Here is a 57,671-nt window from a genome sequence, read left to right on the forward strand (position 1 = left end):
CATTATGGCATGCTCCAGGCAAATTCGATAAGACGACTGGAGAGATTCACAAAAAGACCTACGATGATCCTCAGCCCCCTAAATACCAGGAGGTTTTTGGCCATACCTTATTAGAATTAGCCGAGAAGAATCCGAAAATCATGGGTATCACCCCAGCGATGCCTTCAGGATCTTCCTTGAACATTATGATGCGGGCGATGCCAGATCGCGCGTTTGACGTAGGAATCGCAGAACAACATGCGGTTACTTTCTCTGCTGGATTAGCGACTCAGGGATTGACCGTTTTCTGTAATATCTATAGTTCGTTCATGCAACGCGGTTACGACCAAGTCGTACACGACGTCTGTTTGCAAAAATTACCCGTCATTTTCTGCCTAGACCGCGCTGGTTTAGCGGGAGCTGATGGACCGACGCACCATGGTCTATTGGATTTAGCCTTCATGCGTTGTGTGCCAAACATGATTGTGGCAGCTCCTCGAAATGAGCAAGAGCTACGAAATATCATGTATACGGCGTCCTTAGACTCTTTCAAAAACCACGAAAAGGCGATTACTATTCGTTATCCTCGTGGAGAAGGTGTGATGCCAGCTTGGAGAACCAACTTCGAAGAAATTGAAATCGGGAAAGGGATTCAATTGGTAGAGGGTGAGGAAATTGCGATCTTATCGATTGGTCATATTGGAAATGAGGCGATAGCTGCTTGTGAAGCAGCGCGCGAACTTGGCTTGAAACCAGCCCTATTCGATATGCGCTTTGTGAAACCATTGGACGAAGAGTTATTGCACCGCGTATTTGCACAATTCAAGAAGGTGATTACGGTAGAAGACGCAGCGATTCAGGGTGGATTTGGATCAGCGATTGCGGAATTTATGGTAGATCACAACTATACTTCACAACTTATTCGCCTCGGAATTCCAGATGAAATCGTCGAGCACGGGGAGCAAAAAGAATTGTACGCCCTATGCGGAATCGACGCAAACGGCATTTTAGCAAAAATCCAAGCGAACGTCACCACACAAACGGCGAAAAATAATCCGAAAGCAATGATTTCTTAAAGTGCAATTAGTACTTTTCAAAGAAATTATCCCTACCTTTGCACCTTGAATTTCCCAATTAAAGGAATTTCGTTTCATTCAACGAATACATTTTTATGCAAAGCATTCGCAACATTGCCATTATTGCCCACGTTGACCACGGTAAAACGACCCTAGTTGACAAAATCATTCATGCATCCAAAATTTTTAGAGAAAATCAAGAATTTGGAGATTTGATCCTTGACAATAACGACTTAGAGAGAGAAAGAGGGATTACGATTACGTCTAAAAACGTATCTGTTCGTTATAATGGAGTAAAAATCAACATTATCGATACACCTGGTCACGCCGACTTTGGCGGTGAGGTAGAACGTGTTCTACGTATGGCGGATGGCGTTATCTTGTTAGTGGATGCTTTCGAAGGCCCAATGCCTCAAACACGTTTCGTTTTATCTAAAGCGATTGCTTTAGGATTAAAGCCTATCGTGATTGTTAATAAAGTAGATAAAGAAAACTGTCGTCCAGACGAAGTACACGAAAGTGTATTCGACTTGATGTTTAACTTAGAGGCAACAGAAGATCAATTAGACTTCCCTTGTATCTATGGTTCATCTAAGCAAGGATGGATGAGTACTGATTGGAAAAAACCAACGGATAATATCATTCCATTGTTAGATGCGATCATCGAGCACATTCCTGCTTCTAAAGTACAAGAAGGTACTCCGCAAATGCAGATCACGTCGTTAGACTACTCTTCATTCGTAGGTCGTATCGCGATCGGTCGTTTAGAGCGTGGAACTTTGACAGAAGGGATGCAAATCTCGCTTTGCAAAGCAGATGGTACAACGAAGAAAATGCGTATTAAAGAACTTCAAGTTTTCGAAGGTCTAGGAAAAGTAAAAGTAGAGAAAGTAGAGTGTGGTGAAATTTGCGCGGTAACAGGTATCGAAGATTTCGAAATCGGTGACACGATTGCAGATGCAGAAAATCCAGAGGCATTAGCGCGTATCGCGATTGATGAGCCTACGATGAATATGTTGTTCACGATTAACAACTCTCCATTCTTTGGTAAAGAAGGTAAATTAGTGACGTCTCGTCACATCCGTGATCGTCTGTTCAAAGAGACAGAGAAAAACTTAGCCTTGAAAGTGGTTACAACGGAAAGCGAAGATAAATTCTTAGTGTTTGGCCGTGGTATTCTTCACTTGTCTGTATTGATCGAAACGATGCGTCGTGAAGGATATGAGTTACAAGTAGGTCAACCTCAGGTTATCTTTAAAGAAGGAGAAAACGGAGAGCGTTTAGAACCAGTGGAATCATTGGTAGTAGACGTTCCAGCAGAGGTAGCAGGTAAAGTAATCGAATTAGCAACTCAAGGTAAAGGTGAGTTGTTGATTATGGAACCTAAAGGTGATTTACAACACTTAGAATTCAACATTCCATCTCGTGGTTTGATTGGTTTACGTTCTAAAGTATTGACAGCGACTTTTGGAGAGGCGATTATGGCACACCGTTTCATCGCTTACGAACCATTCAAAGGTCCTATCCCAGGCCGTATCAACGGATCATTGATCTCGATGAACACAGGTCCTGCGATTCCTTACGCGATTGATAAATTACAAGATAGAGGGGTGTTCTTCATCGATCCAGGTGAAGAAGTATACACAGGTATGGTTGTAGGTGAGCACAATCGCCAAAACGATATCGAAGTGAACCTTCAAGCTGCGAAGCAATTAACAAATATGCGTGCTTCAGGTACGGATTCGAATACCAAAATTGCTCCTAAATTAAACTTCTCATTAGAAGAGTGTATGGAATTTATCCAAAAGGATGAATACTTAGAAATCACTCCTAAGTCATTACGTATGCGTAAAATTTGGTTAGACCCGAACGAACGTAAGCGTAACGAAAAAAAGCCAAGCTAATTTTAAAGGCTGCCCTCACCGGCAGCCTTTTTTTATAATACGATTGCCGATTGTTCGTCCAAAAAATAATATTTCTGAGGTAAATAGGGCTTTAGCTCCCCTAGCCAATAGGCTGAAGGTTTCTTCAGAAAATACCAGGTGGCCTTCTGCCAGCTTATTAACCATTCTTTATCGCGGTATTTTACTTCTTTACCTAAGATCAAATATTGCTGCCCAGTAGCTTCTGTGGGTTCGCGAACATAAGCGTACGTTTCACTTCTGTATTTCCATTGTAGATTACCTTTCTCCGGCCATCGTCGCGTCAGCGTATCGGTCACGCCCACGTTTGCCCACATCGGACTTAAGTGCGCTTGAATCCAGGCAGGATCCGTACTCGCAGGCAAAGAAGCGAAAGATTTCTCGCCTTTATTCTCAACCCATACCGCTTCCCCTTTTACCGAACTGAGATATGACTGAGGTATCGTTTCAGGTGTTTGCCAAAAAATTAGCGTGATGAACGCGCACACTTTCCAGCGACGCGGCGCCCAAACCAATAGGGCAATCACAGTGAAATAAGATCCCATTTCAAACCATGAAATCCGCAAAAAAGGCATAACTGAGGTGACCCGCTCCACCCAGCTAAACATCAAACCATGCAACAATTGAAAACTTGTCTTCAGTAAATACGCCAATGGCTGAAAGGCCCATTCCGGCAAAAAAGAACCAATCGCCAACAGCAAAAAACCCAGAAATAAGGCAATAGAAGAGAACAAAATCAAAAAGGGGTTCAATAGGAAAAAGGAAATCGGATGAGGCAATTGATGAAAATAATACACAATCAAGGGCCAAGTAAAAATTTGAGCAGCTAAGGCTACGCAGGTTAATTCCCAAATCTGGGTCAGCGGCCAGCGTAGCCATCCAGAGAATTGAAAAACAGAAGCCCAGCGCTGTTGAAACGCAATTAATCCCCAAACCGCTAAATAGGACAGCTGAAATCCTGCATCAAACAAGGAGGCTGGATGCAAGAACAATAGAACGAAGGCGCTAAAAGCCAAGGTATTCAGGCTTTCCTGTCTGCGAAGAAAGGTTTTAGCAAACAAAATCACCGAAAACATCCAAGCTGACCTCAACACTGGCAAAGAAAAACCGCTAATCCCCGCATAGCACCATAACAAGGCCATCATTAAGCCAAAAAATACGTAAGGACCGGCCGGCCTCCGTTTAAGCAAAAATCCCAATAAAAGGCTTAATCCCATATACAATAGCCCCACGTGAAGACCCGAAACAGACAAAATGTGAATAGCTCCTAAAGCCGAATAAGCAGACAAGGTCTCAAAATCGATCTTTGTCTTCACGCCTAACAGCATCGCTTCGGCCACATCCCGATCTCGCCCCGGCTCGAAGGCACGTTCAAGGAGCCCAACGAAATGACCCTGCGCCTTTTCGAAAAAAGTTGATTCTACCGTTCCCTTTTTCAATAATCGAATTCGATCTAACGAAACAAAGGCTGTCCCTCCTATCCCCTTTTGGGTGAAATAAGCACCCCAATCCTTTTCATATGGAAAGAGTGGTAAGGGAAATGGCTTAACCACTTGTCTCACCGCATATAGATCCCCAGAGGCTGGTTTAGGTAGTTGTTTGGCGAGATATAAGCGTATCAACCCTGACATAGGAGTCCACGAACCAGATGAATCCCTGATACCTTTACCTCTAGCTAACACAGACCAAGACTTCGGTTTCTCCTCTACAGATCCACCGACTCGAAACACAAAACCATCGCCCGGCAGCACTGGCAACACGGGCTTCAAATAAGCAGCCCAAGACATTGCAAAAACAACAATCAAGGAAGAGATGCCGACACTTTTACCAACTCTCCCTGGAAGCAGAAAACCCAAACAACCCAACAGAAGCCAGTAGTCAAATCCGGAAAGCAAAATTCCGATCATCCAAAACAGCAAAATTCGGACAAAAGGGAACCGAGAAAAATAGGAGATCATCGATTAGGCGGAAAAGCCTAAAGGTAGAATTTTTTAACAGAGATGAGGGACTCTACCTCATCAGGAACTAGATATTTTATGGACTGTCCTTGTTGAATACAGGCCCTGATATAAGTCGCAGAAATATGTAAAACAGGCGCCTCAATACGTTGAACATTCTTATGCGCCCATAAGTCAGACGTTGGCTCCTCTCCCCGCGGATACACGTAGAGACCATAATAATCAAGTATTTGGTTATAGTTTTTCCAGCTCTTGAACTGCTCTAAATTATCTCCACCTATGATTAGCTTGAACTCTGTCTCCGGATGACGCTCCGCTAAATGCACGAGCGTGTCAATGGTATAAGAAGGCCGAGGTAAATTAAACTCGATATCTGATGATTTGAAGGCATAATTATCGGATATGGCCCGTTCTACTAAATCCAAACGATCAAATTCGTGCAGTAGGGATTTACTTTTCTTATGGGGATTTTGGGGAGAAACGACGAACCAAATTTGGTCTACTTCTGTCTGATTCAAAACCGCCTGCGCAATGATCAAATGACCCTGATGAATCGGGTTAAACGAACCAAAAAACAGGCCTACCTTCATTATTTTGTTAATTTATCGAACAATTGCTGCGCTTCAGCGACCGCATCTTCTAGCTTATCATTCACTAAAATCACATCGAATTGTTCTTGGAAAGACCACTCAAATTTCATCTTGAAGATACGCTTAGACAAGGCCTCCTCATCTTCTGTACCACGAGATCGCAAACGCTCCTCTAGGATTTCTAATGTAGGGACTTTAACAAAAACAGCTAAGGCGCGATCACCATAATACTTCTTCAAGGCCAATCCTCCGCGGACATCTACATCAAAAATGACGTGTTTCCCCGAAGCCCAAATGCGTTCAATTTCCGACTTTAAGGTGCCATAATACGCCCCTGCATACACTTCTTCCCATTCCACAAACTCGTCATTAGCGATTCTTTCCCGAAAATCATCCGGCGTTAAAAAATAATAGTCCTTTCCGTGTTCTTCGTGACGACCACGTTTATCGCGGGTACACGCAGAAATCGAGAATCCTAAATTAGCATTGCGCGCTAATAATTCTTTAACGATGGTGGTTTTACCAGAGCCCGAAGGGGCCGAAAATATGATGAGTTTACCTTCCAAAAATTTCGATGATTAAATGAACCAACAAAATAAGGGAATTAAGATCAATATAAGGAGTAGAATGGATGATATTTTTGAACGAATACTTTCAAGTAAACCGGAAGGACAGCTTGATGTGCAGTTGGATTTCAACGCATTGCGAAGGGCAATTTCCAATTTATACCCTTCTTGACAAGGCATACATTTATCTATATTAGCTAAAAAACGCGCTTCCTCCTCAGCAGACGCCTCTTTATCCAAGATACGCTGGATCAGCTTCATGCAATCAGGTTGATGGGAACAATTCGTCTTCATAGTGTTTTTAACATCGATGGTAAAAAAATAGTTCCGAGCTAGGCTGACAACATGTCAGTTTTGTAGCCTTTTTTAGCAGCATAAGAGGCTAAGGTTTCTTTTAGCAAAGTTCTCGCACGGTGAAGTCGTGATCGCACGGTACCGATGGGAATATTCAGAATTTTGGCCATCTCTTCGTAGCTAAATTCCTCTAAATCACATAGAATAATGATCATTCTGAAATCGACAGGCAACGCTTGAATAGCAGAGGTAATCTCATCCCCTAACATCTCATTAACTGTCTCAGCTTGCAAATCCGCCTGGAAGGCAGGCTCTGGATCGTCATCACCCGCAAAGGATTGCTCCACCCACTCGAATTCAACTTTGGATGGACCGCGGGATTTCTTGCGGTAATCATTGATGAAATTATTCTTGAGGATGCGGAACAACCAGGCTTTGGCATACGTCCCAGGCTCAAAGGACCCAATAAAACGAAACGCGCGCATACACGTGTCCTGCACTAAATCATGCGCATCATCCTCGTCATTCGTCAGTCGAAGGGCAAAATTATACATCGCATCCATATGGGGCACAAACTCCTTTTCGAAGAGGGCTCTGGCTTGCGATTCTGTCAGCGCAACGGCTGAACTTATTTCTGTACTCATGGCGGTTTATCTATAAGATAACGCTATGCTTACAATTTAAACGCCAAAACGAAAAGGTGACAAAAAGACTTATTTCCCCTTGTTGAATAATTCCAATAAGGTAAACACAAGTACGCCTAACATAGTACTTAAAAAGGCTTTCAATAGACTAAGGCCAAATAAGCTCGACTCACTTGCCTCTAACTGAAATAACACGAAATGATGCGTAAACAACATCAAAGTGAGATACGGATAAAACCACATCCACTTCATCTCCTCCAAGCTGATGGAAGAGCGTTCATCGTATCCATTCGCAGGGGTCAGGATATTAAATAAGGTAGGACGCAACCAGGCTACTAAAACCGTGGCAAACGCATGCATTCCATGCGTATTATAGAAAACATCTAACAACCAACCGAGAGCAAATCCCCCTAAAATCAAATAGACCGGCGGTGTTTCAATAGGCGCTTTAATGATTGCCCACAAATAGATGAAACAGAAACCATAATAGAATAAGGCCAAATCCCGTAAGAACAAGAGCTGCACCACTATCGTTAAAACGACCGCTATCCACCATTTGTATTGAAAATTAGCGCTCATCTTAGTCGATTTTAGGTTTTGATTGTTCTAATTTCGCCTGCTGACCCGCAAACTTGTTTTCGATCACATATACATAGCGTAGCGTCGAGAAATGCGTCAAAAGCATCACTTTAATATCGTGAAAAGTTCCATCGTCTTGCAAACCGACTTTGGCCACTATACCAATAGGAATATTGGGTGGATACACCGCGTTATAATCAGATGTAACAATCGTATCTCCTTTCACTACTTTTTTGTATTTAGAGACATCCATCAACTCCGCCACCTCAGGCTGATAACCAGGCCATTTGATATAACCGAGCTCGCCAGAAGACTTGATTTTAGCGGATACCGTATTACTCGTATGCAAAACGGAAACAATTAAAGCCAAATTCTCCGTACACGAAATTACCTTCCCTACTACTCCAGTGGAGGAAATAACCGCCATTCCTGGTTTGATCCCGTCCAGGTAGCCTTTTTCAATCGTCAAATAATTTTGGGAATTCCGGGTGCTTTGATCAATTACTTTACAAGCGATAGGCTTGTAGCGATCCAATGATGCCTTACTAAAAAAGACAGGTAAATCAGCTTTCTGCTGAACTTGAGCCTGCAGTTGAAAAATCTGCTGATGTAATTTCTGATTCTCAAGTGCTAACTCCCCATTGATTTCTCTCAATTGATGGTAAGTAGCTACTTCCTGCCTTGTAGACAGAAGGGAAGCTGCCCAGGAATTCGTCGTATTAAAATAAAGGGTATGCTGGTAATTATTGTAGGTGAACACAGCCCAAAGACTGATAACCTGCAGCAAAATAAACAGAAGCAGATTTCGCTGACGCAATAAAAACTGAAACAGTTGATTCATCCCCTAGGTAATCAATACCGGACGGTATTTCTCTAAGTTTTTCAAGATTTCACCCGTACCTCTGATTACCGCTTTCAACGGATCATCTGCCACGTGCACTTTTAATTGCGTCTTTTTCTCAATGCGCTTATCTAATCCGTGCAACATTGCACCACCACCAGCTAAGTGAATACCATTATGGAAGATATCTCCGGATAATTCCGCCGGAGCTCTTTGCAAAGTCTCCATAATAGCTACCTCGATTTTCGTAATCGAACTATCTAAGGCATAAGCGATTTCAGAATAATTAATCAGGATTTCTTTAGGGATACCCGTCATCTGATCACGACCACGGATCTCAAAATCTGCTGGAGGATTCTCTAATTCTGGCAAAGCAGAACCTACTTGAATTTTGATTTGCTCCGCTGAACGCTCACCAATCACCAGCTTGTGCTCACGTAACAAATAATCTTTAATGTCACGTGTAAATTCATCTCCAGCGACACGAATCGAGTTTTCAACAACGATACCGCTTAATGAGATAATGGCTACTTCTGTAGTACCACCACCGATATCTACCACTAGAGATCCATTCGGTTGTTCAATATCTATTCCAATACCAATTGCCGCAGCAATCGGCTCATGTACCATATATACTTCACGCGCTCCAGCGTGTTCTGCGGAGTCTTTTACGGCTCTTTTCTCCACCTCCGTAATACCAGAAGGAATACAAATTACCATACGTAATGCCGGAGAAAAGAAGGAATTTCCTTTATCCATCATCTTGATTAAACCACGCATCATTAACTCAGCGGCGGTAAAGTCAGCAATCACACCATCTTTTAATGGACGAATGGTTTTAATATTATCATTCGTTTTCTCGTGCATCATCATCGCTTGACGACCCACCGCTAAAACCTTGTTCGTATTGCGATCTAACGCAATAATCGAGGGCTCATCTACGACAACCTGATCTTTGTGAATAATCAAGGTATTCGCCGTACCTAAGTCCATGGCTATATCCTTCGAAAGAAAATTAAATAATCCCATCTGATTTTGTGATTGTAAAACACAAATTTACATAAAAATTGAGGTAAAATTTTAAAAAAATCGAATTTTACAATTTCCACGAAATAATTATAAAATAGGCCAAAGCAGGATCTCAGAAATCCTGAATCAACAAAATCCCACTCTTATTAATATATTACAATAAAATCGGAGAAAAAAAATAGGACAAACTGGGCAAATTAATCGACAAAATAATTTGGAATTATTATCTGATTTATTAGTTTTGTCCAAGTTTAGTAGAAAAATCGTATTAATTACTCCGTTTGGTGATAAATTATGGAAGATTATAACAAGATCATCGAGTCCTTAGGTGTTAAATTCATCAAAGCGAGGAACATTAGAATATTACAACCGATTCGTATCAAGAATTTCTACGACGTAGAAAATTCACTCTTGATATTGTACAAAGGTGAGGTTTCTTTTGGTGAGGAGGAAACACCGGTGGAAGAGGGCGATATGCTTTTTATCCCAGGAGGTAAAATGATCAGCGTAACCTACGGAAACGCAGAAAAACCGAAAGCGGTAAACAACGAAGAGTTTATGACGCACCGGGAATTGTATTTTGACCAAAATACAGATCCTACACAAATCGGAACACAACCGAATTCTTTCGGGATGGTAGCCTTCGAAGCGAAAGTTTTTGACTCAGTTAACTTCTTTACTTCGCTAGACATTCCTCCGTTCTTAATTAAACGTGACGATAAATTAGCGGCAACCATCCGCGAAATTTTAGAAGAAGATCTTTCAGATGCGATTGGTAAAGGACGTATCATCAAGATCAAAACGGAAGAGATTGTGATCGAAGTGATTCGTTACATCATCGAAAACCGTTTATTCGTAGAGCAATTAGCTACAAACTCCACTTACTTCAAAGATCCACGCTTAATCGATATCTTCGCTTACATCAAGGATCATTTAGGTGGTGATTTATCTAATAAGGTTTTGGCAAACGTCGCTAACGTTTCTGAAGACTACGTAGGTCAATATTTCAAGATGTTAACGGGTATCAACCCACAAGATTATATCGAGTACCAACGCATGGAAGCGGCGGTAGGATTACTTCGCACGACGAAAAAATCCATCCGCGCCATCGGTTCTGAAGTGGGCTATAAAGACACGGCGTATTTCTGCCGTCGTTTCAAAATGATGTTCGGTATTCCAGCCGGAAAAATGAGACGAAGAGAATCGTTGATGAATATTTAGAACAAAAAAAGCCGTTGAAGAAATTCAACGGCTTTTTTGTTAGTAGTCAGTTACCAGTAATCAGTAAACAGTGACTGGATACTGGGTACTGGCTACTGTTAGTCGAAGCAGAGCTTCAACTACAGCAAATACTTCAACTTCACTAATTCTCTCTCCGTCAAGAATCTCCAGCTTCCGCGAGGAAGATCTTTCTTAGTCAAGCCAGCGAAAGTCGTGCGGTCTAATTTAGTCACTTCGTAACCCAAGTGTTCGAAAATACGACGAACGATGCGGTTTTTACCAGAGTGGATTTTTACTCCGATGACGTAACCGTCTGGAGTTACTTTGGCCAAATCATCTACTTTAATTTCTCCATCCTCCAAGGTTAAACCCTCTTTGATTTTCTCGAAATCTTCGTCTGTTAATGGCTTGTCCAATTCCGCTTGGTAAATCTTCTCGATTTCATTCGATGGGTGCGTCAATTTATCCGCTAATTCACCATCATTCGTAATCAACAATAAACCTGTCGTGTTTCTATCTAAACGACCTACCGGGTAAATGCGCGATTCTGTCGCGTTCTTCACTAATTCCATCACGGTCTTACGATCGTTCGGATCTTCGGTGGTAGTTAAGAAATCTTTGGGCTTGTTTAATAATAAGTAAACAGGTTTTTCGCGGTTCAACTTACGATTACCGTATTTCACGATGTCCGTAGGATTTACCTGGTAGCCCATTTCGGTTACCACCTTGTTATTCACCTTGATTTCGCCTGCCTCGATCAATTTATCCGCATCACGACGAGAACAAATTCCCGCGTTAGCGATGTAGCGATTAAGACGAATCACGTCTGAACGGCGATCGGTTTGGGCGATTTTCTTTTGGATTTTCGAAGGAGCACGCTCCTTGTAGCGATCTAATTTATATTGAGGCTCGTAAGCTGGACCTGCATCAAAACGCGAACGACTTTTAAAGGTCTCGCGATCTGAATAACGTGGATTGCGAGCCCCTTCTGGGCGCTCTTCCCGGTCTGCGAAACGCTCTGTGCGCTCCTCGTAGCGACGCTCAATGCGTGCTGTTGGATTCTCATCACGCGGTGTTGTCGATTCTTCCGAACCTTCTACCTTTGGTGCCGCATTGCGATCCCAACGATTATCTCCTTTATAGGGTGTACGTGTTGGATTTTCAGTTCTGCCAAAAGGTTTGCGCTCGCCTCCTTGGTATGGCTTGCGCTCGCCACCTTCGCGGTTATCGCGATTGAATGGTTTGCGTTCTCCTCCACCTTGGTATGGTTTTCTTTCCCCATCAAATGGCTTACGATCTCCGAATGAACGACGCTCTCCGCCACCTTCGCGGTTATCGCGATTGAATGGTTTGCGTTCTCCTCCACCTTGGTATGGTTTTCTTTCCCCATCAAATGGTTTACGATCCCCGAATGAACGACGCTCTCCGCCACCTTCGCGGTTATCGCGATTGAATGGTTTGCGATCTCCTGAAAAACGATTGGATGATTCTGAACGTGGTGCACGTGGGGCACCTGAATCGTTGCGTGGACCTCTGAACTCACGTGGAGCTCCTGAGTCATTGCGTGGGCCTCTGAACTCGCGAGGGCTATCTGATCTGCCGGCAGATCTTCCTGTGGATGCACGACCTTCTGATGGTCGGCTGTCACGACGGTTATCGTCGTTTGAAATTCTTTTTCTCATAATGGTACAACATCACTGCTGGAATAAAAGATGACGAACGTTTGTCATCTTGGTTTCGATTGTCGAAATTTAGGCAAAGGTACAGAAAATAATCCGGTTTGTATTTATTTTTACGTTACATTAGTCCACTATGAAATTCGTAAAGTCATTTAATTCAAGCATTTACCTCTTTTTGATCGTTGTTACAGGCGTGCTAAGCGGCTGTAATTATGATGCCAAATTGTTCAAAAAGGCGAAGCTAAATTTCGACAGGGGGGAATATGAGTGGACGATTCGGGAGGTGAAGCCTTTGGCCCAACGCTACTACAGAGCAAAAGAAACGAACTACTTCGTGGCGGAATCCTACCGACTTTCGAACCGCATTCAATATGCAACGCCCTACTATTTGATTGCCAAAGAAAAGGGCTACGAAGACAAAAACATCAATCTACACCTCGCCTACGCAGCAAAAGCGAACGGAAAATATGCGGATGCGCGCAAATACCTAAAAGAATTTATTGATTCAAAACCTTCGCGCGAATTGGTGGTGAAAGCCGAAATCGAATTAGATAATTTGCCGGCAGTAGAAGAATACAGCAAAAAACCGAGTCCGGTAAAGATCCAAGGTTTGGTGGGGAATACAAATCAAGCGGAATTTGGACCTATTAAACTGGGGGATGAACTGATTTTAACGAGTTCGAAAAAACCTTTGATCTACAAAAACAACGGACTTTTTTTTTTAGGATTATACAAAGCGAGATTGAAAAGTCCGGGTGAAATTGAAAAACTAGAATTGTTCAGCGCGAACCTGTTAGATGCGAATGCGAACGAAGGAACGCCTGCCTTTTCCAAGGACGGGAATACCATGGTTTTTGCACGCGGCAATTCGGGTAAAAGTAAGGACCCATCGCCGGATGTGGATTTGTATATTTCGACCAAAAGAGACGGCAATTGGTCTACTCCAGAACGCTTAGCGATCTCAGATTCAATTGGTTGGGATGGTAGCCCTGCCTTTTCGAGAGATGGGAAAACCCTCTATTTTAGCTCAAACAGAAGAGGCGGAAAAGGCGGATTGGATTTGTACCGGGCGCCCATGGATAATTCGGGGCGTTTTGGAAGACCTATTAATTTAGGCTCCACGATTAATACGCGTGGCAATGAAATCTTCCCGTATGTTTCTGAGGACGGGAAATTATACTTCTCTTCGGATGGGCATCCGAGTTTAGGTGGATTAGACCTTTTTGTGGCGAGTCGCAGTGGAGATGAAATTCAAATAGAACATTTAGGCGTTCCGATTAACTCCGTTGGAGATGATTTTGGGCTGTTTTTAGCTGACTCCACGCAAGGTTATTTCAGCTCCAATCGAGTAGGTGGAAAAGGCGATGATGATATCTATTATTTCGAATCGACCGGATCAGAGGATCGCTGGTGGTCCAATGAAATCATGATATCGGAAAGCGGAGAAGCTGCGAAAGTGGCCTTATACCATTTGAGAACACAGATTGTCAATGCGCGCAATAAGCCGATTGCGAAAGCGAAAGTGGGCATTAAGCGCAATGGAGAGATTCAACCCGTTCAGTTTAGTAATGCCGAAGGTTACCTTGACATTATCGACTTAAATCCGGCGGACCAAATAAGTTTCAACGCAAGCAAAGAGAAATACTTGACCAAGCGCAGCGAATTCTTGATGGATGGCCGCGAGATTCCGAAGCAATTATTGAAGAAAGAATTAACGGACACTACTTTTGACCATAAAATTACGCTGGGGCTTGCTGAAGTGGGAGAAGAGCTAGGCGCCTTATTTGACGTAAATCCGATCTATTATGATCTAGATAAGTCCAATATTCGTCCAGACGCAGCGGCAGAACTAGACAAAATCGTTCAAGTGTTAAAGGACAATCCAGACATTTCGATCGAATTAGGTTCGCACACGGATGCACGGGCAAGTGCAAGTTATAACCTGAAATTATCCCAAAGAAGAGCTGAATCAGCTGTAAAATACATCATCGAGCACGGAATAGAGGCTTCTCGTATCAAAGCCAAAGGCTATGGAGAGACGCAACTTATCAACGGCTGTTCTGATGGAGTCGATTGCAGTGAAGAAGCACACCAAGAAAACCGCCGAACTGAATTTAAAATCACTGATCTGAATGACTAATTACGTCTTAAAAAATGCCCAAATCGTTAACGAAGGGCGAATAATTGCCTCCGATTTACGCATCGAAAATGGCCGAATTGCCAAAATAGCCACCGATATTACACCTACTCCAGGGGATATCGTTTTAGACGTAAAGGGGAAACACGTTTTCCCGGGAATGATCGACGATCAAGTGCACTTTAGAGAACCCGGCTTAACCCACAAAGCGACAATTGCTAGCGAGGCGCGAGCAGCCGTGGCAGGTGGTGTGACGAGTTTTATGGAGATGCCAAACACGGTGCCTAACGCGTTGACTCAAGAATTATTGGCGGATAAATACGCGATAGCGGCGGCCGGGTCTTTGGCCAACTACTCCTTCTTTATGGGCGCAGGCAACGACAACCTAGAAGAGGTGTTAAAGACCAACTCCCGCGACGTTTGCGGCATCAAAATATTTATGGGCTCGTCTACGGGAAATATGCTCGTGGATAATGCGCAGACCCTGGAAAAGCTATTTTCTAGCTGCGAAATGTTGATCGCGACGCACTGCGAAGATGAGCCAACGGTACGCGCACGAACGGCTCTTTTCAAGGAAAAATATCCGGAGAATGCGCCTGCCTACATACACCCTTTAGTCCGAAACGAAGAAGCTTGTTATTTATCCTCCTCCATGGCGGTGGATTTAGCGAAGAAAAATAATACCCGCCTGCACATTTTACACATCTCAACAGAGGAAGAATTAGCCCTGTTCGAGACGGGAAAAGCGGTGAAAGACAAGAAGATTACGGCGGAAGTTTGTGTTCACCACCTGTGGTTTGATGCGGCACAATATGATACGCTGGGGAACCAAATCAAATGTAATCCGGCCATTAAAGATGCGCGCCACAAGACGGCTTTACGCAAGGCTTTGGTGTCTGGAGCATTAGATATTATCGCAACGGATCATGCGCCGCACACCTGGGACGAGAAGTCGCAGGAATTTTGGAAATCCCCTTCGGGCTTGCCTTTGGTCCAGCATCCTTTATTGTTGATGATTGATTTAGCCAAAGAAGGTCACATCAGCCTCGAGCTCATCGCTGAAAAAACGGCGCATTCAGTGGCGGATTGTTTCCAAATCGAGGAGCGTGGGTACATCCGAGAAGGGTATTGGGCAGATTTAGCGATCGTGGATTTGAACAAATCGTTTACTGTTTCCAAAGCAAATATCCTCTATCAATGCGGATGGTCTCCATTAGAAGGACACACGTTGTCTGCTTCGGTGGAGCATACGTTTGTTTCTGGGCATTTAGCTTATTCGCAGGGTTCTTTCGACGAAAGTAAAACGGGTAAACGCTTATTATTTAACCGCTAAAATGGCAGCACTCCTCCCCTTTTATTCGCCTATCGGGCTAGAAGCCGGCTTGGATGAAGCAGGGAGAGGTTGTTTAGCTGGGCCAGTCGTGGCGGCAGCGGTTATTTTACCGCGGGATTTCCACCATCCATTCTTAACGGATTCGAAACAGATGACCCTGCGCCAGCGGAACGAACTAAAACGTTTAGTGCGGGAATATGCCATCGACTATGCGATTGCAGAGGTGGATGCAGCGAAAATTGATGAAATCAATATTTTAAAGGCGAGTATTTTGGCGATGCATCAGGCGGTGGATCAATTGACGCATCGTCCGGAGCATTTAGTAGTCGACGGGAATCGCTTTTATAGCTACCCTTTAACTCCACATACCTGTATCGTAAAGGGTGATTCGAAGTATTTTTCGATTGCGGCTGCGTCTATTTTGGCCAAAACACACCGAGACGAATTGATGGAAAAGATGGCCCTAGAGCACCCTGGCTATGGTTGGGAACGAAATGCGGGCTATCCCACCTTGCAACACCGCAAAGCCATTCTTGAAAAAGGTTTAACAAATTACCACCGAAAAACGTTTAAGGTGGAGATCAAATAATTGCGTAAATTGAACGCTATATGAAGAGTAAACTGGTACTTCTTTTTTTATTGAGTTTTTCCACCTGGGCACAAGATGCTTTTCGCAAAGAGCGCGCCTTGCGTTTTGGGATGCAACAAGATTCCATCTACAGAGGGGCTCAAGCCTTAGCTAAAAAAAGAGGTATACCGCTTCAATTGAATTTAGGTAAAGAAAAAACCCTTCACTTTCAAGGATTTTCAGAGATAGGCGAAGCGTTGTATTTGAAAACAGAATCAAATGCACAAGCAGCTAAGATGACGAAAACAAATCTGCTCTATCCTGGCGCCTCTTTGAATCTGGGATTAACTGGAAAATCAGACTCGGTCAAAGGAAAACTAGGCATGTGGGACGGAGGTGGCGTTTTAGCCAGCCACCAGGAATTTGGAGGGAGAGCAACGGCTGCACAAACGATTGCTAGCTCAAATGACCACGCGACACACGTAGCTGGAATTTTAGTGGCTGCAGGCATTAGTCCAACCGCTAGAGGAATGGCCTATGAGGCGGATTTGAAGTTTTGGGATTATTCAAACGATAACTCCGAAATGAGCACTGCTTCCACCTCTCTTTTAATCAGTAACCACTCGTATGGATACCAAGCAGGTTGGGTTTACGATGAAACGAAGAAAAAATGGCAGTGGTGGGGTAATGATGCGGTGAGTACGGAGGAAGATTATAAGTTTGGCTTATATGATGCTAACACGCAATCCTGGGATCGCATCGCCTACAACGCTCCTAATTACCTCATCGTTAAATCAGCTGGGAATAGCCGTAACCAAAATGGACCAGCGTCAGGAGAATACTATTTATTGCGTTCTACAAGCGATTCCTCTAACAAAGCTAGGGCGAAAAATGATGGATTTGACATTATCTCCACCTCAGGTACCGCTAAAAATATCTTAACCGTAGGAGCTGCGACTCTTTCTTCGCTCATTCCAACTAAAGGCTCTGACGTGGGCATCTCCAATTTTACGAGCTGGGGACCTACCGATGACGGAAGGGTAAAACCGGATGTCATGGCGATAGGCACGAGTATATTTTCCACGACAAATTCAAACGATAAAGCATACGCGACCCAAAGCGGCACATCGATGTCGTCTCCACAAGCGGCGGGATCACTTTATTTAATTCAACAATTATACAACCGTCTAAATAAAAATACTTTCATGCTCTCGTCCACACTGAAAGCGGTGGCCATTCACACAGCGCTAGATATGGATGCAGAGGGGCCTGATTATAAAACAGGGTATGGATTGATCCAATTAGACAAAGCGGCGGCCTTGGTCAAAAATGAGGGAAATGCACATTTGCTCAAGGAAGAGAAATTAAGTCAAGGCCAGACAAAAACCTACACTATCACAAGTTCAGGGAATGGCCCAGTGAAAGCCACCATCGCTTGGACGGACCCAGAAGCGACCACATCCTCTGCCTTGAATGACCGAACACCCCGGCTCGTTAATGACTTAGATATTCGGATTACAAGTGGATCATCTACCTTTTTGCCATTCACGCTGAATCCGGCGACGCCAGACGCCCTTGCAGTACCGGGAGATAATATTCGAGATAACGTAGAGCAAATTGTCATCAATAACACAATGCCGGGTCAAACATTTACCCTGACAGTGAGCCACAAAGGCGTTCTTAAAAATAGCAATCAGGATTATGGGATAGCTGTTTCAGGGATAGGCGGACCGGCTTATTGCGCATTAGCGACGACTACAACCACATCAGACTTTCAAAAATTTACTTTAGGCACGACCAAAGATTCAACAGGGCTTAATCCCGTTTTCAAAGCCGAATTAGGAGCTTCCCTACCAGTTGCCTTCCAATTTTCTGGATCAGGAACAAGAAATACCCGTCTCTACGCCGATTGGAACCAAGACGGAGATTTTACCGATGCAGGAGAGGAACTCTATAACTCCGCTTCGAGTGCAACCACTTTAACGATACCAAGCAGCTTAATACAAGACAATTTTTACCGGATTAGATGGGTAACTTCCTCAGGAACTGCCACCTCTTGTGGAAGCATTTCCTCAGGTGAAACCAAGGATTATGCCTTGCAAATCTTGCAAGCCTCGAAAGACTTCACAGCCGTTTCGGTTGCACAATCCACCGCTGGATTCTGTGCCAACACAGGTGCTTCTAGCTATGTCGCTCGCATAAAAAATGCAGGATCCCTCACGCAAACGAATGTTCCTGTGCTACTGGAGATCAAATCTGGTAACACCTTGGTGGGCACAGCAACAGGAACCATCAGTAGCCTAGCATCGGGCAGAGAAACGGATGTTAATCTGAGCGGAAATGCAGAATTAGTCGCTGGAAACAGTTACTCTTTCGTGTTGAAAACACAATTAACAGGGGACCAAAATACCCTAAACGATCTCTACACGATATCTAAAACAATTGAAAACCCAGCTGCGCCTGTGGTGACCGGCACCATTTGTAGCGGTGCGTCAGAGTTGAGTTTAGCATCGACAAATGGAAGTCCGCTATGGTACAATGGGACGACCCTCTTAGGGGCTGGGACTAATTTGAAAACGCCATCCACTGGAACCTTTTATGCTGCATTTGATAATTTAAGTGCTACCATGGGGCCTGCGACGAAGGCGGCTTTTGGAGGAGGAACGTATTATTCCAATTTTGGCCCAGAACCTATTTTCGTAGTGACACAACCGACTATTCTAGAATCAGCAACAGTCTATATAGGAACCTCAGGGACCGTGACTTTTGGCATTTTCGATAAAGATACCGGCGAGTTAATTGCCTCCGTAGCAAAAGACCTGACGGCCACCAGAACATCTGCTAATTCCACTACCGTAAGCAGTCAGTTAATCGACGATAAAGCTGATCCAGGCCAAAAAGTGATCTTAAATCTTCCATTCCCTAAAGCCGGGAATTACATTTTATCGCACGTCTGCTCGAATGGAGCTTCTATTTTCAGAAGCAACCGAACGGCGGCGGATACGGTGAATGCACCTACGAACATTGGATATCCCTATGCTATACCAGGAGTTATTAAATTAACGGGGGCTTTGTTTAACGGCGGGGAAATTCAATCAGGTTACTATTATCTGTATGGGATGAAGTTCAAATCCTACGCTTGTCCTAGTGCTAAAGTTCAGATAAGCGTAACAACAGGCCAAAGCCCAGTCGTAGCCGTTAGCCCTACAGGTTCCACTACCTTATGTGCAGGTGACAAAATCACCCTAACAGGTACTCCAGCTTCTGGCACACCATCCTACCAATGGTTCAAAAATGGCACCGCCATCTCCGGTGCGACGACCAATAAACTAGAAGTCAGTTCATCAGGGTCATATACTTTAAATTCGAGCTTTGATGGCATTTGTCCCGTGGTTTCTCCAGCATCAACCATTACGGCAACGAATCCCTTAGAACCTTTAATTACCTTCAATCAAGGAACGCTAACTACCTCCGCTGGAAATGACATCCAATGGTACTTCAATGATGTGGCAATCTCTGGAGCAACTGGCACTACCTACAAGCCTACTGCAAATGGGGTGTACAAAGTGAAATTAAAGGACATTAATGGCTGTTTGGCTACAGCGAGTTATGGCATTACCATTTTAGCGGCAACTGCAGACAATCCGTATTCTACCTTCTATGCGTTTCCTAACCCAGCGACTGAAGTATTGCACATTGGAATTCCTAGTGCTTACCAAGCATCAAGTTTCCGAATTCGCTTGACAAACATGCAAGGAAAGGAGATTAGAGATTATAGAGTAGAGAGCAGAGATAACAGATTAAGTTTAGATATCTCAGCTTTGACAACTGGTAATTATGTGATCAGTTTCCCAGAGTTAGAGAACCAGGTGAGTATTAAATTCCAAAAGAATTAATTCGCGTTTTTAGCCCAAGTGAAGATCATTCTAGGCGAGGTTGCCTCGTCGAAAGTGGCTAAGGAGTAATCTCCTTTTAGATCCACTAAGGTTAAACCTGCTTGAGCCGCATAGGAAACAAAATCATTTTTAGCTACTAGCTCTACCTTTTCCACGAAGGAATAGGATTTACCTTTATCGCTAAAATCGATGGATTTGTACAAATAGCCGGCCTCTGACCAGCGCTTGATTTGGAAGGTAATCCCCTCGCGTTCCACTGATTCTAAGGGCACTAAATTAGCTAGTACATGAATGGGATTGAAGAAATCCAGAACCAATAAGCCATTTTCTTTCAATCCGCCCGCGAAGGTGTTGAAGGCTTTTTGGTTGTCTTGCTGATCGTCAAAATACCCAAAACTAGTGAAGAAATTAAAGATTGCATCGTAGTGGTTTTGCAAGGGTAAGGGCTCTCGCAAATCGTGTACGAAGAAAAGAAGATTTTTATTTTCAAAGGCCTGAGCAGCCTCAATATTCGAAGGAGATAAATCAAAGGCATCGACCGAGAAGCCTAATTGCTCTAAGGTGATGGCATGGCGTCCTTTTCCACAAGCTGCGTCGAGTACACGAGCACCGGGCTCCAAGTGTAAATTGCGCTGAAGTGAGCGAATAAAATTCGCGGCCTCCGTCTCATCTCGTCGGGCATACAGGATATGGTAATAAGGGGAATCAAACCAGGTACTAAACCACTCTTTCTCCTCCATTATTTTCTGATACTGACATTCGTTAAGAAGTCCTGGTAAGCCAGTGCGATTCCTTCTTTCAATTCAATTTTATGTCTCCAGCCCAATGAATGCAATTTAGACACATCCATCAATTTGCGCGGCGTTCCGTCTGGACGTGAAGTATCCCATTGAATACTGCCGGTGAAGCCCACTATTTCTTTCACTGTTTCGGCTAATTCTTTAATCGTCACATCGATTCCGGTACCGATATTCACTAGTTCTGAGTCGCTATATGTTTCCATTAAATAGACACAAGCCTCCGCTAAATCGTCTGCATGCAAGAACTCGCGCATGGGTGAGCCAGTTCCCCAAAGCGTCATGGAAGCATCCCCGCGTTCTTTGGCCTCCTGAAACTTGCGAATCATGGCGGGTAAGACGTGAGAGTTTTCTAAATCGTAATTATCGTTCGGACCGTACAAGTTTGTAGGCATCACGGAGATAAAATCGCAGCCATATTGTGCGCGGTAAGCCTCGCACATTTTAATGCCAGCGATCTTCGCAATGGCATACGGCTCATTCGTTTCTTCTAAATAGCCACTTAATAAATACGACTCCTTCAGAGGCTGAGGGGCTAATTTAGGGTAGATGCAAGAGGATCCTAAGAACTGTAATTTCTTCACTTTATTGACAAAGGAAGAATGAATGATGTTGTTTTGAATGGCCAAATTCTCATACAAGAAATCCGCGCGGTAGGTGTTATTCGCCACGATTCCGCCCACTTTAGCCGCTGCTAAAAAGACGTAATCAGGTTTTTCTGCCGCGAAAAAGTCGGCTACTTTTACTTGGTCACGCAAATCTAATTCTGCTGAAGTCTTCAGCACTAAATTCGTGTACCCTTCTTTCTGTAATTTACGCACGATAGCGGAACCCACCATTCCACGGTGACCTGCTACATATATTTTTGCTTGTTTTTCCAATGAATGAATCAAATAAGGCCTCAAAAAATCCTTGCAAAAATACACAAAGTCCGTCAGGTAATAAGTTTAATTCGTAGTTTTGGGAAATATTTTTAGGTCACTCCTATGCATTTGCGCGTAATCCTATGTTGTTTTTTGCTTAGTTTGAACCTCCTCGTTCAAGCGCAGAATAAGGCTATTACCGTCAATAAACCGCTCATAGACACCTCCGTTCACGAAAAGGGTTTATTAAACGGACGCCTCTCGACCGGACTTGAAAGCAAAGCGGCCGAAGCAAAGAAATTCAAAGAGGATAGCAAGGCATTTATTGAGAGTTTGGGCGTCAAGGATTTGGGCAAAAAAATGGTCAAAACCGCGAAGAAAAAACTCCAACCGCGCGACGAATATGCAGGTATCAAAACCGAACGTAAGCTGGGTAATTACGGTAGTGGCGTTCGAATGACCGTGGAAGAGGTAAACGTGGTAAAGTACGTGGAAGATGAAGCGCTAAGCCCATATGCTTCGGAAATTTTTATCTTTGATCCCTCGCAATCACGTGTTGTCTCCATTCCATTAAAGGACACGAAAAACGTACAAATCTGTCACGGCCCATTCAAGAAATACGTGAACCAAAAACTCATTGAAGAAGGCTTCTACTATATGGGAGTAAAAGATGGGCGTTGGGAAAGCTATGGTTCAGAAAATGAGCTGGAGAACAAGGTGTATTACGAGAAGGGGTATACTGCGGGATCTCACATAGCTTATTATGATGCGGCGAAAAAGAAAATTAAAGAAGTCATTCCACGCCTATATGGTAAAGTCCGCGGCACCTATTATTCCTTTTATCCGAGTGGTAGTTTGAAGGAGGATGGGCGAATGGACGACAGTGTTAAAGTGGGCCGCTGGAGAGAATACCATGAGTTTGGGAGTGGTGGTCGCTTGAAGAAAGAGTGGAGATTTGGGAAGGACAAATTCGATCCGACAGAGCCTATGTTGATTCAAGAAAGAGATCAGCAGTCGAAGGTTATTTTTCAGGCCAAAGAACCCGTTTCTCAACATAAGCCTTTGCAAATACCCCCAATGGACTCAGATGACGAAGATTCTGAGGATGAAGATGGTTCAGAAGAAACGGGAATCGTTCGGCTACAACCGATCTACGTATTTACGTACAGCCTGTCCTTAAAAACACGCACAGAATTACACTTTTTGCTTTCTGCAGGATTTCAAAATAGCCCTTTAACCCCGCCTGACTTCGTTGTTTAATTCCGATTCAAACATCATTAATTAAACAACCTTATGAAACAGTCAGAATACCTTCAATCCTTTTTAAAAGGGGATTGGAAATCAGGAATAGCCGTCTTTTTAGTCGCCTTACCCCTTTGCTTAGGAATTGCATTAGCTTCAGGAGCCCCCCTTTTAGCTGGGCTCGTGGCCGGAATCGTGGGTGGAACACTCGTTTCCCTTTTATCAGGCTCAGAACTTTCTGTCAGTGGACCCGCGGCAGGCTTAACTATTATTGTGGCCACAGCCATCGCTGACCTTGGTTCTTTCCCCGGGTTTTTAGTGGCCGTCATCATTGCTGGCCTAATACAGGTCGCTTTAGGCTTATTGAAACTAGGAAAGATTGGCGGATTTTTTCCATCCTCTGTCATTCGTGGTATGCTCGTAGCGATTGGCATTGTGATCATTTTAAAGCAAATACCGCATGCGATTGGAGATGATTTGGACTTTATAGGAGAGTTTGAATTTGACCAAAAGGATGGCGAAAATACGTTTACAGAAATTTTGAAATCACTAGCTTCCATCAAAATAGGCGCACTACTGATTTCCCTTTTAGGTCTCGTTATCTTATTTTCTTGGACAAAATTAGGCCAAAAATTCTCCTGGATGAATGCGCTCCCAGCTTCCTTATTTGTGGTTTTAGCAGGTGTGGGAATCAATGAGGGATTAGCCATTTGGAACCCAGCATGGTACTTGGGCGATTCAAAAGATCACATGGTTAACCTTCCTCTATTTGCTTCAAGTAGTGAAATTTTTACCGGCCTGATAACTCCAGATTGGAGCTTTTTAAGCCATCCTAAGGTCTATTCGATTGCTGTAACTTTGGCCATAGTCGCCACCTTAGAATCCCTCTTGTCACTAGAGGCAACAGACTCCCTTGATCCATTAAAAAGAATTTCTTCTCCGGACCGAGAATTGTTAGCACAAGGAGCCGGAAACGTTGTAAGTGGCCTCTTGGGTGGTCTACCTATCACATCAGTCATCGTCCGCTCATCCACTAATATTTATGCTGGTGGAAAGACACGAATGTCTGGATTTTTCCATGGCGTACTTTTAATTGTGGCTGTTGTGCTTTTACCACTCTATCTGAACAAGATTCCCTTAGCTTGTTTAGCAAGTATTTTATTATACACGGGTTATAAATTAGCTCACCCAAAAGAATTCAAAAAAGTATTTGCGGAGGGTTGGAAGCAATATGTCCCCTTTTTAGTGACCGTAGCCGTCGTGGTAGGTGTCGATTTATTGTGGGGAATATTCGTAGGAACCTTGGTAGGTTTAGCATTTGTAGTCATTACGAATTACTCTTCCGTATTTACAGTTTTCAAAAATGGCAATGAAATATTAATTAAATTCCAGAAAGATGTGACATTCTTGCATAAAATGCAGCTGAAGGAAACCTTGCGAAAAATACCTGCAGGCGCAGAGGTGTATATCGACACTACCAAAGTACACTTTATGGACCACGATATTAACTTACTCATACAGGAGTTTATCAGTACAGCACAAGAGCGCGGCATCGAAGTCGACCTTAAAAAGAAATAAGATGAAAGAATATAAAAAATTACTGCTCAGCAATAAAGCTTGGGCGAGTGAACGTCTAGAATTAGACCCTACTTATTTCGATAATTTATCGAAAGAACAAAACCCCTTATTTTTATGGATTGGATGCGCAGACAGTCGGGTTCCTGCGGAGGAAATCACGCATGCAGATCCAGGCGACATTTTTGTGCACCGTAATGTGGCCAATATGGTGGTACATACGGACATCAATTTACTATCTGTATTACAATACGCGGTAGAAGTATTGGAGGTTAAGCACATTATCGTTTGTGGCCACTACAACTGTGGTGGAGTAAAGGCGGCGATGACGAACCACGACTTTGGATTAATCAACAAGTGGCTACGTAATATCAAAGAGGTATACGAGAAGCACTATACGGACTTACACGAAATTGCGGATGAGACGGCGCGATTCAATCGCTTAGTTGAACTCAATGTGGCGGAGCAGATTCAGAATTTGGCCAAAACCACCATCGTTCAAAAGGCCTGGGAGAAGCGACAATTCCCGCATTTACACGGCTGGGTGTTTGATATTCACCATGGCGAAATCAAGGAGGTATTAAATATCAACGCGGGCGAATGGACAAGTCCCGTTTTTCATTACGATTTTTAACAAAAAAAAGGGGGCCGCTGCGCGGCCCCCTTTTTTTTCCTATCTAATCGACTAAACCGTCGTCTTAATCTTCAATTCATCTAACTGCGCTTGCGCTAGTGGAGATGGTGAATCGATCATCACGTCGCGCCCAGCGTTGTTCTTAGGGAAAGCGATATAATCACGAATCGAATCTGTTCCTCCGAACAAAGAACAAAGACGGTCAAAACCAAAGGCTAATCCACCATGCGGCGGCGCCCCATATTCAAAGGCGTCTAATAAGAATCCGAATTGCGCTTGTGCTTCCTCTGGAGTGAATCCAAGGACTTCGAACATTTTTGATTGCAGGTCTTTTTGGAAGATACGAATCGAACCTCCTCCTACTTCTACACCATTCACGACTAAATCGTAAGCGTTTGCGCGAACCTTGCCGAATTCTCCGGCTAACATCAATGGAATATCCTCTGGCTTAGGGCTCGTGAACGGATGGTGCATCGCAAACCAGCGATCTTCTTCTTCACCGTACTCTAATAATGGGAAATCCACTACCCAGTGTACTTTGTAATTATTCGGATCACGTAATCCCATACGCGTTCCCATTTCTAAACGAAGTTCGTTCAATTGCTTACGCACTTTATCTCCGTCTCCTGAAAGCACCAAGATCAAGTCGCCAGGCGCTGCGTTAAACGCTGCAGCCCAAGTCGCTAAATCAGCTTCTGAGTAGAATTTATCTACAGATGATTTCACTACGCCGTCCGCTTGAACGCGCGCGTAAATCAATCCTTTCGCACCAATTTGTGGGCGACGAACGAAATCAGTTAATTCATCGATTTGCTTGCGGGTGTATTCCGCTGCGCCTTTTACGCAGATACCTACCACCGTGTTCGCTGCATCGAAAACTTGGAAATCTTTGCCAGACGTCAAATCCACGCCCTCGCCTTTCAATTCCACGAATTTCATATCGAAACGAATGTCTGGCTTATCTGAACCGTAGTATTTCATCGCGTCCGCATAGGTCATGCGAGGCACTTGACCGATGTCGAGGCCTTTTACGTTTTGGAACAAATGACGAATCAATCCCTCAAACATATTCAGGATATCTTCTTGCTCCACGAAGGACATTTCACAGTCGATTTGAGTAAATTCTGGCTGGCGATCAGCGCGCAAATCTTCGTCACGGAAACACTTCACAATTTGGTAGTAACGGTCAAAACCAGATACCATCAATAATTGCTTAAAGGTTTGTGGAGATTGCGGTAAGGCATAAAATTCACCTGGATTCATTCGAGATGGCACGACGAAATCACGCGCACCCTCTGGCGTTGATTTAATTAAAACGGGTGTTTCCACCTCAATAAAATCTTGCTTATCTAAGTAATTACGCACTTCGCGGCCCACGTGGTGGCGCAATTGCAAACTCTCGCGAATGGGGTTACGACGCAAATCTAAATAACGGTATTTCATACGGATATCATCGCCGCCGTCTGTCTCGTCTTCGATCAAGAATGGAGGCAATTTCGCCGGATTCAATACGCGCAATTCTTTTACTTTGATTTCGATGTCGCCGGTAGGCATTTTGTCGTTTTTCGACAAACGCTCTACCACGATTCCCTTCGCTTCTACGACGAATTCACGGCCTAATCCTCTCGCTAATGCCAAAGCCTCCGCAGACGATTTCCCCTCCTCTAACATCAATTGAGTGACCCCGTAACGATCCCGAAGATCCACCCAAATCATCCCCCCTTTATCTCGTGAACGCTGAACCCAGCCACAAAGAGTTACCTCGGTGCCCGCGTGTTCGATGCGCAATTCGCCATTTGTATGTGTACGTAGCATAGAAAATATTAAAATTCGGGCAAAATTACGGAAAAGAGCAGGGAGAGAAAAACATTTAGGGCTTTATTCTTTTTTACTTAATTTTGAATTATGTCAAAAATTGGGATTGTTGGATCAGGTATGGGTAGTTTGGGCTTTGCCATTCGCAGCGCGGTGGCGGGCCACCAAGTCACCGTTTTCGAAGCGAATTCCTATCCAGGAGGCAAATTAGCCCAAATCGAAACCAACGGATTCCGTTTTGACGCCGGGCCCTCTCTTTTCACGATGCCGCATTTAGTGGACGAACTGTTCACGCTGGCAGTCAAAAATCCCCGCGATTATTTCAGCTACGAACGATTGCCGGAGATTTGCCGCTACTTTTGGGAAGACGGCACACGATTACAAACGAATGCAGCGCCTGCAGAAACAGCCACGGCGATTGCTTCGGAACTGGGCGAATCGGAGGAGAACGTTGCGCGTTTTTTACGCGAGATCGGAGAAAACTACCATATCATTAGCGAGCTATTTCTTGACAATTCATTGCATTCCCTATCGACCTGGACGGGACCTAAAGCCCTCAAAGGCTACCTGAATATCCCACGTCTTGGTTTGTTTAACACCATGCACCGCGCACATGCGAAGCGTTTTAAGAACCCGAAAACGGTCCAGCTTTTTGACCGCTACGCCACCTACAACGGCTCGGATCCTTACCAAACTCCGGCGACTTTATCAATCATTCCTCATTTGGAATACAACATAGGCGCCTTTTTCCCCAAAGGCGGTATCATCAGCATCCCTCGGGCGCTGCACCGCCTCGCCGAAGAACTGGGTGTGGTCTTTCACTTCAACGAGAAAGTGTCCCGCATCACCACCGAAATTCATACTGCGACCGGAATAGAGACTGAAAAAGGAAATTATACCTTTGACTACATTGCTTGTAATGCGGACATTCGCCCGAGTTACACAAAACTCCTTGCACAGGAACCGCAACCGAAAAAGCTTTTAAATCAACCTAAATCCAGCTCAGGCATCATATTCTACTGGGGAATGGACCGCAGCTTCGACGAATTAGGGGTACACAACATCTTCTTCACAGACGATTATCAGGGCGAATTCAAGGCCATCTTCGAAAACCAAACCATCAACGACGACCCTACCATTTACCTACATATTTCTTCGAAAGTAGAGAAATCAGATGCTCCAGCAGGTGGCGAAAACTGGTTCATCTTGATGAATGTTCCCGCGAACGAGGGACAGGATTGGGATGCGCTAGTGGAAAAGATGAGAAAAAATGTGATCGAGAAACTTTCGAGAAATTTAGGCGTAGACATCGAAAAACACATCGTCGCCGAAGACCTATTAGACCCGCGCAGCATCGAGGCGAGAACTTCGTCAGCCGGGGGTGCGCTTTACGGAAATGCGTCGAACAACCGATTCGCAGCCTTTTTACGCCACCCAAATTATCGGAAGGCAATCAAAAACTTGTATTGGGTCGGCGGCAGCGTGCATCCCGGCGGAGGAATTCCGCTTTGTTTATCTTCAGCAAAAATTGCGGCGAAGCTTTTTGCAGAAAATGCGTAATTTCGCCCATTCATTTCTATACAATTATGATTCAAAGACCACAAACCCTTTTCTTAGCCCTAGCGATCATTGGCAATGCCGTCGCGACATCGGGCATTTCTATTTGGCAAAAAATAGGTACTTCAGGCCAGAAAGCAGAGCTTTTCTCAAACCAATGGCAATTATTCCAAAACGGAAAAGAAGTAGCCGCGCACAGTAATATCGCGATTGCCCTTTTAGTGACCTTATCAACGGTTATCACGTTAGTGACAATTTTCTCTTTCAAAAACCGGATGCGTCAAATGATGCTGGGCCTAGTCAATTCGCTGGTTTTAGCGGGAGCGATGGGCTATGCTTTTTGGGTGATTTTCAAAGAGGCGATGCCTACCTTTGAACCGGAAATTCAGGGAAAATATGGCTACGGATTCTATGCCTTAGTAGTTTCACTGCTGGCGAATATGATTGCGAACCGCCTCATCCGCAAGGACGAGATGCTGGTGCAATCGTCGAACCGGATGCGCTAAATTTTAGACGATACCCTCTTTCAACAGGTCGTGGAGATGTACAAATCCCACGGCCTTTTTATTTGCCGTCACCACCAGCTGAGTGATATTTTTGCTTTGCATGATCGCCAAAGCCTCCGTCGCAAATGCCTCCGCCTCAATCGTCTTCGGTGTGGTATTCATCATGTCTGCTAACACTATCGCAGACCAATCTTTCGAGTTTTCCAAAGTACGGCGAACGTCGCCATCCGTAATGATTCCGGCTAATTCTCCTTGCGCATCCAATACTGCCGTTGCACCTAGGCGCTTCGAGGAAATTTCGTGGATTGCTTCCTGAATGGAGGACGTGTGGGAGATGGCTGGGAATTCGTGAGTGGGATAAATATCGCCCACTTTTAAATAAAGGCGTTTGCCGAGGGCGCCGCCTGGATGGTATTTGGCAAAATCCTGTGCCGTAAATCCTTTGCATTCTAACAAACAAACCGCTAACGCATCGCCTAAAGCCAAAGCCACCGTCGTCGATGTCGTAGGTGCCAGATTCAACAAATCCGCCTCCTGCTCCGCCAAAGCATGTAATATATAATCCGATTGCTGGCCTAGATACGAGTTCTTGTTCGAAACCATGGCAATCAATTTCACCTGCAATCGCTTGATCAAAGGCACTAACACCTTAATCTCTGGCGTATCGCCTGACTTCGAAATACAAATCACCGCATCGCCGTCCTGAATCATCCCTAAATCCCCGTGAATCGCGTCCGCCGCGTGCATAAATAAAGCAGGCGTTCCGGTAGAGTTCATCGTTGCCACAATTTTCTGGGCAATAATGGCCGATTTACCGATTCCCGTGAAGACAATGCGCCCCGGGATGCTCAACAAATGTTCTACACAAGCCTCAAAATCCGAATTAATTCCGGCGCTCACTTGCAGAATGGCCTCTGCTTCCTGTGTCAAAACTTTTTTTGCTGTGGATTGGATATTTTTGCTTAATTTCAATGTTAGAAGAATTTGTAGGGCAAAGATAAGTAGAAGCCCGCAGAATCTAATCATCGCCGAAACAACCCATTAATCAAATTATGCCCCATCCAATGACCATCGATAGCTTAAAGGAACAGCTAAAAAAAACCTTTGGATTTAGCCAATTTCGGGGTGAACAAGAAGCCATTATCCTCAACACGATTCAAGGCAAAAACAGTTTTGTTTTAATGCCTACTGGTGCTGGCAAGTCGCTTTGCTATCAATTACCGGCGATTGTGATGGAAGGAACGGCGATTGTCATCTCGCCATTGATTGCGTTGATGAAGAATCAAGTGGATCAAATGGTGGCTTTTGGCATCAATGCTCAATTCTTAAATTCCTCTTTAACCCGTGCTGAAATCAACCGGGTAAAAGCCGAGGTGATCTCTGGAGCCGTGAAATTATTGTACATCGCCCCAGAATCGCTGAATAAACAAGAGAACCTGAACTTCTTAAAACAGGCTAAAATCTCCTTTGTCGCGATCGACGAGGCACATTGTATCTCCGAATGGGGTCACGATTTTAGACCGGAATACCGCAAGATTCGCACTATCATCGAAAGCATCGATGAGAAAATGCCTATCATCGCCTTAACGGCGACGGCAACTCCTAAAGTACAAATCGACATCCAAAAGACCCTAAATCTGGAAGATGCCACCGTTTTCAAATCCTCTTTCAACCGCAAAAATCTCTACTACGAGATCCGCTCTAAAAAAGATATTGATAAGCAATTAATCCGTTTCATTAAGTCGCACAACGGCAAGGCGGGGATTATTTATTGCCTTTCGAGAAAGCGGGTGGAGGAAATTGCAGAATTATTGCACGTGAATAGCGTGAAGGCCCTTCCCTACCACGCCGGTTTAGAGCCGCAGGTACGCATGTCGAACCAAGAGGCTTTCTTGAATGAGGAAGTGGATGTGATGGTGGCGACGATTGCTTTTGGAATGGGAATCGATAAACCGGATGTCCGTTTTGTGATTCACTACGATGCCCCTAAGTCATTGGAGGGTTATTACCAGGAAACAGGTCGCGCAGGTCGTGATGGTTTAGATGGAACGTGTATCTTATTTTACACTTACGATGACATCCTGAAATTAGACAAGTTTAATAAAGATAAGGCTGTGACAGAAAAAGAGAATGCTAAAATTCTCTTGTCTGAAATGGTCTACTATACGAATTTAGGCGTTTGCCGCCGCAAGCAATTGCTCCACTATTTTGGGGAGCACATGGCGGAAAACTGTGGTTTCTGCGACAATTGTATGCACCCTACGCCCACGTTTAAGGCGGAAGAAGAGGTTAGCCTCGTATTGAAAGCGGCGCAACAAACCGGCGAGCAATTCGATGCGGAGCATATCGCGGACTTTTTGGAAGGCAAATCAAATTCTTTCATTACGAGCCACGAACAGGAGAAATTATCCCTGTTTGGCGCAGGAAAAACAGTTTCTTGGATTTCCCCAGAGGTAGACGAAGAGGAGGATGATGACGAGGATGAAGATGGAGATGAGGATGCGCCTAAAAAGCCAAAAATGCGCAAAACGGCCTCGAAACCGGTGCCAATTGAAGACGAAAAGTCCCCATGGATTTCCTTTATCAAGCAAATGGCTATTTTCGGGCTATTGGATAAGGACATCGAAAACTATGGCGTTCTTCGCTTAAGTGAGGCTGGCCAGGCCTTCTTGAAAGAATCATTCCCGGTCACTTTTTATAAAGACCACGATTACGAAAAAGAGGCAGAGCCAGCTGAAAATGAGGATGAAGGTGCTGCTTTAGGGGCCAAAGCCTATGATGACGCCCTCTTTGACATTCTCAAAACCCTCCGTAAGAAGATTGCGAAGGAGAAAAATTTACCGCCGTATGTGATTTTCCAAGATCCTTCTTTGGAAGAAATGGCGACCACTTATCCGACTACCCAGGACGAAATGGCCCAAATCAACGGCGTAGGTATGGGTAAAGTCGTGAAATTCGGTAAGCCTTTCCTTGATGTGATTAATCGCTACGTAGAAGAAAACGAAATCGAGACGGCAAAAGAAGTAGTGGTAAAATCGACCGTTAACAAGTCCAAAATCAAGATTTACATCATTCAGCAAGTCGATCGCAAAATCGATTTAGACCTGATCGCCGAGCAAAAAGAGGTGAGTATGGCGGAATTGATCGAAGAGATAGAAACGATTTGCTTCTCGGGCACAAAATTGAACCTCGATTATTACATTAATCAGGTGATGGAACTAGATAAACAAGAGGAAATCTACGAATACTTCATGTCCGCGGACACGGATGACATCGCAGAAGCCTTAGAAAACTGTGAAATTGAAGATGTGACGGAGGAAGAACTTCGTTTAATGCGCATTAAATTTTTGAGTGAATTAGCCAATTAATAAGTATATGAACGTTTTAATATTAGGTGCTGGAGGCCGTGAACACGCATTTTCTTGGAAGATTAGCCAAAGCCCTATCCTAGGTAATTTATACATTGCTCCGGGTAATCCGGGAACCGCACAATGCGGCACCAATTTAGCGATCGGCGTGACCGATTTTGAAGGAATCGCTGCGGCGATTCGCACACACGACATTGGTTTAGTGGTCGTGGGTCCAGAAGAGCCTTTGGTAAAAGGAGTGCGTGATTTCATCGAATCTCAGGCTGATCTGAAACACGTAGGAATTGTAGGTCCAGGCGCTGAAGGTGCCCAAATTGAAGGCAGCAAAGACTTCTCGAAGAATTTCATGCACAAATACGGCGTGCCTACGGCTGCATCGCAAACCTTTACGAAGGATACGATTGCAGAAGGCTTAGCCTATTTACAAACACAATCTTTACCCATCGTTTTGAAAGCAGACGGCTTAGCGGCAGGAAAAGGGGTTATTATCGCGTTGACGTTAGCAGAAGCTGAGACGGCTTTGAATGAAATGTTATTAGATGCGAAGTTTGGAGATGCAAGTTCGAAAGTCGTAATCGAGCAATTCCTTCGGGGGATCGAATTATCCGTTTTCGTGTTAACCGATGGTGAAAACTACGTGGTGTTACCAGAGGCGAAAGACTACAAACGCATTGGAGAAAACGATGAAGGCTTGAATACCGGAGGTATGGGAGCTGTTTCTCCTGTTCCATTCGCGAATGCGAAGTTCATGGAAGTGGTGAAACAAAAGGTCATCGAACCGACTATTAAAGGCTTAAAAGCGGAAAATATAGACTATAAAGGATTCATCTTCATTGGTTTAATGAACCACGAAGGAGAGCCTTATGTCATCGAATACAATGCACGAATGGGGGATCCGGAAACGGAGGTGGTTTTACCTAGAATCGAATCAGATTTCCTATCTTTGCTAATTGCAGCTTCCAATGGTACGCTGAGCGAACAAAAAATTTCTATTTTGGACCAATACGCTGTGACGACGATGTTAGTCGCAGGCGGTTATCCAGAGGAATACCGCAAAGGTGATGTGTTAACGGGAGTAGAAAAAGTGGAAGACGCGATCGTTTTCCACGCAGGAACGACGTCAAAAGACGGCGATATTATTACTAGCGGTGGCCGTGTTATGGCACTGACTGGAACTTCAAATACCTTGGAGAGAGCAATCCAAAAATCACAAAAGGCTGCTCAAACCATTCAATTTGAAGGTAAAAACTTTAGAAGAGACATCGGATTAGATGTATTAAGATATGGCGTGTAAATCATGTTCCAGTGGGTCCTGCGGATCTCCCAGCGCAAGCGGAGAGGTAAAAGGCTGTCAAAGTAATGGCGGTTGCGGCTCAGGTGGTTGCAATAAAATGAACGTTTTTGACTGGTTATCAGACTTAGACGTCCCTTCTTTTCAACGCTACCACATCGTGGAAGTGAAGTTCAAAGGAGGCAGAAAAGAGTATTTCCGCAACGTAGATCAATTAGAACTACATACGGGAGACTCGGTGATGGTCGACTCTAGCAGTGGAACTCAGCTAGGTATTGTTTCCTTACAAGGGGAACTCGTTCGTCTTCAATTGCTGAAGAAGAATATCAAAGACGACGATAAGGTCAAAAACATTTTCCGTTTAGCGACAGAAAAAGACATCGAAAAGCACGAGCAATCGATGGCGCGTGACCTACCTACGATGTACCGTGGACGCCAAATTATAAGCGACTTAAAGCTGAATATGAAGCTTTCGGATGTCGAATTTCAAACGGATGGTTCTAAAGCGATCTTCTATTATTCATCAGAAGACCGCGTCGATTTCCGCGAACTAATCAAGTTACTGGCAACTGAATTCAAGATTCGTGTCGAAATGAAACAGATTTCCCTTCGTCAAGAGGCGGGAAGATTAGGTGGAATCGGGGTTTGTGGACGTGAATTATGTTGCTCAACCTGGTTATCGGATTTCAAAAACGTAACTACCTCAGCAGCTCGTTACCAAAACCTTTCATTGAATCCAGTCAAATTAAGTGGCCAATGTGGTCGTTTAAAATGCTGTTTAAACTACGAGTTAGAGACTTATATGGATGCACTAAAGAGCATTCCTACCATTGAGGGTCGTTTAAAAACCAAACGCGGTGAGGCCATCTTGCAGAAGACGGATATTTTCAAGCGAATGATGTGGTTTGGTATTGTGGGCGAAGAGGCTATCTGGATTCCAGTGAGCTGCGATCGCGTCGCAGAAATTGTTGATTTAAATAAGAAAGGGATTATTCCGGAGTCGTTTGAAGATCTAAATCCAGATGCTCCAGCCGTTGAAAAACCTACCTTATCTGAGCTAAATTCTGATTTAGAGCGGATGGATAAGAAATACGGTGGAATGAAATCGGGTAATCGGAATAACCGCAAACCTGGGGGAAACCGAGAGGGTGGAAATCGCGGACCTCGTCCAGAAGGTCAGAATAGAGGACCTCGTCCTGAACGTGGGCCGAGACCAGAAGGTGAGAATCGTGGACCACGCCCACCGAGACCAGAAGGCGAGAATCGTGGACCACGTCCGGAAGGACAAGATCGTGGGCCTCGTCCGGAACGTGGACCAAGACCTCCAAGACCAGAAGGCGAAAACCGCGGACCGCGTCCTGAAGGACAGAACAGAGGACCGCGTCCTGAAGGACAAAATCGTCCAGAAGGATCGACTCCAGCGGCCGATGGTGGAACAGCCACACCGAAACCGTTCAAGAAGAAAAAGAAATTCAAACCAAGACCTCCGAGAGATGGTGCAGCGCCTACCCCTGAAGCTTAGCCTTGGATTCATTTTCCTGTTTGAGCTGATATTCTTTGCCTGCAGTGATTCGAATGTGGTTATTGACGACACTTCGAGCTTTCCTGAGTCAGGCTGGATACAAAAACAACCTGTGCGTTTTAATGTAGAAGTGGCGGATTCTGTGGGCAGTTATGTGGCTTATGTGGTGGTGCGCCAAAACAATGCCTATCCGTTCTATAACTTATATTTCAGCCCGAGTATTCTAGATGCCAAAGGGACAACCATACAAAAAGGTTTAGCTGAAGCAATCTTATACGACCCTAAAACGGGGAAGCCGAAAGGCGCCGGTTTTGGCGATATTTATGAGAAAAAATTCCTCGTTTATCCGAATTTGAAGTTTCCCAAACCAGGTAAATACCAAATTCAGGTAGCGCAATCGATGCGAGTAGATACGCTGGCGGGGATGGTTTCGTTTGGACTAATTGTGGAAAAAAACGAGAGAAAATAATAGTATGGCAAAAATTGACGACATCGATAAAAAGATCCTCGCATTTCTGCACGAAGACGCCTTTCTTTCGAACAAAGAAATGGCCGCTCGTCTAGGAATGAGTGCGACGCCTATCCACGAACGCATCAAGCGGATGGAAAAAGAGGGCGTGATCACGGGTTATCGAGCGATGATCAATCCTGCCAAACTAGGAAAAACTTTAACCGTTTTCTGTGACATCTCCCTGAAAGAGCACGCGGCAGACTATTTGAAGCAATTTGAACAAGATGTGATGCAGTTAGTCGAAGTGCAAGAATGTTATTGCGTTTCAGGACACAGTGATTTTTTGTTGAAAATCGTGGTCGCAGATATGGATGAATACCGCGAATTTATTTTGCACAAACTCGCTAGTATTAAAAACATCGGCAACGCTCAAAGTCATTTCGTGATGAATGAAGTAGAGAATGAGCAGTTTATGCCTTGGATTTCGAATTCTTTAACCAATTAAGCCTATAAGTTAGGGTAATCCTTTCCTTGGATTTGATTACCTTAGTATGAAAACCTATTACTATGAATAAAATTACAAAGACGCTTCTGTCGGTTTTGACCATTGCCTTGATCTTGGGTTTGGCCTTTTATCCGAAAATCAAAAAGACTTTTTTCTCAGCTGAAACGAAAGAGAAAGGAAAAGAAAAAAGTGGCCCGGGAGGTAAAGGAGGCAAGACAGCCGTGGTCGTTACGGTGGTTAAATCGACTCGTTTGGATGATATGATCAATTCAACTGGTTCTATTTTGCCAAATGAAGAGGTAGACATTCGCTCCGAAATCGCTGGACGTATTATTGCATTGAACATCAAAGAAGGCGATGTGGTAGCCAAAGGAACGGTTTTACTTCGCATCAATGACGATGATTTACAAGCACGTCTTCGCAAACTAGGATACAATAAGAAATTAGCGGAAGACAATGAGGCTCGCCAAAAGGTCCTTCTTCAAAAAGAAGCCATTTCGCAACGCGAGTATGATATTGCGGTCAACTCGGTGAATACCATTTCAGCCGATATTGAAGACCTAAAAGCGCAAATCTTGAAAACAACTATTCGCGCACCTTTTGCTGGCAGAATTGGTTTCCGTTATGTGAGTTTAGGAAGTTATATTTCCCCAAGTACGCAAATTGCTACTTTGACGAACACGAATCCGGCGAAAATCGAATTTGCAATTCCGGCGAAATACGCCACCCAAGTGAAAAACGGTGGCACTATCGAATTCATGACCGAGAACGAGGAAAAAACCTATATCGGCCGAGTGTATGCGATTGATCCGAAGATTGATCCTCAAACTAGAACCTTACAAATCCGAGCTCAAGCACCTAATCCAGGTAATGAATTGGTTCCAGGGGCTTTCGCAAAAGTGAATTTGATCCTGAAGACAAAAGGTTCAGCGATCTTAATTCCAACAGAGGCTGTTATTCCAGAAGCAAAAGGTAGTAAAGTTTATGTAGTGAAAAATGGTCATTCTGTCTCCACCAAGGTTACATTAGGAACACGCGGTGACAAGACAGTTGAGATCTTAGACGGATTAGCAATTGGAGACACCCTCATTACCAACGGTATCATCCAAGTGAAACCTGATGGCGAAGTAGAAATTAAAGAAGTCGTAAAATAAACTAGCTATGGCATCTTTTTCAGAGATTAGTATAAAAAGACCGGTACTTTCGATTGTGATGTCTATCACGATCATCGTATTTGGTATCATCGGATATACCTACTTAGGGGTTCGTGAATATCCATCGGTGGATCCGCCTGTTGTAAACGTACAAACGTCTTACACTGGAGCAAATGCTGATATTATTGAATCCCAAATCACCGAGCCTTTAGAGGAATCGATTAACGGTATCGCCGGTATTCGTACCCTTTCTAGTTCTAGCCGCGATGGCCGTTCAAGTATCACGGTCGAATTTGATCTTTCGGTCAATATCGAGGATGCGGCGAACGACGTGCGTGACCGCGTATCTCGTGCGATGGGACAATTACCTAAAGACGTGGATCCTCCCATCGTAGCAAAAGCCGATGCAGATGCGAACCCGATTTACAATATTAACGTGTTCTCGGCTACTCGAAATTTATTATCCTTAAACGAATTAGCCACCCGAAATATTAAGGAGAAATTCCAAACGATTCCGGGCGTTAGTTCCGTGCAATTGTGGGGAGAGCAGAAATACGCGATGCGTTTGCACATCGATCCGGAACGCTTAGCTTCTTTCCGTTTGACGGCACCGGATATCGTTAATGCGTTAGCGAAACAAAATATCGAGTTGCCTTCCGGAAGTATCGAAGGAGCGAACACGGAATTAACCGTGAGAACGCAAGGTCGTATGACCACAGAGGATGATTTCAATAATTTGATCATCAAAGAAGAAGGTGATCGCTCGGTAAAATTCTCTGATGTAGGTAGAGCAGAACTATCACCAGAGAATAACAAAACCTTCTTTAAGCGGGATTTGAAGCCGATGATTTCCATCGCTGTGATTCCTCAACCCGGTTCGAACCAAATCCAAATCGTAGATGCCATCCACAAGAAAGTGGAGCAAATTCGCTTGACTTTGCCGGCGGATGTGGAGATGAAAGAAGGTTTTGACAATACACGTTACGTGCGTAAATCGATCGAAGAGGTGGAGGAAACCATCTTCACCGCGATTTTATTGGTAACGATTATCATCTTCTTGTTCTTGCGTGATTGGAGATCGACGATCATTCCATTGACGGCCATTCCGGTCAGTTTGATTGGGGTGTTCTTCTTTATGTATTTAGCGGGATTCTCTATCAACGTATTGACGCTATTAGGTATCGTGCTTTCCATCGGACTTGTGGTGGATGATGCGATTGTGGTTTTAGAGAATATTTACACCAAAATCGAAGAGGGACTCAGCCCCTGGGAAGCGGCCGTAGAAGGATCGAAAGAGATCTATTTTGCCGTTATTTCGACGACCGTTACACTCGCAGCCGTATTCTTACCAGTGATTTTCTTGCAAGGTATTACGGGACGTTTATTCCGGGAGTTCGGGATTGTGGTAGCGGGATCCGTGATTATTTCTGCCTTCGTTTCGTTGACTTTAACCCCTATGTTGAGCTCCCGTTTATTGAAGGGAAGTCACACAAAACCTTGGTTCTATACGGTGACAGAGCCTTTCTTTGTGGCTTTGACGAAAGGATACGAAGATTCCTTGGCTGCCTTTATTAAAATTCGCTGGATGGCTTGGGTGATTATGTTCTCCTTGTTTGGCATTATTTATGCCCTATTTAAATTCGAAGCGATTCCATCAGAATTAGCTCCTTTAGAAGACAGAGGCGGCTTGCGTGTGAACGCAGTGGCTCCAGAAGGCGCGACTTTTGAGTATATGTTGAATTATACGGATGAGATGGCGAAGTTCTTGATGACGGACATTCCGGCGCACGAACGCTATGCCGTTTACTCGATTACCTCCCCTCCTTTTGGGAATGGTGGTTCGAATACTGGAAGTATGCGCGTGATTTTATCCGATCCGGAAGGGCGTAGAACACAGCAGCAAATTGCGGATGAGCTTCAACCGAAGATCAAGAAATTCACTGGTGCACGTGCTACCTTGATCCAAGAGCCCACTCTTTCTACTGGACAACGAGGGGGTGGTGGTTTGCCGGTAGCATTCGTCATTCAAGCCTCGACTTTTGAGAGTTTGAAGAAGAACATTCCGTTATTTATGGCCAAAGTGAGGGAGAGTTCGAAGTTCGAAATGGCAGACGTGAACTTGAAGTTTACCAAGCCAGAATTGCGCCTTGAGATCAACCGTGATAAAGCCCAAAACCTTGGTGTTTCCATCCAAGATGTAGCGACGACTTTGCAATTAGGCCTTTCGGGTAGACGTTTTGGTTACTTCGTGATGGACGGAAAACAATACCAAATCATCGGTCAAATCGACCGTCCGATGCGGAATGATGTGTCCGACTTGAAGTCTCTGTATGTGAAAAATAACCGTGGGGATTTGATCCAATTGGATAACCTGGTGAAGATCACGGAACAAAGTACACCTCCACAACTCTTCCGTTACAACCGCTATGTCGCTGCAACCGTAACGGCGCAGATGGCGAAAGGGGTGACTTTAGGAGAAGCCTTGAACGAGATGGATAAGCTAGCGAAAGAGACCTTCGACGTTTCCTTCTCTACCGCTTATGATGGCCAAAGTAAGGAATTCAAAGAGTCTAGCTCTTCCCTACTCTTCGCCTTCGCCCTAGCGATTTTATTGATCTACTTGATTCTTTCGGCCCAGTTTGAAAGTTTCATCGATCCATTCATCATCTTGTTTACCGTTCCTTTGGCGGTGGCAGGAGCCTTATTAACGCTTTGGGACTTCAGCCAAACCCTGAACATCTTCTCGCAAATCGGTATCATCGTCCTCATCGGTCTCGTGACCAAGAATGGTATCTTGATCGTAGAATTTGCAAACCAACGCAAAGAATCGGGATCAGAGAAAATTAAGGCGGTACAAGAGGCGGCAGTTGCTCGTTTTCGCCCTATCATTATGACTTCGCTTTGTACGATTTTAGGTATTTTACCGATCGCCTTGGCTTTAGGTTCAGGATCTCAAAGTAGAGTTTCAATGGGTATCGCCGTTGTAGGTGGTATGTTATTCTCTACTACGCTGACCTTGTATATCATTCCAGCGATTTACAGTTATTTATCGAGTAACCGCAAACCAGTTCATGCCGAATAAAGAAATTTGGATGCAACGCGCCTTTGACCTAGCCTTATTAGGCTCAGGGCGCGTTGCTCCTAATCCTTTAGTAGGTTGTGTGATTGTCATAGACGACCGCATCCTAGGCGAAGGTTATCACCAACAATATGGTGGGCCTCATGCAGAAGTAAATGCGATACGTTCTTGCTCGGAATCGGTAGAAGGCGCGACGGCCTATGTGACTTTAGAGCCTTGCTCCCATTTTGGAAAAACACCTCCTTGTGCAGATTTACTCATTCAGTCCGGCATCGCCACGGTCTACATCGCAAACCTAGATCCTAATCCGCTCGTAGCAGGAAAAGGTGTCGAGAAACTGGAAGCCGCAGGCATTACTTGCCACATCGGATTACTAGCAGAAAAAGGAGAATGGATAAACCGCCACTTCTTTACCTTTCACCGACTGAAAAGGCCCTATCTTACCTTCAAATACGCGGTTAGTGCCGATGGCTTTATAGCTGAACCTTCGGGTGTGCCTGTTCAGCTATCGAACGAATTATCCGCTATTCGCGTACATCAAATGCGCGCTGAGCATCCAGGAATTTTAGTAGGGGTCCAAACCATCATTAATGATGATCCTTCACTTACTACTCGATTAGTAGCGGGGACGAATCCGGTTCGCATCGTGATAGATCCTTTCCACAGAATTCCTTCCTCCGCTAAAGTCTTAACAGATGGAGGAGAAACAATCATCTTACGTTCATCAGCGGAAGTAGCCGCCCTACCTCTTCAATCGATCCTAGTCGAAGGTGGCGCGAAAACGATGGAAATGTTATTTGCGGATGGACTGGTGGATGAGCTTTGGAAAATTAGAAGCGCCAAAACACTTGATGAAGGAATACCTGAACCTAAACTGCCAGTAAAATGGCGTGCTATTGACTACTTAGGTGACGATACTTGGTTTAAAGGAATCCTAAAACCTGCCCTAGCAAGTACATATTCAAACCTAAAATAATCGCGGTTATCACCCATACAATTCCTTGCAAAAGCGCGGAATTAGCAAATTTCCCCATCTTCTGTTTATCCCCAGTGAATAAGACCAGCGGAATCACGGCGAAGCTCAATTGCATCGATAAAACAACTTGAGAGAAAACCAACAACTCCCCAATCTTCGATTCCCCGTAGATCCAGGTGATAAAGAAGGCCGGAATGATGGCGATTAATCGGGTAATCAAACGTCTTAGCCAAGGGGCAATACGCAGATCGAGGAATCCCTCCATCACGATTTGTCCGGCTAAGGTTCCTGTCAACGTGGCATTTTGGCCTGATGCTAATAGGGCGACCGCAAACAAAATACTCGCTAATTTACTCCCTAATACCGGGTCTAATAACTGATACGCATCTCGGATATCGGCCACGTGTTTCAGGTTATTTCCGTGAAAAGCAGCCGCGGCTAAAATCAATATCCCGGCATTAATGAAAAAGGCGAATCCTAATGAGATCGTGGAATCCCAAGTGGCGTATTTGATGGCTTTTTCTTTATCCTCATCCGTATCTTTGATGGCACGCGTTTGGACTATACTCGAATGGAGATATAAATTATGAGGCATCACCGTTGCTCCTAGAATACCAATGGCTACGTAAAGTTGACTTGGATTCATCACCACCGAAGTCTGCGGAATTAGTCCACCCAAAATCCCTGAAATGGAGGGCTGAGAGATGAAGAGCTCGTAGGCAAAACAACAAACGATGACAATCAAAAGAGATAAGACGATGGATTCGATGACTTTGAATCCTTTGTTTTGGAAATACAGTATTAGGAACACATCTAAAATCGTGATGACGATACCTGCTAAAATGGGAATCCCAAACAATAATTGAAGCGCTAACGCTGACCCAATAACCTCCGCTAAATCACAGGCAGCAATCGCTAGCTCACAGACCAACCACAGAAAAATCGCTACCGGCTTCGAAAACGCATCGCCACATGCTTGGGCTAAATCACGCCCTGAGGCAACGCCTAATTTCAAGGCTAGATGCTGCAAGACAATTGCGAAAATACTCGAGACAAGAATCACAGACAATAAAGTATAGCCGAAAGAGGCTCCGCCTGCTAAATCAGTCGCCCAGTTGCCTGGATCCATATAACCTACTGCTACTAAAAAGCCAGGTCCCATAAAAGCACGTAAATTCTGCCAAAAACCTTTCCCCGCTGGCACAGGAATCGTGCCAAACACTTCGGATAAGGATTTCATTTTAGGACTAGAACGCCACGGACTCGACATAATTCAGAATTTTATCAAATTTAAAAATAATTTTTAGATTAACCTAAAAAATAAATTTACTACCTTTACTCTATGGCCATTTCATTCACCGAAGAAAACTACTTAAAAGTCATTCACCGCCTCTCGGAGGCTACTTCGGATGACATTTCTACGAACGCGGTAGCGGAATTGATGCAGACAAAAGCGGCATCGGTAACGGATATGTTGCGTAAACTAGCCGAAAAAGGCTGGGTGAATTACCAAAAATACCAAGGTGTACGTTTAAGTGCGGAGGGCGAGAAAATTGCGTTATCGATTGTGCGCAAGCACCGACTTTGGGAAGTATTCTTAGTGGACAAAATGGGATTCAACTGGGACGAGGTGCACGAAATAGCTGAACAGCTCGAACACATTGAATCGGACCAATTAGTCAATAAATTAGATGAATACCTAGGCTTCCCTAAAACGGATCCTCACGGTGATCCCATTCCGAACAAGGAGGGAATTCTACCCGAACTAGCCTATTCCCATTTATCCGACATCAAGGCAGCAAAAACCTGTAAATTGATGGGGGTGGCACAGGATTCGGCGGTCTTCTTGCAACTGTTGACCAAATTGAATTTGAGTTTAGGAGCAAAACTGGACATCCAGGAGATCAACGAATTCGATCGATCGATCTTCGTTTCCATCAACGACGCTGCGCCCATCTTCATTAGTCATGAAGTGGCGAAAAACATTCTCGTTAAAATCTAGCTTAATAAATCAAGTACCTCGTCTTCGCTTAAGGCGCGTAAAATACTCTCGTCAGATGTGACTAACTCTGAGGCTAAATCCTTTTTGCGTTGTTGCAAGGCAAGGATCTTCTCTTCCACCGTTTCTTTAGAGATAAACTTGTAGGTGAATACGGTTTTCTTTTGGCCGATTCGGTGCGCACGGTCGATCGCCTGTGCTTCTGCCGCTGGATTCCACCACGGATCTAATAGGAAGACATAATCCGCCGCGGTAAGGTTTAGACCTACCCCACCCGCTTTTAGGGATATCAGGAAAACGGATTGGCCATCATCCTTTTGGAAACTTTCGACTTGACCCTTCCGGTCTACCGTACTACCATCGAGGTAGGCATACGGAATTCCGCGTTCTTCTAGAGCGGCTTTAATCAAGTTCAAATGCTGAACGAATTGACTAAAGATTAACACTTTGTGATGCTGCTCTAAGACCGTTTCTAGTTTTTCTAATACGGCCTCCATCTTACCTGAATCTCCTGTATAACCCTCTTCGCACAACGATGGGTGATTCGCAAGCTGACGTAATTTCGTCAAACCCTGTAACACAGAGAAGCGCGATTTCTGCAAGCCTTCGTCCTTAATTTGCTTCAACAACACGTCACGGTAGAACGATTTCGTCTTGTCATACAAGCGCTCTTGTTCCTCCGTCATCGAGCAATAGGTCACCGATTCCATTTTTTCTGGTAAATCAGCAGCTACTTGACGCTTCTCACGACGCAATAAATAGGGCTTGATTAGGAAATAAAGACGTTTTTTCTTCTCCATATCCGCCTTCTTCTCAATAGGCAATTGGAAATGGTCTTTGAAATAACGTTGCGTACCGAGTAGACCACTGTTCACGAAATTCATTTGGGACCAAAGATCCATCGTCGAATTCTCCAGCGGAGTTCCCGTCATTACGAGACGGAATTTCGCGTTTAATTTTTGAACTGCTTTGGTAATATTCGCTAACGGATTCTTAATCGCCTGCGACTCATCTAAAATCACATACGAGAATGCCTGCTTTTCGAACCATTCGATGTCCGAGCGGACCATCCCGAAGGAGCATAGAATCAAATCAACTTTCCCGATTTGTGCCTGTAATTTCTCCCTTTGAGGTCCGCTGTAGACTAAAACGCGTAACTGTGGAGTAAACTTCTTCGCCTCCATCTCCCAGTTATACAACAGGGAAGTAGGCATCACGAGCAAGGTAGGCAAAGTCTCGCCTTGCTCTTTCAAGCTCTGCAATAAACAAAGCGTCTGAACAGTTTTACCCAGACCCATATCATCGGCTAAACAAGCGCCTAGACCTGCCGTCTGACGTGTACGCATCCAACGGTAGCCTTCTAATTGATACGGACGCAAGGTGCCTTTGAAGTTCTTGGGCACTGGATATTCCTTCGCTTCGAGCGCTAAATCGTTTATCGTTTTAGCTCTTAATGCGGTTTTGACTAAATCTTGGTTCTCCCATTCCTGCACTAACTGGTAATGCTGGCGACGCAAGAACACGCCTTCTTCTCCGGGACGCGTCTCGGAGAAGTAGAAAAGGTCTTGGTAATCGTGGAACCAGTTGTCTGGAATCATCGCGATGGAACCGTCTGGCAAATGGAATTCTTTCTTCTTTTGTAAGATCAGCTGGCGAATTTTCAGGAAAGGGATTTGGAACTCCCCAAACGAAATCACCGCCTGAATATCAAACCAGTCTAGCTTTTCGCCAATGCGAATCTTGATTTCTGGCTTTCCTAAGAAATAGCGTGGCGCTTGGCCATCGCCTTTAAATTGAACGACAAAACCCGCCTGATCCAGCGCTTCTTTGTTCGCTGTTAACCATTGAACCGCATCCCCGCGTTGCATGAAGGCGCGGCCATCGTTTTCCATCTTCAACCCTAAGGTCTTCAGTTGTTGGAAGGCACGCTTTTCCTTGACGTGGGAGCGCATAATTTTTTGGAAAGCATAACTATCCCCTTTCTTTTCGAAAAGGACATTTGCCTCAGATGATAAGCCATCCCAAGGGAAGCGGTTATTGCCGTATTGGAAGGATAGCACGAAGTTCCAGCGATCCGCTGCTTCTAAGGCTGCCTTCTTTTTCAAGGTCTCTTCGTCCTCTATTTTAGGCGCTGTGGGGCCATAAGAAAGTAAAAATTGAACCGGCTTTTCGGTATTAGTGATCTCGAAACCTTTCGGATGGACAGGGTAACGGGCCACCATCGCCTTCACGAATTTGCGGAAGTAATCCTCCTCCATATTTTTCGGAATCGCGACAAACTTCTTGTTCAAAAAAGGGCGCAATTTCTTGCCCTCTAGTTCTGGATTGAAGTGGTATAGTTTTTGGTTCATCAGCATCCAAGCCGGCTCATCACATAATACGACTGCGTCTTTGTACTGGAACTCTAATTTATTGCCTAAGTATTTTAAGGTAGGAAAATAGTGGGTGTTCTCTTCATTACGCATAAAGTGGAACAAGACGTCCACGGCCTCCGCCTCGATTTGCACGGATTGACGCATCGGATTTCCATCATTCCCCATAATGAAAAGCGTCTTATCCGGACAAATTAAACCAAAAATTTGGCCTCTTTTCTTCTCAATTACGGACATCACTGCCTCTTGAATCTCCTTCTCTCCTTTTTCCGCATCCCAGGTCTTTAAAAAGAATTCCTCCATCGTCTTGCGCTTAGAGGTGTTGAACTTTTCAAAAACTGCCACCGGCTTCATACTCTCAATCAAACCCACCGCCGTGCGATCGCGATCGTCTAGAGCGTGTTCAAATTCATGGAAATTCCGGGAAGTAAGCGTTTGGTACTCCCAAGTCAATTGCCCCTTCTCATTTAATTGCACCACAAAGACGTCGAATAAATATCCGAGGCATTCGTGAGACAACAAAGAATAAACAACCTGGAAAGGTTTGTTAGGGGAGATTTTCATTTTAAAAACAACCGATTTCTCGGATTACAAGAGTCAAACCTTTAAAATTAAGGTTTTTTTCTCAATTGCAAGCAAGCCCAGTTGTTTTTTGATGCTTGCGCGATAAAATTAAGTTGCTGCTTTTCAGCGGATTCCAATAAAAGTGGAACATCTTCGGTGTAAAAACCACTTAAGAAAAGTAATCCGCCGGGCTTGATGCGCGTGGCATATTCGGCCATTTCTGCCAACAGAATATTACGATTGATATTCGCTAAAAGCACATCATATCGCGTGTCGTCTTCATCAGCAATCGTGCCTAATCCAAAAGGAATTTCGGCACAATCATTCAGTCCCGCATTCTCAATCGAATTCTCCACCGACCATTCATCGATATCGAATCCACGGACAAATCCAGCTCCTCGCTTCTTAGCCACAAAAGCTAACAAACCTGTGCCTGTTCCGGCATCTAGCACACTTTTACCGGTCAAATCCACATCGAACAAAGCCTTCGTCATCAACGAAGTCGTTTCGTGGTGGCCAGTGCCAAACGACATTTTGGGATTAATCACCACCTCCATCTGAAATCCAGGTTCAGAGGGGTGAAAACTCGCCCGAATCAAAACCAAATCATCAATTCGAATGGGATCGTAATTACTTTCCCATACCTCATTCCAGTTTTGCTTCTCGATGCGATTCGTCTCAAAGGTATCCAAGCCATATCGGGACATAATTTCCGTTAAAGCCACTTCAGAAAAATCAACTTCGGGACAATAGGCTACCACACCGTTATCTGCCTCTTCAAAAATATCGAATTGAATTTCGCCTAGCTCAGCGACTAAAATATCAGACAGCTCAGGACTGGCTGTAATTTTCACTTGAATAGTAGACATAAATTAATTAGATGGAGGAGTATTTTTCTTTCCGAAAACAGAAATGCCGATGTAACGCTTTGGCTGTAATCTAAAATCAAGCAGCAGCTTGTCTAGATCCACGAGCGTTTTGTTTAGACCTAGGTAAAGGCTATCGTTCTTAATTAATTTACCCGCGGTACCTTCCCCGCGTTCTAAACCTTGCACAATCTTTCTTAGCGAAATCACGGTTGCATCCACCTCTTTCAAGGTCTTGCCTATCTTCAAGGCATTCAAGGAATCAGCCACCGTATTAAACTTCGTTAACAAAGGGCGCAATTGCTTTTCTGTTTCCATTAAGTCCGAAGACAAGGTTTTCATATTCGCAGAAATCTGCGCTATGTTCGCCCGGTTATCGGTCACAATACCATTTACGGATCCGTTAATGTTAGAAACCGTTTCATTCGACGTTTTCAATAACGTGTTTAAATACGTTCCTGTATTATCAAATTTATTGGAGATCTGACGGAAGGAAACAAGCAACGAATCCGCATTGGCGATAACTGGAATGGCACGCTCTTTTAACAAGGCCGTTACCCCTACCTCCGTTTCGCCTTTTAAGAAGGAATCCTCTGGTAAGTTACCCTTTCCTTCTAATCGCAATCGAATGATTTTACCCCCTAATAAAGCGCCATCAGAAAGTACGGCCACCGTTTTATCAGGGATGACAATGTCCTGGCTAAATCGCAGGGTCACTAGAATTTTGTTGCCTTTAGATGGCTGAATCTCCACTTTCTTCACCTTCCCCACTTCGATTCCGTTCACCATTACCTGGTTAGAAACCATCAATCCATCCACATTTTCGTATTCTACGTAGTAGATTCGAGCCGTAGAGAATACGTCATTTCCCTTTAGAAAATTAAACCCGAAATAGAGGATTAAGAAGGCTAACAATGCCAAAAACCCTACTTTTAATTCATTGCTTTTGAACATCGTATCTATTTTTCGATTTCTTCTTTGTACGCTTTAAACGCCGTAGCAATCGCTGTGGCTACCTCGTTCTGTCCTTTTTCGGAAGCTAAATAATTCTCTTCCTCCGGGTTTGTTAAAAATCCCGTCTCTACTAATACACTGGGCATCGCCGTGCGCCAGATCACTAGGAATCCAGCTTGCTTCACCCCAAAACTCTTTCTTTGATACGTTTTCGAAAATTGCTCCTCTACCTTCGATGCAAATTTTACCGAGCTCGCCATGAAGGCACTTTGGTAATTCGCCATCATAATGTGCGCTAAAGGAGAATTGGGATCGAAACCATCATAGGTCTTTTGGTAATCCTTCTCTTGCAAGATTACGGAGTTTTCTCGCTTCGCTACGTTCAAATTGCCGTCCGTTTTATGCAAACCCATCGTGTAGGTTTCTGTACCGTAGGCATTCTTATTGACCGCCGCATTGCAATGCACGGAGATAAATAAATCCGCTTTGTTGCGATTTGCGATATTAGCCCGCTCATTTAATTCGATAAACGTGTCAGTATCACGGGTATAAATAATCTTCAAGTCTGGATGCGCCGCTTTCAGCTTTTTACCCACTTCTAAGATGATTTTTAAGGTCACGATTCCTTCGTGAGAACCCTTAGGGCCTGAACAGCCTGGGTCTTTTCCACCGTGGCCAGCATCTAGGCAAACGACTTTTATTCGATTCTTAATGTCTCCCTTTTGAAAGCCGCTAGGCGTCCAAGCTGTCAGCAATAAACCCAGCGCAAAAAATAAACCGATAGATTTTATCTGATTAAACATTATTTTCTAATTGTTACACGTTGATAACAAGCAAAGATGTAATTTTGTAGGCTTGTATGTAATAAGTACAAATATAATTTTTAAATTCCATTTGGTAAAGAAATCCACATATTACCTTTTTATTACCCTGCTTGTCCTTTTTGCTTCTCTCATTGAGGTAAAAGCGCAGCGAGTAATCTCGACGGATACTTTACAAAAATCCATTCCTAAAGACACGGCCGCTGATTTAGAGACTACCGTTTTCTATTCTGCCGTAGACTCTACGATTTTAGATGCAGACAAGCAAGTCGTGAATTTGTATGGGGGTGCCAAAGTCAAGTACGGTGAAATCTCCCTCGAAGCGAACTACATCCGCCTGGATTGGGCAAAAAATGAGGTTTACGCTATAGGCACGAAGGATACACTTACTCAAAAAATGATCGGATTACCTGTCTTTTTACAGGGAAGCGATAAATACGATTCAGACGAAATACGCTATAATTTTAAGACCAAACGAGCCGTCATTAAAGGCATCGTAACACAACAAGGCGAAGGATTTGTACAGGGCAAAAATGTCAAAAAAGACGAAGAGGAGAACCTCTATATCCGAAATGCCATCTACACCACTTGTAATTTAACGCATCCCCATTTTCACATCAAAGCTAGTAAGATCAAAGTCGTGGGCAAAAAAGAGATCATCTCGGGGCCTTTTCACTTTGAGTTAAATGACATTCCTTTGCCTATTGGCTTGCCTTTTGGATTCTTCCCTTATTCCCAGCCAAAAGAGGCCGGAAAATCAGGAATCATTATGCCCACTTATGGCGAGGAGCCGAATGGACGCGGTTTCTATTTGCGAGAAGGCGGGTATTATTGGGCGGCGAGTGAAAACATTGGGATTCGTTTTACCGGCCAAATCTACTCTAAAGGTGGCTGGGGTCTAGGTGCAAATTCACAGTACAATAAACGCTATCGCTACACGGGGAGCTTTAATTTAGCCTTTAATCGCAACAGCAATGGCGATGAATTTGATCCTACGAAAAGAACCGATTTCGCCTTGCAATGGTCGCATTCCCCCCGCAGTGTGGGCAACTCTAGTTTCTCGGCGTCCGTAAACATCGCATCGAATTCGTATAACCAATACAACTCTTTCAATACGCAGCAATACTTGTCTAATACGATTGGATCGTCCGTGCAGTATTCACGCAATTTTGGCCAAACAGTCCGCACCAGTATCAACTTACGGATTAACCAAAACACGAGTACACGCGTTTTTGATGCGGGAACAGACTTTAACTTTGGTCTAAACCAAATACAACCTTTCAAAAAGAAAAACTCGCTGGGTGATCGCTTCATCGATCAATTCCGTATTGGTTTGGACTTCTCTGGAGGTATTTCAATGACCAACCAAGTGGGCGATCCATACACGCGTTATGAGTTCGATGTGTATCCAAGGTCGTCTAATTCCTTGCGTGGAACGATTCAGAAGCCTTTTATTCCAATAGGAGCAGATGACGTACCTGCCGGAGTTATACCGGTGGATGCCAGCACGCTGCCAATTTTATGGGAGAAAGCACAGACGAAATTCAATTACAGCATTCCGTTAGCTTTGCCTAATTTGAAGCTTACGAAGCACATTAACCTAACGCCTGGTGTTTCTTGGTCTGGTAATATGTACACCCGTTCCTACAAGTACACCTACGTGGCGGCGGATTCAACGGTACGCATCGATACGGTGGGCGGCTTGCCTAAATTCAATTCTCAGATCGCTTTTTCAGCTAGTATGAATACGCGTTTATTTGGGACCTTGCGTTTCAAAAAAGGACGATTAGAGGCCATTCGCCATACGTTAGTACCTTCAGTTAGCTTGAGCTATACGCCGGATTATTCGGATCCGAGTTTTGGGTATTACCAAGATGTCAGAATCAACAACCGGAAATTCATCAATGCGGAGGGGAAAGAACAAATCGGTGATATTCGCCGCATCAGCACCTTCGACCCTCGCACCATGAGTTATGGGGGAGCCTCTGGGGCGATTTCTTTTGGCTTCCAAAATACCCTCGAAGCCAAGTTGAAGACGAAATCAGATACCGCCAGCGTGCTGACAGAGAAGGTCCGCATCTTAGATAACTTTGGCCTAAACGGAAGTTATAATTTACTGGCCAAGGAATATGCCCTATCAAATATCGGATTCAACCTGGCGTCACGTGTGAAAGATTTTGATATCAATATGGGTGGTAGCTTTGACCCCTATTTGTATGTGGCCGATCCGCTATTCTTTGACATCGGACGCAGAACGCCAGACTATATGTTTAGCCAAGGGGCGGGTTTAGCGCGCTTACAAGGATTTAATTTCTCGATTGGACGTCGTTTCTCCGCTGGAAAACCGAAGCCAAAAGAGAACAAGAATGCCAGTGAGGCTCAAATGAATCAAATCAACCGAAACCTGGACGACTATGTCGACTGGAATGTGCCTTGGAACTTCTCGTTCTCCTACCAATACAGTATGAATAAAACGGGTTTAGCCTCGCCTCAAAATATCAGCGGCCTAAGCTTCCAAGGGGACTTAAGTCTTTCCGAAAAGTGGAAATTCTCCGTAACATCTGGCTTTGACTTTAAGTACAAAGGCTTGACTTACACGAATATGTCCGTGCACCGCGACCTGCATTGCTGGGAAATGAACTTCAACTGGACGCCTATCGCGAGCCCATTTTATGGACGCGCGAGTAACTATTCCTTTGACCTTCGCGTAAAATCTACACTCTTACAGGACTTAAAACTGTCTCGCAGACGTAGTTTCTACGACAAAGGCGGATTCTAGTTCAATTTAGACTTGAACGCCTTTAAGAACTTATCCATCTTAGGTTTGATGACGATTTGGCAATAAGGCTCCGTCCCATTTTCGTTGAAATAGTTCTGGTGGTAATCCTCCGCCACATAAAATTCAGATGCCGCTGTAATTTCCGTTACAATCGGATTAGGGAAAACGTGTTGCGCATTCAACTTTTGCTTCCAAGCCTCCGCTTCTTTCTGTTGTTCCGGTGTATGAAAAAATACCGCGCTACGGTATTGCGTGCCTGTGTCGGCTCCTTGTCTATTTAAAGTGGTAGGATCATGTGTTTGCCAAAAAATCTCCAACAACGTCGCCACATCCACTTCCTTCGGGTCATAGGCTAACTGACAGACTTCAGCGTGCCCTGTAAGCCCCGAACAAACTTCACGATACGTCGGATTCTTGATCTTCCCACCCATATAGCCAGAAGTAACTGACTTCACCCCTTTCACGCGTTGAAAAACGGCCTCCACACACCAGAAGCATCCCGCTCCAAACGTAATTTTATCTAATTTCTGATCCATCTTAGTTGTTTGATTTTTTAAACCTGCTTCCTTTTTCTCACCGGCACTTCCGCATGAAAAATGAAAAGCGCTCGTGATGATACTCAACACAATTACCGTAATTTTCGAGATCTTTTTCATCTTATTGTTTTTTAGCACTAATTTCGCTTCCCAAATTACCTAATTTTCGTTCAAACTTGAAACAAACCTGGAAAGCCGCCTTTACTGACCGCACCTTTGCGCTACAGTTCGTAACCGCCTTAGCTGTGTTCCTTATATTCCCGTTTAAAGCGGATGATTATTTCCAATGGATTCAATTGCGAGAAGGCATCCAATGGAACGATCCCTTACTAAACGCGATTCCGGCCCTAAATGTTTCCTATCCCATTTTTGGAATCATTTATTTATCCGTCATTTACTTGTTGTATCGGCTATTGCAGGATCCTAAAAGATTCGTTTGGTTTGCGTGGGCCTTTAATTTGGAGACTGGATTTCGATTTATAACCATCTATTTAGTCGCCTTAAATCCTCCTGTAGGCTTAGTCGATTTACACGATCCATTAGCGGAGTTTTTTATCTATGGCGAAAACATGGCCATTACGAAAGATCTCTTCTTCTCTGGCCACACGGCGACTATGGTTTTTGTTTGCTTTTTCTTACCCACCACAAAGGAAAGACGCATCGCTATTGCCCTTAGTCTGGTATTAGTTAGCTTATTATTGATTCAGCATGTGCATTATAGCATAGACGTGGCTGCAGCGCCACTATTTACGCTAGCGGCCATCTGGATCGTCAAGAAGGCAGGAATTAATTAAGACGATTTTTTCTTGTCTAAGGTCTCAAACACCGAATTGTTTGATTTGTACTCTGGAATAATTTCCTTGATTTTGGCCACAATCGAATTGTTCGTACCACTCGATAATAAGTGATTCAAATCATTCGTAGCCACTTCCATGTAAGCGTAAGAAGGCGTATTAACTTCAGCAATTAAGATCTTAGGATGGTGAGTAGGAAGCGTGTTCTCGTCGTTATTCAATAACTCCTCATACAACTTCTCACCTGGGCGCAATCCGGTGTAGCGGATTTCAATATCTTTATCGACACGTAAACCGCTCAACGTAATCATCTTCTTCGCTAGGTCAATAATCTTCACAGATTCTCCCATATCAAAGACAAACACTTCACCCCCTTGTCCCATTGTGGCAGCCTCTAAAACGAGTTCACAAGCCTCTGGAATGGTCATAAAGTAGCGGGTAATTTCTGGGTGAGTCACCGTCACTGGGCCACCACGCTCAATTTGCTTTTTGAACAAAGGGATGACAGAACCATTAGACCCTAATACATTTCCAAAGCGGGTCGCAATAAACTTCGTCTTCACACCTTCCAGCTGGTTCATGGACTGCGTATACATCTCAGCTAAACGCTTCGTCGCTCCCATGACATTCGTCGGATTTACGGCCTTATCCGTAGAAACCATCACAAATTTCTCAACACCTACTTCAGCCGCTAATTCAGATAAAATTCGGGTACCGATTACATTCGTCTTAATCGCCTCGTATGGATTGTTCTCCATCAATGGAACGTGCTTGTAGGCCGCCGCGTGGAAAATAATATCAGGACGATGATTCTTGAAAATCTTACTTATGCGGCGCGTATCAGACACGTCTGCTACATTCACAATTAACTGCACATTCGTAGGCACCTTACCGGCTAATTCATATTCTAAATCATACAAGGCCGATTCCGCTTGGTCTACTAACACTAATTTAGCAGGGAAATAAGCAATCAATTGTCGAACAATTTCGCTACCAATAGATCCCGCAGCACCCGTAACTAGGATTACCTTGCCAGAAATCTCTTCGCCTATGCGCTTGTTATTCATTTGAATCACCTCACGACCTAATAGATCTTCGATCTTCACGTTGTGAATTTGGTTCATCGCAAACTCCCCTTCTACCCACTTATCAACTGGAGGAAGTGCTTTTACCACCACTCCGCGATCTAAGAAAATATCTGAAATCTTGCGCTTCGATTTAGCCGACATATTATTGATGGCCATAATTACCTCTAAGCCATCATTTGAACCTACGAACTTATCCAATACTTCTGGTAAGCTATATACTTTAATACCTTCGATGGTTTTGCCAATTTTGGACTCATTATCGTCGATAAAACCGAGAATCTTATAGTTTGTGCTGCGGTCCGTTTGGAACACATTCTTTGTCAACATTCCCGTATAACCTGCACCATAAATCAATACCCCGATTGTAGGCTTAAATTGATTAATGAAGGATTCATAGAAGCTCTTCACAAAGAAGCGAAGAATGACCATCCAAAACAGACAAATGAAAAAGTCAATGATAAGGATGGAAGCGGATAAATTAAAGACGTGCTCGAAGCCTAAAGTATTCCTGATGACTCCTGAAATTAAAACGGCACTAAAAGTCCCCGTAAATACGGCTTTTAAGATCAATATAGCATCTTCAATACTCGTGTGGCGAATAATTCCCGCATAAGATTGAAAATACAAAAAGGCTAACAGACGTAAGCCTAAAACAAAAATCAATTGAGACGCGAACACCGAGAAATCAATTTCCGGTAATTGGAAATTCATTCGTAAAAGTGTGGCAATAGAAAACGAGAAGATGACGATTAAGGAGTCAAAGACTAAAACGAGCCATCTCGAGAGAAAGCGATTAGAATATTTCCGGATGAAGGAAGACTTTGTCATTTTACTAAATCTTGGAATGTTAGCCAAAAAAAAGGTAGGCAATTACCAACATTCAAAATTACAAATTAAATCACGAAAGTAGTCCAAAATTTATCAAACGGCGTAAAATGTAGACGAACGGATTATTGTTTCCCGAACCCCGGGGCCGTTAAGTCGACGATTGCATCCGATTTCATCACCATTACTCTTTCGTTACCGATGTTCGTCATATATCCGATCGCAGTCACATCAGCGATCTTCTCTATTTTAGGGAAATCCTCCTGAGAAACAGTAAATACTAATTCGTAATCCTCTCCTCCATTCAAGGCAGCGGTCAAAGGACTCACATTAAATTCCGTTGCGGCCAGGTACGTTTCATCATCAATCGGAATATTTTTTTCAAAAATACGGGCGCCTAAACCAGAGGCATTGCACAAATGAATGATTTCTGAGGCTAATCCATCCGAACAATCGATCATCGACGTAGGAACCACGCCTAATTCTCTCAACTCGTGGATAATATCGAAACGAGCCATCGGTTTCAGCTGACGCAATACGACATAGCTTTTGCCCTCTAATTCCGGTTTCATATCTGGATTAGATAAGAATACCTGTTTTTCTCTTTCCAACGAATGTAAGCCCATCAACGCTGCGCCTAAATCACCTGAAACACAAAGAACATCATTTGGCTTCGAAGTGCCGCGCTGTACTAATTTATCCGCCTCCACCACTCCCGTAGCAGTCATTGAAATAATCAAACCTTGCGGACTAGAAGTCGTGTCTCCTCCCACTAAATCTACTTTGTATTCCTCACAGGCTAAACGAATCCCTTCATAAAGCGCGTCTACAGATTCCACCGAGAAGCGATTACTTAAGCCTAAACCAATCGTGATTTGAGCTGGAATGGCGTTCATCGCCGCGATGTCAGAAAGAACTACAGAGACGACTTTAAAACCTAAATGCTGCAACGGAGTATAACCTAGGTCAAAATGAACACCCTCGATGAATAATTCGGTGGTAGTGACTACCTTATTTCCTTTGGGATCCAAAACCGCGGTATCATCTCCAATGCCCAAGTCAGTCCAGGCTTGTTTTTCTGTAAACTGAGAAGCAATATGCTTGATTAAACCAAACTCACCAATTTCCCCTATTTCTGTTCTCTTTTCCATATAACACAAAAAGCCGCCACGAGGACGGCTTTACTAAAATCTATTCTTATTAAGGATTAACTAGGGCTAACTTTACGATAGCGCTACTTGCTTTAACGTAAGCAGTCGATTGTTGTAGACTTAAACCAGTAGCTGTAGGTGTTGCTAAAATCGTGTAGATAATAGTCCCTCCTGTTCCTGTAGGTGCACCTTCAGCACTCGTCAAACCACTTAATGTAAGGGATAAGCCATCCGATGCAACGCTATAAGTTCCTGTAAATATTTTTCCATCAAATTCTGTTAAGGTCACAGATCCTGCAGTAGATAAATCTAATTTGTATTGAGAATAGCCTTGTACCACGTTAGAGGAACTAGACTTATCGTATTTCGTTACGCCATCCCATTGGGCAGAACTAACTGTCCAAACCTTCTTAACCAAAGTCGCCACGCTCACTGTAGGAGTAGGAGGAGTGGGCGTAGGAGTAGGTGCCGGATCTCCGCCACCGCTACAAGCTAGCACGGAAATAGTCAATAATACTAAAATGAACTGCTTCATATTCAATTGTTTTGCGATGTAAAATTAAAAATCTTTCTGAAAAAAAGGCGGGTTTGGCCCTTTTTATTTAGCTTCGTGTAAAATATGAAGACATATACGCGCGGACAGTTAGCCCTTCGAAATGGGCAAGACAAGCCTGAGATTTGGGTCGCCTTTCAGGGGCTCATTTACGATATGACGGAGTCCAAATTGTGGAAAAATGGCAAACATTACGAACATTGGGCGGGGCAGGATTTAACTCCTGAACTAGCTGATGCGCCACATTCCGAGCATGTCTTTGAAAAATTTACCCCCATCGGAATCTTAGCTTAGCATGATATTAATCGTTGAAAGTGGTTCGACTAAAACAGCCTGGAGACTGATCAAGGATCCAGCTTCTGCTTATGAAAGTTTTAGCAGTGCGGGTATTAATCCCTACTACCAAAATACGGCCGAGATTACGGCTGCGCAGCAATCGGTTTTAGCAGGATTTAAAGATTTTCCCATACAAGCCATCTATTATTATGGCACCGGGGTGACAGGCGAGGCACAATGCGAAGTGATTGCTGCCGCCTTTCGACCTTTTTTCCCTAGCACTTGTTCGCTTGAAATACAGAACGACCTCATTGCGGCCGCGAGATCGCTTTGTGGGAAAGAGGCTGGCATTGCGTGCATTTTAGGAACGGGATCGAATTCCGGTTATTGGGATGGCGGGCGCATTTCGGCGCAAATTCCTCCACTGGGATTTTGGTTAGGTGACG

General features: G+C 44.1%; 46 protein-coding genes (2 of these 46 cut by a window edge). 25 read left to right on the forward strand and 21 right to left on the reverse strand.

What is annotated here, in order from left to right; genetic code table 11:
* Together dxs and typA are read left to right on the forward strand one after the other, a co-directional pair.
* On the forward strand, positions 1-1,055 hold the 3' portion of the coding sequence (dxs, locus tag G9X62_RS04220) for a 1-deoxy-D-xylulose-5-phosphate synthase (RefSeq protein ID WP_223131544.1). The gene continues 898 nt to the left of window position 1, outside the view; the window shows 1,055 of its 1,953 coding nt (coding positions 899-1,953); the start codon falls outside the window, past its left edge; the stop codon is at positions 1,053-1,055.
* A gap of 95 nt (positions 1,056-1,150) precedes the next feature.
* Positions 1,151-2,959 carry a translational GTPase TypA gene (gene typA / locus G9X62_RS04225; RefSeq protein ID WP_223131545.1) on the forward strand — a complete coding sequence of 603 codons (1,809 nt, stop codon included), beginning with the start codon at positions 1,151-1,153 and terminating at the stop codon, positions 2,957-2,959.
* A 32-nt stretch (positions 2,960-2,991) separates the two neighbouring features.
* Here typA and G9X62_RS04230 read toward each other — a convergent pair whose 3' ends face one another.
* The 7 genes from G9X62_RS04230 to G9X62_RS04260 form a co-directional block, all read right to left on the reverse strand.
* Positions 2,992-4,935 carry a ComEC/Rec2 family competence protein gene (locus G9X62_RS04230; RefSeq protein WP_223131546.1) on the reverse strand — a complete coding sequence of 648 codons (1,944 nt, stop codon included), beginning with the start codon at positions 4,933-4,935 and terminating at the stop codon, positions 2,992-2,994.
* Positions 4,936-4,952: 17 nt separating this feature from the next.
* Complete coding sequence (nadD, locus tag G9X62_RS04235) at positions 4,953-5,525, reverse strand: nicotinate (nicotinamide) nucleotide adenylyltransferase (RefSeq protein ID WP_223131547.1); 573 nt, start codon at positions 5,523-5,525, stop codon at positions 4,953-4,955.
* Positions 5,525-6,091, reverse strand: a complete 567-nt coding sequence (gene gmk / locus G9X62_RS04240; RefSeq protein WP_223131548.1) for a guanylate kinase — start codon at positions 6,089-6,091, stop codon at positions 5,525-5,527. The genes nadD and gmk overlap by 1 nt, the downstream gene beginning before the upstream one ends.
* Positions 6,092-6,423: 332 nt before the next feature.
* Entirely contained in the window at positions 6,424-7,029 is a 606-nt protein-coding gene (locus tag G9X62_RS04245; protein ID WP_223131549.1) for a sigma-70 family RNA polymerase sigma factor, read from the reverse strand.
* 69 nt (positions 7,030-7,098) lie between these two features.
* Positions 7,099-7,608, reverse strand: a complete 510-nt coding sequence (locus G9X62_RS04250; protein WP_223131550.1) for a hypothetical protein — start codon at positions 7,606-7,608, stop codon at positions 7,099-7,101.
* 1 nt (position 7,609) lies between these two features.
* Positions 7,610-8,449: a rod shape-determining protein MreC gene (gene mreC / locus G9X62_RS04255; protein WP_223131551.1), complete on the reverse strand. Its 840-nt coding sequence runs from the start codon at positions 8,447-8,449 to the stop codon at positions 7,610-7,612.
* A gap of 3 nt (positions 8,450-8,452) precedes the next feature.
* Positions 8,453-9,478, reverse strand: coding sequence for a rod shape-determining protein (locus G9X62_RS04260; RefSeq protein WP_130895380.1), 1,026 nt, complete (start codon positions 9,476-9,478; stop codon positions 8,453-8,455).
* A gap of 294 nt (positions 9,479-9,772) precedes the next feature.
* On the opposite strand from G9X62_RS04260, the gene G9X62_RS04265 reads away from it, so the two are divergent.
* Complete coding sequence (locus G9X62_RS04265) at positions 9,773-10,699, forward strand: helix-turn-helix domain-containing protein (RefSeq protein WP_223131552.1); 927 nt, start codon at positions 9,773-9,775, stop codon at positions 10,697-10,699.
* 119 nt (positions 10,700-10,818) lie between these two features.
* Here the strand turns inward: G9X62_RS04265 and G9X62_RS04270 are convergent, their stop codons facing one another.
* A complete protein-coding gene (locus tag G9X62_RS04270; protein WP_223131553.1) occupies positions 10,819-12,381 on the reverse strand; it encodes a pseudouridine synthase in 1,563 nt (520 codons plus the stop codon).
* A gap of 130 nt (positions 12,382-12,511) precedes the next feature.
* On the opposite strand from G9X62_RS04270, the gene G9X62_RS04275 reads away from it, so the two are divergent.
* From G9X62_RS04275 to G9X62_RS04290, 4 genes are read left to right on the forward strand one after another with little or no spacing between them, the layout of a single operon-like run.
* A complete protein-coding gene (locus G9X62_RS04275) occupies positions 12,512-14,518 on the forward strand; it encodes an OmpA family protein (protein WP_261345549.1) in 2,007 nt (668 codons plus the stop codon).
* A complete protein-coding gene (locus G9X62_RS04280) occupies positions 14,511-15,848 on the forward strand; it encodes a dihydroorotase (protein ID WP_223131554.1) in 1,338 nt (445 codons plus the stop codon). The genes G9X62_RS04275 and G9X62_RS04280 overlap by 8 nt, the downstream gene beginning before the upstream one ends.
* Before the next feature lies 1 nt (position 15,849).
* Complete coding sequence (locus tag G9X62_RS04285) at positions 15,850-16,437, forward strand: ribonuclease HII (RefSeq protein WP_223131555.1); 588 nt, start codon at positions 15,850-15,852, stop codon at positions 16,435-16,437.
* Between the two features lie 20 nt (positions 16,438-16,457).
* A complete protein-coding gene (locus G9X62_RS04290) occupies positions 16,458-20,312 on the forward strand; it encodes a S8 family serine peptidase (protein WP_223131556.1) in 3,855 nt (1,284 codons plus the stop codon).
* Here the strand turns inward: G9X62_RS04290 and G9X62_RS04295 are convergent.
* Both G9X62_RS04295 and fcl read right to left on the reverse strand, forming a co-directional pair.
* Positions 20,309-21,052 (reverse strand): class I SAM-dependent methyltransferase, encoded by a 744-nt coding sequence (locus G9X62_RS04295; RefSeq protein ID WP_223131557.1) that lies wholly within the window; start codon positions 21,050-21,052, stop codon positions 20,309-20,311. The two genes, G9X62_RS04290 and G9X62_RS04295, sit on opposite strands and share 4 nt — an antisense overlap.
* On the reverse strand, positions 21,052-21,990 hold the full coding sequence (gene fcl / locus G9X62_RS04300; protein ID WP_223131558.1) for a GDP-L-fucose synthase: 939 nt from the start codon (positions 21,988-21,990) through the stop codon (positions 21,052-21,054). Before fcl ends, G9X62_RS04295 begins: the two co-directional genes overlap by 1 nt.
* 135 nt (positions 21,991-22,125) lie before the next feature.
* Here fcl and G9X62_RS04305 point away from each other — a divergent pair, with 135 nt between their 5' ends.
* From G9X62_RS04305 to can, 3 genes are read left to right on the forward strand one after another with little or no spacing between them, the layout of a single operon-like run.
* Positions 22,126-23,232 (forward strand): toxin-antitoxin system YwqK family antitoxin, encoded by a 1,107-nt coding sequence (locus G9X62_RS04305; protein ID WP_223131559.1) that lies wholly within the window; start codon positions 22,126-22,128, stop codon positions 23,230-23,232.
* 33 nt (positions 23,233-23,265) lie between these two features.
* Positions 23,266-24,792, forward strand: a complete 1,527-nt coding sequence (locus G9X62_RS04310; protein ID WP_223131560.1) for a SulP family inorganic anion transporter — start codon at positions 23,266-23,268, stop codon at positions 24,790-24,792.
* Position 24,793: 1 nt separating this feature from the next.
* A complete protein-coding gene (gene can, locus G9X62_RS04315; RefSeq protein WP_223131561.1) occupies positions 24,794-25,423 on the forward strand; it encodes a carbonate dehydratase in 630 nt (209 codons plus the stop codon).
* Between the two features lie 51 nt (positions 25,424-25,474).
* Here can and aspS read toward each other — a convergent pair whose 3' ends face one another.
* Positions 25,475-27,238, reverse strand: a complete 1,764-nt coding sequence (gene aspS / locus G9X62_RS04320; protein WP_223131562.1) for an aspartate--tRNA ligase — start codon at positions 27,236-27,238, stop codon at positions 25,475-25,477.
* A gap of 90 nt (positions 27,239-27,328) precedes the next feature.
* Here aspS and crtD point away from each other — a divergent pair, with 90 nt between their 5' ends.
* Together crtD and G9X62_RS04330 are read left to right on the forward strand one after the other, a co-directional pair.
* Positions 27,329-28,798: a 1-hydroxycarotenoid 3,4-desaturase CrtD gene (gene crtD, locus G9X62_RS04325; protein ID WP_223131563.1), complete on the forward strand. Its 1,470-nt coding sequence runs from the start codon at positions 27,329-27,331 to the stop codon at positions 28,796-28,798.
* Between the two features lie 26 nt (positions 28,799-28,824).
* A complete protein-coding gene (locus G9X62_RS04330) occupies positions 28,825-29,301 on the forward strand; it encodes a DUF4293 domain-containing protein (RefSeq protein ID WP_223131564.1) in 477 nt (158 codons plus the stop codon).
* 3 nt (positions 29,302-29,304) lie between these two features.
* On the opposite strand, the gene G9X62_RS04335 is transcribed toward G9X62_RS04330, so the two are convergent.
* A complete protein-coding gene (locus G9X62_RS04335; protein ID WP_130895394.1) occupies positions 29,305-30,273 on the reverse strand; it encodes a KpsF/GutQ family sugar-phosphate isomerase in 969 nt (322 codons plus the stop codon).
* An 80-nt stretch (positions 30,274-30,353) separates the two neighbouring features.
* On the opposite strand from G9X62_RS04335, the gene G9X62_RS04340 reads away from it, so the two are divergent.
* The 8 genes from G9X62_RS04340 to ribD all read left to right on the forward strand — a co-directional run bounded on the left by G9X62_RS04340 (position 30,354) and on the right by ribD (position 41,647).
* Positions 30,354-32,669, forward strand: a complete 2,316-nt coding sequence (locus G9X62_RS04340) for a RecQ family ATP-dependent DNA helicase (RefSeq protein ID WP_261345550.1) — start codon at positions 30,354-30,356, stop codon at positions 32,667-32,669.
* 7 nt (positions 32,670-32,676) lie between these two features.
* A complete protein-coding gene (gene purD, locus G9X62_RS04345; protein ID WP_223131565.1) occupies positions 32,677-33,963 on the forward strand; it encodes a phosphoribosylamine--glycine ligase in 1,287 nt (428 codons plus the stop codon).
* Positions 33,953-35,482 carry a regulatory iron-sulfur-containing complex subunit RicT gene (gene ricT / locus G9X62_RS04350; RefSeq protein WP_223131566.1) on the forward strand — a complete coding sequence of 510 codons (1,530 nt, stop codon included), beginning with the start codon at positions 33,953-33,955 and terminating at the stop codon, positions 35,480-35,482. Before purD ends, ricT begins: the two co-directional genes overlap by 11 nt.
* A complete protein-coding gene (locus tag G9X62_RS04355; RefSeq protein ID WP_223131567.1) occupies positions 35,454-35,951 on the forward strand; it encodes a gliding motility lipoprotein GldH in 498 nt (165 codons plus the stop codon). Before ricT ends, G9X62_RS04355 begins: the two co-directional genes overlap by 29 nt.
* A 4-nt stretch (positions 35,952-35,955) precedes the next feature.
* The gene (locus G9X62_RS04360) at positions 35,956-36,438 is read left to right on the forward strand and encodes an Lrp/AsnC family transcriptional regulator (protein ID WP_223131568.1); all 483 of its coding nucleotides are present in this window, start codon (positions 35,956-35,958) and stop codon (positions 36,436-36,438) included.
* 62 nt (positions 36,439-36,500) lie between these two features.
* A complete protein-coding gene (locus tag G9X62_RS04365; RefSeq protein WP_223131569.1) occupies positions 36,501-37,592 on the forward strand; it encodes an efflux RND transporter periplasmic adaptor subunit in 1,092 nt (363 codons plus the stop codon).
* 7 nt (positions 37,593-37,599) lie between these two features.
* Entirely contained in the window at positions 37,600-40,674 is a 3,075-nt protein-coding gene (locus G9X62_RS04370; protein ID WP_223131570.1) for an efflux RND transporter permease subunit, read from the forward strand.
* Positions 40,664-41,647, forward strand: a complete 984-nt coding sequence (gene ribD / locus G9X62_RS04375; RefSeq protein WP_223131571.1) for a bifunctional diaminohydroxyphosphoribosylaminopyrimidine deaminase/5-amino-6-(5-phosphoribosylamino)uracil reductase RibD — start codon at positions 40,664-40,666, stop codon at positions 41,645-41,647. Before G9X62_RS04370 ends, ribD begins: the two co-directional genes overlap by 11 nt.
* Here the strand turns inward: ribD and G9X62_RS04380 are convergent.
* A complete protein-coding gene (locus G9X62_RS04380; protein WP_261345551.1) occupies positions 41,595-42,887 on the reverse strand; it encodes an Nramp family divalent metal transporter in 1,293 nt (430 codons plus the stop codon). The two genes, ribD and G9X62_RS04380, sit on opposite strands and share 53 nt — an antisense overlap.
* A gap of 102 nt (positions 42,888-42,989) precedes the next feature.
* Between G9X62_RS04380 and G9X62_RS04385 the strand changes: the two genes are divergently transcribed.
* Positions 42,990-43,649 carry a metal-dependent transcriptional regulator gene (locus tag G9X62_RS04385; RefSeq protein WP_223131573.1) on the forward strand — a complete coding sequence of 220 codons (660 nt, stop codon included), beginning with the start codon at positions 42,990-42,992 and terminating at the stop codon, positions 43,647-43,649.
* Here the strand turns inward: G9X62_RS04385 and G9X62_RS04390 are convergent.
* The 4 genes from G9X62_RS04390 to G9X62_RS04405 are packed head-to-tail and all read right to left on the reverse strand — an operon-like array spanning position 43,646 to position 49,205.
* Positions 43,646-46,582: a DEAD/DEAH box helicase gene (locus tag G9X62_RS04390; protein ID WP_223131574.1), complete on the reverse strand. Its 2,937-nt coding sequence runs from the start codon at positions 46,580-46,582 to the stop codon at positions 43,646-43,648. The genes G9X62_RS04385 and G9X62_RS04390 overlap by 4 nt on opposite strands.
* 47 nt (positions 46,583-46,629) lie before the next feature.
* The gene (gene prmA / locus G9X62_RS04395) at positions 46,630-47,451 is read right to left on the reverse strand and encodes a 50S ribosomal protein L11 methyltransferase (protein WP_223131575.1); all 822 of its coding nucleotides are present in this window, start codon (positions 47,449-47,451) and stop codon (positions 46,630-46,632) included.
* 3 nt (positions 47,452-47,454) lie between these two features.
* The gene (locus G9X62_RS04400) at positions 47,455-48,402 is read right to left on the reverse strand and encodes an MlaD family protein (protein ID WP_223131576.1); all 948 of its coding nucleotides are present in this window, start codon (positions 48,400-48,402) and stop codon (positions 47,455-47,457) included.
* Between the two features lie 5 nt (positions 48,403-48,407).
* A complete protein-coding gene (locus G9X62_RS04405) occupies positions 48,408-49,205 on the reverse strand; it encodes an N-acetylmuramoyl-L-alanine amidase family protein (protein ID WP_223131577.1) in 798 nt (265 codons plus the stop codon).
* Between the two features lie 91 nt (positions 49,206-49,296).
* Here G9X62_RS04405 and G9X62_RS04410 point away from each other — a divergent pair, with 91 nt between their 5' ends.
* Entirely contained in the window at positions 49,297-52,002 is a 2,706-nt protein-coding gene (locus G9X62_RS04410) for a putative LPS assembly protein LptD (RefSeq protein WP_223131578.1), read from the forward strand.
* Here G9X62_RS04410 and msrA read toward each other — a convergent pair.
* Complete coding sequence (msrA, locus tag G9X62_RS04415) at positions 51,999-52,658, reverse strand: peptide-methionine (S)-S-oxide reductase MsrA (protein WP_223131579.1); 660 nt, start codon at positions 52,656-52,658, stop codon at positions 51,999-52,001. The two genes, G9X62_RS04410 and msrA, sit on opposite strands and share 4 nt — an antisense overlap.
* A 56-nt stretch (positions 52,659-52,714) precedes the next feature.
* On the opposite strand from msrA, the gene G9X62_RS04420 reads away from it, so the two are divergent.
* Complete coding sequence (locus G9X62_RS04420) at positions 52,715-53,332, forward strand: phosphatase PAP2-related protein (protein WP_223131580.1); 618 nt, start codon at positions 52,715-52,717, stop codon at positions 53,330-53,332.
* Here G9X62_RS04420 and G9X62_RS04425 read toward each other — a convergent pair.
* The 3 genes from G9X62_RS04425 to G9X62_RS04435 form a co-directional block, all read right to left on the reverse strand.
* On the reverse strand, positions 53,329-55,248 hold the full coding sequence (locus G9X62_RS04425) for a polysaccharide biosynthesis protein (protein ID WP_223131581.1): 1,920 nt from the start codon (positions 55,246-55,248) through the stop codon (positions 53,329-53,331). The genes G9X62_RS04420 and G9X62_RS04425 overlap by 4 nt on opposite strands.
* A 122-nt stretch (positions 55,249-55,370) precedes the next feature.
* Complete coding sequence (gene thiL, locus G9X62_RS04430; RefSeq protein WP_223131582.1) at positions 55,371-56,396, reverse strand: thiamine-phosphate kinase; 1,026 nt, start codon at positions 56,394-56,396, stop codon at positions 55,371-55,373.
* Between the two features lie 49 nt (positions 56,397-56,445).
* Positions 56,446-56,931, reverse strand: a complete 486-nt coding sequence (locus tag G9X62_RS04435) for a hypothetical protein (RefSeq protein WP_223131583.1) — start codon at positions 56,929-56,931, stop codon at positions 56,446-56,448.
* A gap of 84 nt (positions 56,932-57,015) precedes the next feature.
* On the opposite strand from G9X62_RS04435, the gene G9X62_RS04440 reads away from it, so the two are divergent.
* Both G9X62_RS04440 and G9X62_RS04445 read left to right on the forward strand, forming a co-directional pair.
* A complete protein-coding gene (locus G9X62_RS04440) occupies positions 57,016-57,243 on the forward strand; it encodes a cytochrome b5 domain-containing protein (protein WP_223131584.1) in 228 nt (75 codons plus the stop codon).
* 1 nt (position 57,244) lies between these two features.
* On the forward strand, positions 57,245-57,671 hold the 5' portion of the coding sequence (locus G9X62_RS04445; protein ID WP_223131585.1) for an N-acetylglucosamine kinase. The gene runs 425 nt beyond the window's last position; the window shows 427 of its 852 coding nt (coding positions 1-427); it begins with the start codon at positions 57,245-57,247; its stop codon lies off the right edge, out of view.

This window comes from Aquirufa lenticrescens (assembly GCF_019916085.1).
In the GTDB taxonomy this organism is placed as follows: domain Bacteria; phylum Bacteroidota; class Bacteroidia; order Cytophagales; family Spirosomataceae; genus Aquirufa; species Aquirufa lenticrescens.

Bases quoted from the DNA above. Each gene is read 5' to 3' on its own strand.
- typA (WP_223131545.1), top strand. From the start codon at position 1,151: ATGCAAAGCATTCGCAACATTGCCATTATTGCCCACGTTGACCACGGT.
- G9X62_RS04230 (WP_223131546.1), bottom strand. From the start codon at position 4,935: ATGATCTCCTATTTTTCTCGGTTCCCTTTTGTCCGAATTTTGCTGTTT.
- nadD (WP_223131547.1), bottom strand. From the start codon at position 5,525: ATGAAGGTAGGCCTGTTTTTTGGTTCGTTTAACCCGATTCATCAGGGT.
- G9X62_RS04245 (WP_223131549.1), bottom strand. From the start codon at position 7,029: ATGAGTACAGAAATAAGTTCAGCCGTTGCGCTGACAGAATCGCAAGCC.
- G9X62_RS04250 (WP_223131550.1), bottom strand. From the start codon at position 7,608: ATGAGCGCTAATTTTCAATACAAATGGTGGATAGCGGTCGTTTTAACG.
- mreC (WP_223131551.1), bottom strand. From the start codon at position 8,449: ATGAATCAACTGTTTCAGTTTTTATTGCGTCAGCGAAATCTGCTTCTG.
- G9X62_RS04260 (WP_130895380.1), bottom strand. From the start codon at position 9,478: ATGGGATTATTTAATTTTCTTTCGAAGGATATAGCCATGGACTTAGGT.
- G9X62_RS04265 (WP_223131552.1), top strand. From the start codon at position 9,773: ATGGAAGATTATAACAAGATCATCGAGTCCTTAGGTGTTAAATTCATC.
- G9X62_RS04270 (WP_223131553.1), bottom strand. From the start codon at position 12,381: ATGAGAAAAAGAATTTCAAACGACGATAACCGTCGTGACAGCCGACCA.
- G9X62_RS04275 (WP_261345549.1), top strand. From the start codon at position 12,512: ATGAAATTCGTAAAGTCATTTAATTCAAGCATTTACCTCTTTTTGATC.
- G9X62_RS04280 (WP_223131554.1), top strand. From the start codon at position 14,511: ATGACTAATTACGTCTTAAAAAATGCCCAAATCGTTAACGAAGGGCGA.
- G9X62_RS04285 (WP_223131555.1), top strand. From the start codon at position 15,850: ATGGCAGCACTCCTCCCCTTTTATTCGCCTATCGGGCTAGAAGCCGGC.
- G9X62_RS04290 (WP_223131556.1), top strand. From the start codon at position 16,458: ATGAAGAGTAAACTGGTACTTCTTTTTTTATTGAGTTTTTCCACCTGG.
- G9X62_RS04295 (WP_223131557.1), bottom strand. From the start codon at position 21,052: ATGGAGGAGAAAGAGTGGTTTAGTACCTGGTTTGATTCCCCTTATTAC.
- G9X62_RS04310 (WP_223131560.1), top strand. From the start codon at position 23,266: ATGAAACAGTCAGAATACCTTCAATCCTTTTTAAAAGGGGATTGGAAA.
- can (WP_223131561.1), top strand. From the start codon at position 24,794: ATGAAAGAATATAAAAAATTACTGCTCAGCAATAAAGCTTGGGCGAGT.
- aspS (WP_223131562.1), bottom strand. From the start codon at position 27,238: ATGCTACGTACACATACAAATGGCGAATTGCGCATCGAACACGCGGGC.
- crtD (WP_223131563.1), top strand. From the start codon at position 27,329: ATGTCAAAAATTGGGATTGTTGGATCAGGTATGGGTAGTTTGGGCTTT.
- G9X62_RS04330 (WP_223131564.1), top strand. From the start codon at position 28,825: ATGATTCAAAGACCACAAACCCTTTTCTTAGCCCTAGCGATCATTGGC.
- G9X62_RS04340 (WP_261345550.1), top strand. From the start codon at position 30,354: ATGCCCCATCCAATGACCATCGATAGCTTAAAGGAACAGCTAAAAAAA.
- purD (WP_223131565.1), top strand. From the start codon at position 32,677: ATGAACGTTTTAATATTAGGTGCTGGAGGCCGTGAACACGCATTTTCT.
- ricT (WP_223131566.1), top strand. From the start codon at position 33,953: ATGGCGTGTAAATCATGTTCCAGTGGGTCCTGCGGATCTCCCAGCGCA.
- G9X62_RS04355 (WP_223131567.1), top strand. From the start codon at position 35,454: ATGGTGCAGCGCCTACCCCTGAAGCTTAGCCTTGGATTCATTTTCCTG.
- G9X62_RS04360 (WP_223131568.1), top strand. From the start codon at position 35,956: ATGGCAAAAATTGACGACATCGATAAAAAGATCCTCGCATTTCTGCAC.
- G9X62_RS04365 (WP_223131569.1), top strand. From the start codon at position 36,501: ATGAATAAAATTACAAAGACGCTTCTGTCGGTTTTGACCATTGCCTTG.
- G9X62_RS04370 (WP_223131570.1), top strand. From the start codon at position 37,600: ATGGCATCTTTTTCAGAGATTAGTATAAAAAGACCGGTACTTTCGATT.
- ribD (WP_223131571.1), top strand. From the start codon at position 40,664: ATGCCGAATAAAGAAATTTGGATGCAACGCGCCTTTGACCTAGCCTTA.
- G9X62_RS04380 (WP_261345551.1), bottom strand. From the start codon at position 42,887: ATGAAATCCTTATCCGAAGTGTTTGGCACGATTCCTGTGCCAGCGGGG.
- G9X62_RS04385 (WP_223131573.1), top strand. From the start codon at position 42,990: ATGGCCATTTCATTCACCGAAGAAAACTACTTAAAAGTCATTCACCGC.
- G9X62_RS04390 (WP_223131574.1), bottom strand. From the start codon at position 46,582: ATGAAAATCTCCCCTAACAAACCTTTCCAGGTTGTTTATTCTTTGTTG.
- prmA (WP_223131575.1), bottom strand. From the start codon at position 47,451: ATGTCTACTATTCAAGTGAAAATTACAGCCAGTCCTGAGCTGTCTGAT.
- G9X62_RS04400 (WP_223131576.1), bottom strand. From the start codon at position 48,402: ATGTTCAAAAGCAATGAATTAAAAGTAGGGTTTTTGGCATTGTTAGCC.
- G9X62_RS04405 (WP_223131577.1), bottom strand. From the start codon at position 49,205: ATGTTTAATCAGATAAAATCTATCGGTTTATTTTTTGCGCTGGGTTTA.
- msrA (WP_223131579.1), bottom strand. From the start codon at position 52,658: ATGAAAAAGATCTCGAAAATTACGGTAATTGTGTTGAGTATCATCACG.
- G9X62_RS04425 (WP_223131581.1), bottom strand. From the start codon at position 55,248: ATGACAAAGTCTTCCTTCATCCGGAAATATTCTAATCGCTTTCTCTCG.
- thiL (WP_223131582.1), bottom strand. From the start codon at position 56,396: ATGGAAAAGAGAACAGAAATAGGGGAAATTGGTGAGTTTGGTTTAATC.
- G9X62_RS04435 (WP_223131583.1), bottom strand. From the start codon at position 56,931: ATGAAGCAGTTCATTTTAGTATTATTGACTATTTCCGTGCTAGCTTGT.
- G9X62_RS04440 (WP_223131584.1), top strand. From the start codon at position 57,016: ATGAAGACATATACGCGCGGACAGTTAGCCCTTCGAAATGGGCAAGAC.